This window comes from Marinobacter adhaerens HP15 (assembly GCF_000166295.1).
Lineage (GTDB): Bacteria > Pseudomonadota > Gammaproteobacteria > Pseudomonadales > Oleiphilaceae > Marinobacter > Marinobacter adhaerens.
On sequence record NC_017508.1, the window covers coordinates 1 to 42349 of the forward strand.

49 protein-coding genes and 1 pseudogene are annotated in these 42349 nt (G+C 53.6%); 25 read left to right on the forward strand and 25 right to left on the reverse strand.

Annotated elements, in window-relative coordinates; all coding sequences use genetic code 11:
• Positions 1-231: 231 nt before the first annotated feature.
• Positions 232-615, reverse strand: coding sequence for a transcriptional regulator (locus HP15_RS20635; RefSeq protein WP_041646689.1), 384 nt, complete (start codon positions 613-615; stop codon positions 232-234).
• A 98-nt stretch (positions 616-713) separates the two neighbouring features.
• On the opposite strand from HP15_RS20635, the gene HP15_RS20640 reads away from it, so the two are divergent.
• The 15 genes from HP15_RS20640 to HP15_RS20710 all read left to right on the forward strand — a co-directional run bounded on the left by HP15_RS20640 (position 714) and on the right by HP15_RS20710 (position 12502).
• The gene (locus HP15_RS20640; protein ID WP_041646692.1) at positions 714-1061 is read left to right on the forward strand and encodes a single-stranded DNA-binding protein; all 348 of its coding nucleotides are present in this window, start codon (positions 714-716) and stop codon (positions 1059-1061) included.
• Positions 1062-1109: 48 nt separating this feature from the next.
• Positions 1110-2240: a plasmid replication initiator TrfA gene (trfA, locus tag HP15_RS20645; protein ID WP_014579466.1), complete on the forward strand. Its 1131-nt coding sequence runs from the start codon at positions 1110-1112 to the stop codon at positions 2238-2240.
• A 1732-nt stretch (positions 2241-3972) separates the two neighbouring features.
• A complete protein-coding gene (locus tag HP15_RS20655) occupies positions 3973-4269 on the forward strand; it encodes a hypothetical protein (protein WP_014579468.1) in 297 nt (98 codons plus the stop codon).
• Between the two features lie 121 nt (positions 4270-4390).
• Positions 4391-4825 (forward strand): antirestriction protein, encoded by a 435-nt coding sequence (locus HP15_RS20660; RefSeq protein ID WP_014579469.1) that lies wholly within the window; start codon positions 4391-4393, stop codon positions 4823-4825.
• Positions 4826-4865: 40 nt separating this feature from the next.
• Positions 4866-5933, forward strand: coding sequence for a hypothetical protein (locus HP15_RS20665; RefSeq protein ID WP_014579470.1), 1068 nt, complete (start codon positions 4866-4868; stop codon positions 5931-5933).
• Positions 5926-6180 (forward strand): hypothetical protein, encoded by a 255-nt coding sequence (locus HP15_RS20670; protein ID WP_014579471.1) that lies wholly within the window; start codon positions 5926-5928, stop codon positions 6178-6180. The genes HP15_RS20665 and HP15_RS20670 overlap by 8 nt, the downstream gene beginning before the upstream one ends.
• Before the next feature lie 151 nt (positions 6181-6331).
• Entirely contained in the window at positions 6332-6568 is a 237-nt protein-coding gene (gene kleA, locus HP15_RS20675) for a stable inheritance protein KleA (RefSeq protein ID WP_041646699.1), read from the forward strand.
• 132 nt (positions 6569-6700) lie between these two features.
• Positions 6701-7051 carry a KleE stable inheritance protein gene (gene kleE / locus HP15_RS20680; protein WP_014579473.1) on the forward strand — a complete coding sequence of 117 codons (351 nt, stop codon included), beginning with the start codon at positions 6701-6703 and terminating at the stop codon, positions 7049-7051.
• Between the two features lie 118 nt (positions 7052-7169).
• Entirely contained in the window at positions 7170-7466 is a 297-nt protein-coding gene (locus HP15_RS20685; protein WP_041646701.1) for a transcriptional regulator KorA, read from the forward strand.
• Positions 7466-8224 (forward strand): ParA family protein, encoded by a 759-nt coding sequence (locus HP15_RS20690; protein ID WP_014579475.1) that lies wholly within the window; start codon positions 7466-7468, stop codon positions 8222-8224. The genes HP15_RS20685 and HP15_RS20690 overlap by 1 nt, the downstream gene beginning before the upstream one ends.
• Positions 8221-9246 (forward strand): transcriptional repressor gene korB, encoded by a 1026-nt coding sequence (locus HP15_RS20695; RefSeq protein WP_014579476.1) that lies wholly within the window; start codon positions 8221-8223, stop codon positions 9244-9246. Before HP15_RS20690 ends, HP15_RS20695 begins: the two co-directional genes overlap by 4 nt.
• A gap of 80 nt (positions 9247-9326) precedes the next feature.
• Positions 9327-9470 carry a hypothetical protein gene (locus HP15_RS22430; RefSeq protein ID WP_020933273.1) on the forward strand — a complete coding sequence of 48 codons (144 nt, stop codon included), beginning with the start codon at positions 9327-9329 and terminating at the stop codon, positions 9468-9470.
• Between the two features lie 144 nt (positions 9471-9614).
• Positions 9615-10646 carry a DNA-binding protein gene (locus HP15_RS20700; protein ID WP_014579478.1) on the forward strand — a complete coding sequence of 344 codons (1032 nt, stop codon included), beginning with the start codon at positions 9615-9617 and terminating at the stop codon, positions 10644-10646.
• A gap of 161 nt (positions 10647-10807) precedes the next feature.
• On the forward strand, positions 10808-11152 hold the full coding sequence (kfrB, locus tag HP15_RS20705) for an IncP plasmid survival protein KfrB (RefSeq protein ID WP_020933271.1): 345 nt from the start codon (positions 10808-10810) through the stop codon (positions 11150-11152).
• A 105-nt stretch (positions 11153-11257) separates the two neighbouring features.
• A complete protein-coding gene (locus HP15_RS20710) occupies positions 11258-12502 on the forward strand; it encodes a phosphoribosyltransferase (RefSeq protein WP_223253253.1) in 1245 nt (414 codons plus the stop codon).
• A 50-nt stretch (positions 12503-12552) separates the two neighbouring features.
• Here HP15_RS20710 and HP15_RS20715 read toward each other — a convergent pair whose 3' ends face one another.
• From HP15_RS20715 to HP15_RS20725, 3 genes are read right to left on the reverse strand one after another with little or no spacing between them, the layout of a single operon-like run.
• Positions 12553-12990 (reverse strand): conjugal transfer protein TraM, encoded by a 438-nt coding sequence (locus HP15_RS20715; RefSeq protein ID WP_014579481.1) that lies wholly within the window; start codon positions 12988-12990, stop codon positions 12553-12555.
• Positions 12990-13715 (reverse strand): nucleotide-binding protein, encoded by a 726-nt coding sequence (locus HP15_RS20720; protein ID WP_014579482.1) that lies wholly within the window; start codon positions 13713-13715, stop codon positions 12990-12992. Before HP15_RS20720 ends, HP15_RS20715 begins: the two co-directional genes overlap by 1 nt.
• Positions 13715-14146 (reverse strand): TraK family protein, encoded by a 432-nt coding sequence (locus tag HP15_RS20725; protein WP_014579483.1) that lies wholly within the window; start codon positions 14144-14146, stop codon positions 13715-13717. The genes HP15_RS20720 and HP15_RS20725 overlap by 1 nt, the downstream gene beginning before the upstream one ends.
• Before the next feature lie 348 nt (positions 14147-14494).
• On the opposite strand from HP15_RS20725, the gene traJ reads away from it, so the two are divergent.
• The 8 genes and pseudogenes from traJ to HP15_RS20765 all read left to right on the forward strand — a co-directional run bounded on the left by traJ (position 14495) and on the right by HP15_RS20765 (position 25385).
• Complete coding sequence (gene traJ, locus HP15_RS20730; protein ID WP_014579484.1) at positions 14495-14866, forward strand: conjugal transfer transcriptional regulator TraJ; 372 nt, start codon at positions 14495-14497, stop codon at positions 14864-14866.
• 31 nt (positions 14867-14897) lie between these two features.
• Complete coding sequence (traI, locus tag HP15_RS20735) at positions 14898-17186, forward strand: TraI/MobA(P) family conjugative relaxase (RefSeq protein WP_041646712.1); 2289 nt, start codon at positions 14898-14900, stop codon at positions 17184-17186.
• Complete coding sequence (locus HP15_RS20740; protein WP_014579486.1) at positions 17183-19090, forward strand: type IV secretory system conjugative DNA transfer family protein; 1908 nt, start codon at positions 17183-17185, stop codon at positions 19088-19090. Before traI ends, HP15_RS20740 begins: the two co-directional genes overlap by 4 nt.
• A complete protein-coding gene (gene traF / locus HP15_RS20745; protein ID WP_014579487.1) occupies positions 19087-19623 on the forward strand; it encodes a conjugative transfer signal peptidase TraF in 537 nt (178 codons plus the stop codon). The genes HP15_RS20740 and traF overlap by 4 nt, the downstream gene beginning before the upstream one ends.
• Before the next feature lie 18 nt (positions 19624-19641).
• Positions 19642-21702 carry a DNA topoisomerase III gene (locus HP15_RS20750; protein ID WP_014579488.1) on the forward strand — a complete coding sequence of 687 codons (2061 nt, stop codon included), beginning with the start codon at positions 19642-19644 and terminating at the stop codon, positions 21700-21702.
• A gap of 5 nt (positions 21703-21707) precedes the next feature.
• Positions 21708-21917: pseudogene (locus tag HP15_RS20755) on the forward strand (hypothetical protein); the annotation flags it as partial.
• 36 nt (positions 21918-21953) lie between these two features.
• Complete coding sequence (locus HP15_RS20760; protein WP_014579490.1) at positions 21954-25115, forward strand: zincin-like metallopeptidase domain-containing protein; 3162 nt, start codon at positions 21954-21956, stop codon at positions 25113-25115.
• A gap of 15 nt (positions 25116-25130) precedes the next feature.
• A complete protein-coding gene (locus HP15_RS20765; RefSeq protein WP_014579491.1) occupies positions 25131-25385 on the forward strand; it encodes a hypothetical protein in 255 nt (84 codons plus the stop codon).
• Positions 25386-25591: 206 nt separating this feature from the next.
• On the opposite strand, the gene HP15_RS20770 is transcribed toward HP15_RS20765, so the two are convergent.
• Together HP15_RS20770 and HP15_RS20775 are read right to left on the reverse strand one after the other, a co-directional pair.
• Positions 25592-26440, reverse strand: coding sequence for a 3'-5' exonuclease (locus HP15_RS20770; RefSeq protein WP_220979274.1), 849 nt, complete (start codon positions 26438-26440; stop codon positions 25592-25594).
• Positions 26441-26465: 25 nt separating this feature from the next.
• A complete protein-coding gene (locus tag HP15_RS20775) occupies positions 26466-26819 on the reverse strand; it encodes a hypothetical protein (RefSeq protein WP_014579494.1) in 354 nt (117 codons plus the stop codon).
• 144 nt (positions 26820-26963) lie between these two features.
• Here HP15_RS20775 and HP15_RS22955 point away from each other — a divergent pair, with 144 nt between their 5' ends.
• Together HP15_RS22955 and HP15_RS20785 are read left to right on the forward strand one after the other, a co-directional pair.
• Positions 26964-27095: a hypothetical protein gene (locus HP15_RS22955; RefSeq protein WP_014579495.1), complete on the forward strand. Its 132-nt coding sequence runs from the start codon at positions 26964-26966 to the stop codon at positions 27093-27095.
• 8 nt (positions 27096-27103) lie between these two features.
• Complete coding sequence (locus HP15_RS20785; RefSeq protein WP_049784535.1) at positions 27104-27727, forward strand: recombinase family protein; 624 nt, start codon at positions 27104-27106, stop codon at positions 27725-27727.
• 20 nt (positions 27728-27747) lie between these two features.
• Here HP15_RS20785 and HP15_RS20790 read toward each other — a convergent pair whose 3' ends face one another.
• The 19 genes from HP15_RS20790 to trbB form a co-directional block, all read right to left on the reverse strand.
• The gene (locus tag HP15_RS20790; protein WP_020933256.1) at positions 27748-28053 is read right to left on the reverse strand and encodes a helix-turn-helix domain-containing protein; all 306 of its coding nucleotides are present in this window, start codon (positions 28051-28053) and stop codon (positions 27748-27750) included.
• A gap of 84 nt (positions 28054-28137) precedes the next feature.
• A complete protein-coding gene (locus HP15_RS20795) occupies positions 28138-28644 on the reverse strand; it encodes a hypothetical protein (protein WP_014579498.1) in 507 nt (168 codons plus the stop codon).
• Positions 28645-28648: 4 nt separating this feature from the next.
• Entirely contained in the window at positions 28649-28903 is a 255-nt protein-coding gene (locus tag HP15_RS20800; protein ID WP_020933254.1) for a hypothetical protein, read from the reverse strand.
• Between the two features lie 24 nt (positions 28904-28927).
• The gene (locus tag HP15_RS20805) at positions 28928-29197 is read right to left on the reverse strand and encodes a hypothetical protein (protein ID WP_014579500.1); all 270 of its coding nucleotides are present in this window, start codon (positions 29195-29197) and stop codon (positions 28928-28930) included.
• Between the two features lie 18 nt (positions 29198-29215).
• Entirely contained in the window at positions 29216-29641 is a 426-nt protein-coding gene (locus HP15_RS22065) for an OmpA family protein (protein ID WP_014579501.1), read from the reverse strand.
• Positions 29642-29654: 13 nt separating this feature from the next.
• A complete protein-coding gene (locus HP15_RS20810; RefSeq protein WP_014579502.1) occupies positions 29655-30383 on the reverse strand; it encodes a TraX family protein in 729 nt (242 codons plus the stop codon).
• A complete protein-coding gene (locus tag HP15_RS20815) occupies positions 30380-31015 on the reverse strand; it encodes a lysozyme family protein (protein ID WP_014579503.1) in 636 nt (211 codons plus the stop codon). The genes HP15_RS20810 and HP15_RS20815 overlap by 4 nt, the downstream gene beginning before the upstream one ends.
• 11 nt (positions 31016-31026) lie before the next feature.
• Positions 31027-31509: a hypothetical protein gene (locus HP15_RS20820; RefSeq protein WP_014579504.1), complete on the reverse strand. Its 483-nt coding sequence runs from the start codon at positions 31507-31509 to the stop codon at positions 31027-31029.
• Between the two features lie 19 nt (positions 31510-31528).
• Positions 31529-33385: a P-type conjugative transfer protein TrbL gene (gene trbL, locus HP15_RS20825; RefSeq protein ID WP_014579505.1), complete on the reverse strand. Its 1857-nt coding sequence runs from the start codon at positions 33383-33385 to the stop codon at positions 31529-31531.
• Positions 33386-33396: 11 nt separating this feature from the next.
• Positions 33397-33624: an entry exclusion lipoprotein TrbK gene (gene trbK, locus HP15_RS20830; protein ID WP_014579506.1), complete on the reverse strand. Its 228-nt coding sequence runs from the start codon at positions 33622-33624 to the stop codon at positions 33397-33399.
• 9 nt (positions 33625-33633) lie between these two features.
• The gene (gene trbJ, locus HP15_RS20835; RefSeq protein WP_014579507.1) at positions 33634-34395 is read right to left on the reverse strand and encodes a P-type conjugative transfer protein TrbJ; all 762 of its coding nucleotides are present in this window, start codon (positions 34393-34395) and stop codon (positions 33634-33636) included.
• A gap of 18 nt (positions 34396-34413) precedes the next feature.
• Entirely contained in the window at positions 34414-35841 is a 1428-nt protein-coding gene (locus HP15_RS20840) for a TrbI/VirB10 family protein (protein ID WP_014579508.1), read from the reverse strand.
• A gap of 3 nt (positions 35842-35844) precedes the next feature.
• The gene (locus HP15_RS20845) at positions 35845-36360 is read right to left on the reverse strand and encodes a conjugal transfer protein TrbH (RefSeq protein WP_014579509.1); all 516 of its coding nucleotides are present in this window, start codon (positions 36358-36360) and stop codon (positions 35845-35847) included.
• Between the two features lie 2 nt (positions 36361-36362).
• Positions 36363-37268: a P-type conjugative transfer protein TrbG gene (trbG, locus tag HP15_RS20850; RefSeq protein WP_014579510.1), complete on the reverse strand. Its 906-nt coding sequence runs from the start codon at positions 37266-37268 to the stop codon at positions 36363-36365.
• 17 nt (positions 37269-37285) lie between these two features.
• Positions 37286-38068 (reverse strand): conjugal transfer protein TrbF, encoded by a 783-nt coding sequence (locus HP15_RS20855; RefSeq protein ID WP_014579511.1) that lies wholly within the window; start codon positions 38066-38068, stop codon positions 37286-37288.
• Positions 38068-40605, reverse strand: a complete 2538-nt coding sequence (locus tag HP15_RS20860) for a VirB4 family type IV secretion/conjugal transfer ATPase (RefSeq protein WP_041646736.1) — start codon at positions 40603-40605, stop codon at positions 38068-38070. Before HP15_RS20860 ends, HP15_RS20855 begins: the two co-directional genes overlap by 1 nt.
• Positions 40605-40916 (reverse strand): conjugal transfer protein TrbD, encoded by a 312-nt coding sequence (locus tag HP15_RS20865; protein WP_008929954.1) that lies wholly within the window; start codon positions 40914-40916, stop codon positions 40605-40607. Before HP15_RS20865 ends, HP15_RS20860 begins: the two co-directional genes overlap by 1 nt.
• Before the next feature lie 2 nt (positions 40917-40918).
• Complete coding sequence (trbC, locus tag HP15_RS20870; RefSeq protein ID WP_014579514.1) at positions 40919-41344, reverse strand: conjugal transfer system pilin TrbC; 426 nt, start codon at positions 41342-41344, stop codon at positions 40919-40921.
• 25 nt (positions 41345-41369) lie between these two features.
• On the reverse strand, positions 41370-42329 hold the full coding sequence (gene trbB, locus HP15_RS20875) for a P-type conjugative transfer ATPase TrbB (protein WP_014579515.1): 960 nt from the start codon (positions 42327-42329) through the stop codon (positions 41370-41372).
• Between the last annotated feature and the right edge of the window lie 20 nt (positions 42330-42349).

Consider the following 42349-nt stretch of genomic DNA (forward strand, 5'->3'; position numbering starts at 1 on the left):
GGTTAATCCGTTTCTAGTACATACGATATACCGAAAATTAAGACCGTGCAACATAACGAAGAAAAAAGTTTAGGTAATTTCGTCCTTGAGGCTCACGAGTGAGACACCCGCGAGCCTATATCTTGCCTGTAACGCAACGATCCTTTTCGGTGATTCCGGTGTTGAAAGGCCCGGCAGCCTTTTTAGCCGCTAAAATTTAGCAGCGGCAGGGAGGGATTTATTACAAAAAAGTCAATAGTCCTTTTGTGTGGTGTCCATGTCCCGCAATTTTTTTCTAGTTTCTTCCCCCCACTTCTTTACTTGGAAGGCGCGATGCTCAGGAAGTACAGCACAAACACGTTCATAGCCTGCTGGCAAGCTATTTGGCATTTTCCCGCCCGCTAATGCGTCTAGTGCTGCCCGATCCAAGTCGGTTGACTCCAGGAGAAGAGGGAGCGGCGTTTCAAGGGCTGCCGCTATGGCTTCCATCACTTTCAGTGACGGATTAGCCTTACCCGTTGTTAAATCCGACAAAAACGAAATGGAAACGCCAGAGCGTTCCGCAAGCTCGTTTTTGGTCATGTGCCGCTCGTCTAGGATGCGCAGCACGTTAGTAAAGAAGATGAAATTGTACACCTTGCCTCTCTTGTAGGCTGATTTTAGCCGCTAAAGTTTTTGACTTGGTTTAAAAGTATAGCTATACTCCCCTTGTCATTACGAAAGGAGACTCTACCATGAGCCACAATATGTTTCAGTTTATCGGAAATCTTACCCGTGATACAGAGCTACATAACAGCCAGGGCGGCAGCAGTCGCGCAATTTTTGACATTGCTGTTAACAGCACATGGGGCAAGGGAGCTGACAAGAAAGAGAAGACCGATTTTTTCCGCATCAAGTCTTTTGGTGCGATAGCCGACAATGCAGGCCGCTACCTGGGGAAAGGTTCCAAGGTGTTTGTTCAGGGCCGCATTGAAAACACTCGCTTTGAAAAAGATGGCAAAACCGAGTTTGGCACCGACTTCATTGTAGAAAAGATTGATTACCTAGACACAAAAGCCCCGGAAGGACAACAACAGGGGTAAGGCGGTTGCCCCGGCTTGATGCTGGGGTGTTTCCCAGGAGGGCACTAGATGGCAGATTACTTTAATAAACAAGAATATATCCGAAAGCTGATTGATAGCGGTGTTGAGCCGGACAAAGCGGAAGAAATTGCGTCCAGGACCAACTATTATCGGAACCGATCAGCACAAGCGGAGGTTCGCCCAATAGGCGAGGCTATTACCCTGCCGGGTATTCCTGAACCCGAAGCCCCTGCCCTTTCTGATACGACCAAAGCAAAACAGAACACCACGGAGGCCAGCGACCCGGCCCCGGCTGCCAAGGGGGAAACCATGAGCGACAAGAAGCCAGGGCGAAAAAAAGGCGCGACGGATGCACTGGCCTCGAAGGTTGACGAAGCCCGGCAAGCAGCGTTGCTAAAACACACTAAACAAGAGATCAAAGACGCTCAGTTATCGTTGTTCGATATTGCCCCCTGGGGGGATCACATGCGGGCACTGCCGAACGACTACGCCCGCTCGGCGTTGTTCACTGTCCGTAACAAGCGAGCGCCCCGCCTGGCCCTGCAAAACGAGCCTATCTATAGCATCGGTGACGATGTGAACATTACTTACACAGGCGTAGAGCTACGGGCGGAGGATGACGAGTTGGTATGGCAACAGGTCATGGAGTATTCCAAGCGTTCGCCTATTGGCGACCCTATCAGCTTTACATTCTATGAGCTGTGTAAGGACTTGGGATGGTCAATCAATGGCCGCTATTACAAAAAGGCCGAAGAGTGTTTGTCACGGTTGCAAGCATCGGCCATGCAATTTGAATCCAAACGAGTTGGACGGCTTGAGTCACTGTCACTAATCAGCCGGTTTCGTGTCCTGGATCGAGGCAAGCGCAATTCTCGATGCCAGGTCATGATTGATGAAGAAATGGTTGTGCTGTTCGCTGGTGATTACTATTCCCGCTTTATTTGGGACAAGTACCGTAAGCTGTCCCCCACGGCCCGCCGTATGTTCGATTACTTTGCTTCACACAAGGAGCCGTTCCCGTTGAAACTAGAAACCTTCCGGCTTATGTGCGGCTCAGAATCAACCAGGGCTAAGAAGTGGCGGGAGCAGGTAGGGGCTGCGTGTGACGAGCTGAGAGAAAGCGGCCTTGTTGCCCATGCTTGGGTTGCCGGGGAGCAATTGCACTGCAAGCGAAGCTGATGGCCATCATGGCCACGCATCGAGAACAAAGGGGCTGCGGCCCCTTTTTTGTTGCTTTATGAGGGGCTAAGCCTGTGGGTAGGCTATGGGGATAAATATTGTTGGTTGACATATGAGGGGCGTTAGTTGACATATGAGGGGCCAGCGGACTAGGCGCACTACTGACACTTGAAGGGCCAGCTTGAAAAACACCCCTTCCCTGGCGTCCAAACCTGGCGAAAGCCAGACCTTGGCTAAGAGTTATCCACATTTCATAGGTATAACCCTGTTAGTAACCCCGTTACGCTATTGACACTTGAGGGGCGCACCTATTGACACTTGAGGGGCGGGTTTACTGACACTTGAGGGGCAAAATACTGACACTTGAGGGGCGGGTTTACTGACACTTGAGGGGCGGGGGTGATCCTAAAAAACCAATAAAAACAAAGCGTTATAATCGTTTTTTAGCCCCTCTAACCTTCTTTTAACCCTTTATATACCAATAATATAACCATTTATTTATAACCAATTGGGCGAAAAACACTCATTTGGCGAGAAAAAACCGAAAAGCGAAAACCGGCCCCCGAAGGGGGGAGACCCCCCCTTCTCAATCCCTCCCGGTCGCTGCGCTCCCTCCCATCCCCCCAGGGGCAAGCCCCTCGGCCGCTTCGCGTCCTCACCCCATTGAATCGTGCGTTTACGCTGCGCTATGCCCAAAGGGGCTACCGCCCCTCTGGACTCCCCGATTGTCAAAGACCGTGCCCCCTGGAGCCTCTGAGGCAATCCTAAACTATTGAGCAAGTTGGGAAGTTCGTTTGTTTGTACGCCAAGGAAAGGAGGCGGCCAGATCGGAGCTTGAATCAGCCCCTCAAATGTCAATGAAACCCTTTAAAAATGGGGCTTGTAGGACAATTTGCCCTTGACAAGATAGGGCATTTTGCCCTATTATTATAAACAGAAGGCCGGGCAAGTCGCCAAGGTCAACAACCGGAGAATTTCCGATGACGATTTACACTTACACCCCTGATCTAACACGCCCCCTGTGCCCTACTTGCGGCGCTCCTGTTCCCCAAGATACCGACACCCCAGAAACACCGTGGCAAGGCACCTGCCGTGCCGGTCACACGTTCACATTCCAGCTTGAGAGCGAGGGCGAATGGTTGGAGGACTCCAAGAGCGGACGATTCAGCCGCGTTGCTACCGAGCCAGAAGAGTCAACTTGGATTTGCAACGAATGCGGAGAAGCTGGGGCCGATCCTTACGAGGCCGGTTGTGTCGAATGCGGCGCTGAGCCTGACTTTCATTGACATTTGAGGGGCGGGCGAAAGCCTGCCCTACCAGCCAAGGGGGCATTATGAAACAGAAAACTTTTATGCAAATGTTTCGGGAGTGGGAACGAATGGGCGGGCGAGTTCGGGCCAGTCTGGATCGCCGCTGTGTTGAACGGTTTGGCTACCAAACAGCTCTAGCATTCGACCGTTACGACAGCATCAAGCACGCTATAGCTGGATGCACTATCCATACGCGGATTAACTACAGAGCTGCGGCCACTAAGGCGCTAGGGGAGCAGTGGCGAGGCCGAAGCCTGGAACTAAACCGTATGTGGCGGAACTGGAGCTAAGGGGCGCGTCCCCTTTTTTCGGTCCACCCATCAATTAGGGCAATTTGCCCTTGACAAGATAGGGCATTTTGACCTATTGTTATAAACAGAAGGCCGGGTAAGTCGCCCAGGTCAATAACCGGAGAATTTCCGATGAACGTATCAGTTAAAGAATTTCGCAACTCAGTTGATCACCTGTACCGCATGGCAAACGTGGATTATCACGCCTGCGTTGGTGCCCAGGAGCTTCGCTATTGGGTTGAGCGTGTCGAGCGCGTTATTGGGCTTGTCGAAGCCCTGGAGTGCAAACGGGCGAAGCCTGCCGACCGAGAAGAGCACGGGAAGAGCTTGGAAGCGGCTCACAAACGCCTAGAGCAAGCCGCGAAACGGATTCAGGAGCTGGAGCAGCCCGAACCGAAGAAGCCGACACTAACCCTTTGTGTTCACTAAAAAAAAGCCCGGTTTAACCGGGTTTTTTTATGCTTGCCTATTGACTAATTAGGGCAAAATGCCCTATTATACATATCGAAGGCCGGGCACACCGCCCAGGTCAATAACCGGAGAATTTCCGATGACTGATACAACCGATTACACCCCTGTTACTGCTTCCCTGGTCGCAGAAGATAACCGCATGGGGTTTTACCCTGCTGCATTTGGTGAAGCTCGCATGATGCGCGGCGAAGCCCTGGTGCTGGGTTACATGGGTAATCTTTCCCAGGACTACAAAGGCGCGTTCTGGCACTTCTATACCCTATCGAACGGCGGCTATTACATGGCTCCTGCGATTGATACCGAAATGCACCTGGAGGTTTCAGGTAACTGGTTTTCTGGCTCTATGTCGGCTGACGCGGCGGGGATCGTAGCCACGTTGTTCGCATTTGGACACCTTGCAGCCGAAGCCCAGGGCACCGCCGAGGGTGACGCCCTGATTGACCGCTATCACTTCCTGAGAGAGTACGCCCTTGATCACGCGGAAGCCGCTGCGATCCTTGGCGCTATCGACTGATAGGAGAGGCCCCGGCGCAAGCTGGGGCCATTGTGTGGCGATGATGAATAAGAGAGACGAGCAAGCGGCGAAGCTGGCCGCCTCGATGCCCGACGAACAAACCGCGTTGCTGGACTTGGCTGCCGGGGCCGTGAATGACCTGCACGCTGCTGTACTGGTCGATGATGCAGAAAGGGTTGCCGGGGCAATGGCCCGGTATGAGGCGGTTATCTGGAAAATGAACGGCGGCACCTTCTTTGGATGCAACGCGGATTCCGATTCACCTGGTAACGTGGTTGAAAGACATTGCCAGGCTGATACCGGGGCGGTTCCTAAATGGGGTCAGAAAGGGGCGTTTGTTTCTGTTGTCGATGGTATGCGTGTCTTGGTCGAGTTTGGCAGCCTTGGCAGCCAGGGAACCGCTCATTTTTCTTTTCATGCGGTAGACCTGGACGCCTGGTTTATATCAGAGACAGGGTATCGGTCCCACTTCGACGGCCTGCGGTTTGGCTCGACAGTGGAAGAGGCTGCAAAAGCCATACTGGTTGATTACCTCAAGGACAAACGGCCAGAGATTGGAACGGAAGATAGGGACCGGCTTTCTCGATCCCCCCTCCCCGCCGTTCTGGCTTCCCTGGAGCCGCCTGCGCGACGTTCTCCAGCAACCCTTGACGTACCCCCTGGTTACGCTCTTGTGGACGTTGTGCTGCCTCCACAGAAGGCATTTATTGCGCGGAAGTGGGCCAAGGAAGCACAAGCAAAGATCGAAGCGGACAAGCCGACAAAGGAGCTGCCGGAAATAGAGCCGGAGGCCGCAAAACCAAGAGCGGCTAAAGCCGCGAAAATGAACGCCAGGGAAGAAACTAGACGATTTAAACCTGGGCAGCGATGCCAGATTGTTAGCGTCCATCATCCTGTATTTGAAAAGGATATAGGCAAGTTCGTTATTATCACGAAATTGTCCCCTCACACCTCCCAGGTATGGGCGCACGACGACGAGCCGACAAAGTACCGAATCAATCGGAACGGGCGGCGCGTTGTTCAGTTCAACCCTAAATCGGTGCATACGATCTACAGCTTTGATCAATTGCGCCCCGTAATAGACACAGGAGAAACAAACAATGAGTGACCCGAATATTAGACTTGAATGCCTGCGTCCTGCTGAAAAGTGGGAGCGCCCGACAGGCGAGGAAATCCGCGAAGTGTTGCGGTTGGCTGAATTGACAGGCGGCGGAGCGGCCAGAAAAGTCGGGCTTGGGCAGAAGGGAGACAGAACGGTGCGCCGCTGGATTGGCGAGGAAACGCACATTCCTTATGCCGCGTGGGCATTGCTTTGTGACATGGCCGGGCTGGGCAAAATTTGGGAAGAGAGTTGAACGCCAGGAAGGAAAGGCTTGGAATTGTGATTTTAGCCGCTAAAATGTTTCGATAAATCGGAATTTTCCGCTTGACAAGATAGGGCAATTTGCCCTAATATATTAAGTGAAGGCCGGGCATACTGCCCAGGTCAATAACCGAGGAATACCGATGACTACTAGCAAAATCATGTCTTGGGTCGATGCGCTGCCGAACGTAGCCGCGACTGACTTCACCGCTCGCCGTGACTCCATTGCGGACAAGATGGCAGAAGCTCAGGAGCTGGAACAGCGGGCGTCAAAACTGCGTGAAGAGGCTTATTTTGCCAGTCTTAAACTGGAAGGTGACGCCAAAGGGAAATGGTCGATTGAGACCGTAGAACAGGCAAAACACCGGGCTGATTTTTAGAAAGGATACGCCCCGGTTAGACCGGGGCGCTTGGCCCGGCGCTGTCACACCGAAACCAATGCTCTCTAGGGTGTGGCCCTATTTGCAGAGCAATAGATAATTGGAGCACGGAAGGCGTGGAGGGTCAAGAATATGTCAAAGTCAAATATTATCAAGTTTCCGAAAGCTGGCCCTACTGATTCAGGGCCGCCGGACCCGCAACCAAAAGCACAGGCCAAGCAACAGCCGAGCAAGCCGCAGAGCAACCCGAAGAAAGGCGGGGGATTTCTGGCGGCTATTCTGCGTTGGGTATGGATAGGCGTTGTCCTGGTGTGGCCGTTGCTTAAATGGGTTATCTCTATCGACGTTTTCTTTCAGGGTGTCCGCGCCGTGTACTACTGGGATGATCCAACGGTACATGCAGGGTGGACGTTCCTGGCTCATTTTGCCGTGCTGACTGTCCTCACTTATTTTGTGTCGGTATTCAAACCCAAAGGCGTTTAATTTTAGCCGCTAAAGTGTTGACCTGATCCTAAAGTATAGCTATACTTTTTATGTATTCGGCGGCTGTCACCGTCATTCAGTCAATAACTAGGGTGTGGAGTTGGTATGGGTGCAATCCATGAAGAAACAACTAACGGAGTCCCAATTTCAAGCTGCAATCAAGGGCTTGGGAGTAGGACAGCAAACGCTCGAAATAGCGCATGGCGTCTTGGTGGAGGGGAAAACTCAAGCCGAGTTCGTAGCGTTATTGGGAGTGACAAAAGGAGCGGTCAATCAGGCCGTCAAGAGAATTTGGGACGCTCACAAGGCGCTGACGCCGGAGGGGTACGAGCGAGTCACGGCAATACTGCCGGAACATCAAGCGTTCATCGTCAAGAAGTGGGCGGAGGACGCCAAGAAGAAAAGGGACACGTAATGAAAACACTGGTCACGGCAAACCAAAAAGGCGGCGTCGGCAAAACATCAACCTTGGTGCATCTGGCGTTTGATTTCTATGAACGCGGCAAAAAGGTGGCCGTGATCGACCTGGATACCCAGGGTAATGCCTCTTACACGCTCCAGGAGTTCCGCACGGGCGTTGTAGCAAGCAACTTTTTCAATGGCGGCCCGTTCGACGTTGTGAATGGAGGGGACGCGCCTGGCATGGCTCTTATTGAGTCTGACGCCGCCTTGGCAAACATGGAAACCATGTCCCTTGGTCGCGCTGGTGAACATTTCAGAGCAGGTATTGCGAGCCTTGCAGAACAAGGCTTTGACGTGTGCTTGATCGACACGGCCCCTTCCCTTGGTGTGAGTATGGCCGCCGCGCTGATTGCTGCGGATTATGTCCTGTCCCCTGTTGAGCTGGAAGCCTATTCAATTCAAGGCATCAAGAAAATGAATGCGGCCATTGCGAACGTGCGCAAGGCTAACCCTAAGCTGCAATTTTTGGGCATGGTGCCGAGCAAGGTGGACGGACGAAACCCCCGCCACGGTCGCCACCTGGAACAGCTCCAGCAGGCATTTCCGCAACTTATGCTTCCTACCACAATCGGCCTGCGTAGCAGCATAGCGGACGCACTCGCTTCCGGGGTGCCGGTCTGGAAAATCAAAAAAACGGCTGCCAGAAAAGCCGCGAAAGAAGTTCGCGCCCTGGCTGACCTTGTGTTTACAAAAATGGAGATCACCGCATGAGCGCGCAAAAAGAACAGAAAATGGAGGGGCTGGGTCTGGAGGGTATTGGCGACCTGTCCGGGCTTCTGAACGACCCCGAAAACACCAACGGCGGCGGCGCTGGCCCCTTGGAACTGGCCTTGGACCTGATAGATGAAGATCCAAACCAGCCACGTACCGAGGACAACCCTGGCTTTTCAAAATCGAGCCTGGAAGAGCTGGCCGCTACCATTCGCCATCGAGGCGTTAAAACGCCTATTTCAGTGCGCGAGAACCAGGACGAACCGGGCCGCTTCATCATCAACCACGGCGCTCGCCGCTTCCGTGGTAGCCGTATCGCTGAGAAGGAAACTATCCCGGCGTTTATCGACAACGATTACAACGAAGCGGACCAGGTGATTGAAAACCTGCAACGCAACGAGCTGACGGCCCGCGAGATTGCCGACTACATTGGCCGCGAACTGGCTAAGGACGTTAAGAAGGGGGATATTGCGGCAGCTATCGGCAAATCCGCTGCATTCGTGAGCCAGCACGTTACCTTGCTCGACCTGCCGGAACCGATTGCTGAGGCATTCAACACTGGCCGCGTTAATGACGTGACCGTGATTAACGAGCTGGTTAAGGCTTACAAGAAGAACCCGGACGAGGTTGTTGCCTGGCTGGCCGACGACGAGCAGGAGATAACACGCGGATCGGTGAAGCTGCTGCGTGAGTACCTGGACGACAAGCGCAAGCATGAGGACGAGGAACGCGACCCGAACACCGTGGATGCTTTCACCGGCCAGACTGATGCCGAAGGCGACGACGACCAGGAAGAGGAAGAGGGCGAAACCCCGCCGAAGAAGGAGCCGAAGGAGCAAGACCCGGACAAGCTGAAAAAAGCGATTATCATGGTCAAGCATGACGAGCGCATGGGCCGACTGATGCTTAATCGTCGTCCTACTGCTGAGGGCTGGGCCTGGATCAAATACGAGGACGACGGCCACGAGTTTGAAGCGGACCTTGGAACGGTTGAGCTGATGGCCTTGATGGACGGAGCTTAACCCCAAAAAGAAAGCCCTGGGCACGGCGGCAACCGTATCCAGGGCCATAACCCACGCTAACCAGTTGAGAGGTACTAGCGATGAGTAGCAACGATTGTATCATGATTGCAGGCCGGATTCGCGCCGCCCTGGAGCAAAAGAAATCATTTACCCTTCCCTTGATGACAATGGCCGACCTGGCGCACGTCCTCGATCACTTGCAGAGGGCCGAAGCTGCCGCGTGACAGCGTGACACGGCCATGAACCACACCCACCCTGCCCCGCTTTTGCGGGGCTTTTTTTTTACCTGCACGAAATGTATCCTTGCTTGGTTTTGTAGTATGTTGTAGTATAATACACAATACAACATACTACAGAGGGCGAACATTATGGCAATCAGCAAAGAGCAGATTTTCCAGGTGGCCGACGAGCTGGACGCAGCCGGTCAAAACCCTACCCTTGCAGCGGTACGCAAGGCCCTAGACGGCGGCAGTTACACCACGATCAGTGAAGCAATGAAGGAATGGCGAGCGGCCAAGGCTGCCGACGCTACGCCGATTCAAGAGCCGCCCCCGCCTGGTGTTATGGATAAGCTGTCGGAGGTTGGGGCCGAGATTTGGGGCGTGGCCCTGGAGCTGGCGAACGGTCGCCTTGCTAGTGAGCGCGAAGGCTTGGAAGCGGCCCGGTTGGAAATGGAGGCTTCCAGACTTGAGGCTGTCGAACTGGCAGATCAGCTATCGGCAGACCTGGACGACTCGCGCAATCAGGTTGCGAGCCTGGAGGGCGTGGCCCAGGAGTTGCGGGCAGAAGTGGACGACTTGAAAGGCAAGCTGACCACGGCCACCGAGCGAGCCACTACCGCCGAGGCCCGTAGTGGTGAAATGGAGCGGCGAGCCAATGACTTGCGTTCCGAACTGGATCGGGCGCACCAGGAGGCAGACAAAAACCGTCAGGCGCTGGAACGTGTCCAGGAGGCCGCAGCGAAAGCAGCCGACACCCATAAAGCCGAGCTGGCACAAGCCCAGGCTGATGCAAAGCAGGCGGCCAAGGATCACAAGACAGAGTTGGCACAATCTCAAGCCGATGCGAAGCAAGCGGCTAAAGAGTACCAGGAGCAAGTCGAGGCGCTGCGAGCGCAGCACAGTCAGGCGCTGGAGAGTGCCCAGGAGGCCAAAGCAGCCGCACAGGCCGAGGCTGAGCGACTGGCTGCCGTCAACTCTTCCCTGGAGTCCAAACAGGCGCAAGCCGAGGAAAAACTTGCTGTATTGACAGGTGAAGTCGAGAAAGCAGGTGCGGAGCGCGATTCTGCCCTGGCGGCGGTGGCGACGGCCAGAGAGGAAGCGGCGGCACTGCGCGGACGTGTTGAAGGGCTAGAAATTGCGCTTTCACGCGGGGAGAAGGGCGACGGTTCGCAGAAATAACCTGATAAATCGGGTTTTTTACCGTACTATTAAAGGCATCCTTGACAGATTTTCCCGGCCAGAATGCAAGCCGGCCTCGTTTGGTTGCCGAGGTCGGCTTTTTTGTGGGCGGGGACTTTGCAACCAGTAGCAGTAGAAGAAAACACAAAGGAGCGCCGCAAATGAAGCAACGCCTTTTGGTTATGAACGGCCAGCGGATCGTTCAGACCGACCAGGGTGGCGCATGGGCTAATCAAAAGGTTGATAAGGCCGGAGCGTTGAAGCCCGGCATATACAACCTTTACATGGCTAAGGAAGCCGATAAGTCACAGCGCCATGATGGCGTGATTGTTCATGCCGATAACAACAAAATATACCAGCAGATAGGCAAAAACTTTGTCATGCACTCTAAGTCAGATTTCGATATAGTACCTGATATTGGGAGTGCAAAAAGCATTAGCTACGACGCCCAGGGCAAGGCATTAGTCGCCCAGGCTGTCAAACTCAGCAGAGGACGCTCCCGATAGTTTTAGCGGCTAAAACGGGAGGTGCCTTTGAGTAAGCTAGGAATCGGGGAGCGTGCCCCTTGGGACGATTTTCCTCAAGTGATAAGGAATGGAGACTTGGGAGCGTTGAAAAACGAACCCGAGTACCAGGCAGCCAAGTCTGGCGACATGCCTGCTGCTATCGAGCTAGTAGATAGGCTTCTCACCGATGAAACGGTGGAGAAGATCAGGGAGCAAATGGGGGACAGCAAGCCCCTGGTGTTGCCAGTTTTGGCCGTTGAGGCGGCTGGTAACAACAAAATACCGTTGGCAATGGCCGAGGCGCTTGCGGATCGGTTGGGCCTTGATGTTGAGCTGGGGATAATCCAGAGCGACAAGGTAGGTCGAACTGATACCGGCGCAGACCATCGCCTGGCGTTCAATCCTACATTCGAGGGTGACGTTAAACAGGGGCAAAAGTACCTGGTTGTTGACGACACTTTGACAATGGGGGGAACGGTCGCCTCTTTGCGGGGCTATGTGGAGAATCGAGGCGGCAAAGTTGTCGCTGCTTCGGTGATGACTGCGCATGAAGGGGCGCTTAACCTGCCGGTTAAGCCTTCCATGTTGGCAGCCATTGAAAATAAGCACGGCCCGAGTATGAATCAATTTTGGCAGGAGACGTTTGGTTATGGAACCGACAAACTCACACAAGGTGAAGCTGGACACCTCAAATCAGCCAAGACCGTTGACGCAATCAGAGAAAGAATCACTGCGGCAAGACATGAAGGCATCGAGCGATTGGGCGCGAACCGAGTTGAAGCGCCGCCGCGCTCAAAAAGCGCGGGGCGTTCGGGTCTAACCGGAGAAAGTCTAGTTTCGTCTGCTGAGGGGTTGGAAGTCGAACAGCAGGCCATGATTGAAGGGGCGTCCGTTGAGCAGGGCTATCAAGAAACCCTTGCCATGTATGTCCAGGCCAAACATGACCAGGTTGAAAGCATTGAGGATCGGCTAGAAAACTTGATCAACCGGCAGCAAGCTCGATTGCAACAAACGCAATCAAACCGCCCCGGTTTTCTGTCTATGCCTGGAACCCGGAAAGCCTGGCAGGCTTCCCAGGCGCAACAGCAAGGCAGGCTCCAGACGCTTCATGCTCGCCTGGAGACAGTCCGGGAAATTAAGGAAGGTATGGGGTTGCATTCGCCGCGTGTTGAAGAGCTGGCGACCAGGAAGATGCGGGCAGAGAACCCCGAGCTGGCTGCGGATTGGGATTCAATGAAGCAGGCCGAGCGGCAGCACCAGGCGTTAATGAAAAAACAGGAGCAGGAGAAGAAGCAAACCCAAGAGAAAAGCAGGGGCTTATCCCTTGGGTTGAATCGACCGCCTCAATAGACAACAAAGCCCGGCATGACCGGGCTTTTCTTTGTATTGCTGCAACACCTTTACCATGACGCCCATAACGCAAGGCCCGCCGCGAAAACGGCCATTCCTGCCGCAATCAAGTTCATGTAAGACACCCTGCGGGCTTCCCGGATCGAGGGCTTGAGTTCCTGGGCTATCGCCTCTTCTACTTGCTGCCTGGCTGCCGCTGCCGTCGCCTTGGCGTTTTCTTTGATGGTTGCGGCCATTGCCTCTTTGCTGGCCGCCAGAGCGGCGTTCAGCGTCCTTTCAGCTTTGTTTTTTGCATCATCCCCCCACCGATGCGCAATTTCTTCCAGTTCGCTTTTAAAGGCGTCCAGGTTGGCTTGCTGGGCGGCAGTGCTTTCCTGCATTAGTCGGTCATTGATGGTTTGCAGGATCAATATAGGGTCATCGCGGCCCACGGCTATGCCGTGCTTGGCTGCGATTTCCTTAATGGTTTCCTCGATCTTATCGGACATTACAGCACCGCCGCGTTATCCAGCAGGCCGAACACTTGGCCGCGAACGATTTTAAGGCGCTGCCGGGTCATGATTGAAAGCGAACTATCTTCCAGGGCCTCGGCAAAAGTTTTGCGATTTTCAAGCATTTCTGCAAAGTCTCGGCCATAGGTTTCATCTTTCAGTTTTGGCATATCAATGATGGCCGTCACGCGAGCCTTGTTGTTTGTGTAGGCTTTCATTTGCTCGAACGTCTTGCCCTGGTGTTCGATTGGCCCCCAATAGGGGTTGAGCCACACAACAAAAAGTGACTCGGCGGGAAACTGGCTTACAAGCTGTGAAAAGCCGTTGATAGTATCAAGGAGTGATTGGCTACCAGCGATAACGGTGTGAACAACCATTTCGTGCCCCATGTCTTGGAGCAGGGCAGGAACCTCGTTTGAGATTAGGTAGTGAGACAGCGGGACGAAAGAGCTGGCCCCGTTGTCGATAATCACATCATCTTCACTGGTTGCGATCAGCTCAACCAGGGCATCAAAGTTTCGCGTGTTGATTTCGTCCTCTTCAAGAATGTTAAGGCGTTTCACGTTCAGTGACTGATAGCCTTCAAACGTAGCGTTAACCGGGTCGGTATCCACGCAAACCGGCGTTTGCCCCTTGTTTGCTTTGTATTGAGCAATAAGGGCAGCGATCACGGATTTACCAACGCCGCCCTTTCCTTGTAGAACTAGATGTACTTTTGCCATTAGATTAAATCCTCTTTGTTGGGTTTAGCATCAAACTTAAAGCCGCCAGTGCCTGGCAATTGCGGCTTTTCCTTTTCTTCGGGTTCGCTCTTGTCCGCCTTTGGTGTCGCATCCCGTTTGCCGTCGGGCTGCTTGTTGGTCGCGGGGCTGGCGGCGGCCTCGTTTTTAGCGGCTAAAGTTGGTTGGTCCTTCGGCGCGGCCTTGATGAAGCGTTTAACGTGGCGGCGGAATGTCTCATAAGTAGACCGTATTTTTTTGCCTTCTTTCAGGTATTCCCAAATCGTTTTGAGCGAATACCCTGCCTCTATCGCCTCGGCCACATCCTTTTTTACGGCCAAAAACTCGACGGCAGATGCGTCCTGCCGTCTCTTTTTTTGCCGCTTATCGCGCTCCTGGACCCACTTTTCTAGCCCGTCAGTGAATTTTCCCATTTATCAACCTGTGAAAGTAAACCTGTGTATTCCTGTGCATGTTATCGCGTAAAGCGTCGTTTTAGTGCAAGGAAACATGCGGGTTTCTTCTGTTATGCCTTTACTTTAGCGCATTTTACGATATATCCGCAATTTTTCAACGAAAAACATGGTAAAACACAATGGCTGGTGTACACTTTCCTTGGTGTAAACAACGCCGTAAGGCGGGCAGGATAGGTGAAGTTAGCTAATCGGCGGAGCCGATTAACTATCTTCACTTTCCCTTATTCGCGCCGGGGGCGCTCAACGGGGAATCCTGCTCTGCGAGGCTACCGGCTGCCGCCGGTTGATAGAGAGGTGCATATATATATGAGTGAGGAAAAGAAGCCTGGCAAAAAGCGATCACATCATTTGCGGGTGCCAGTCTTTGACGACGAAAAAGAAGCTATCGAGGCGCAAGCTGCCCGGGCGGGCATGAGTGTTGCCCGTTATCTGCGTGAAGTCGGGCAGGGCTATCAAATAAAAGGGGTGGTCGATTATGAGCAGGTCCGAGAGTTGGCCCGAATAAATGGCGACCTTGGCCGCTTAGGTGGACTGTTAAAGCTTTGGTTAACGGATGACGTGCGAACGGCTCAGTTCGGCCAATCAACAATCCTTGCTGTGCTCAGCAAGATTGAAGCGACGCAGGAGGAAATGGGCAAGGTCATGACCAAGGTTGTAATGCCGAGGTCCGAGCCATGATTTTAGCGGCTAAAACTCCAGGGGGTGGCCTTTGATAGCAAAGCACGTCCCTATGCGCTCGCTGAAAAAATCCGACTTTGCGGGATTAGTGAAGTACATCACTGACGAGCAAAGCAAAACCGAGCGTCTTGGTCTGGTGAATGCGACCAATTGCGAGGCTGACACCATGCAGGCCGTAATTGGTGAGGTGCTTGCCACGCAGCAGGGCAACACACGCGCTAAGGGCGATAAAACATACCATCTAATAGTCAGCTTCCCGGCTGGAGAAAAGCCCGAGGATGACGTTCTGAAAGCGGTAGAAGAGCGGATTTGTGCAGGGCTTGGTTATGCGGACCATCAACGGGTCAGTGCTGTACACCACGACACTGATAACGTCCATATTCATATCGCAATCAACAAGATTCATCCAACCAGAAACACGATGCACGAGCCTTATCAGGATTATCGAACCTTGGGCGGATTGTGTGACGCGCTCGAAGATGAATATGGATTGCAGAAGGACAATCACCAGGGCCGCAAAAGTGTCTCTCAGGGTCGGGCGTCTGACATGGAGCGGCACGCTGGCATTGAAAGTTTGGTGAGCTGGATTAAGCGGGAATGCCTGGAAGAAATAAAGACAGCTAAGACCTGGGAAGAGCTGCACCAGGTTATGAGCGATAACGGGCTGGAGATTCGCCAGCGAGCCAATGGCTTTGTTATTGAGTCTGAGGACGGAACCCAAGTTAAGGCCAGTACCGTCGCCCGTGACTTATCCAAGCCAAAGCTGGAAGCGCGACTTGGGGCTTTTGAAGAAACAGCCGCGCAAGCCGAGCGAAAAGCAAAACGCCGATACGACAAGCGCCCTACTCACTTCAAGGTTAATACAACCGAGTTGTACGCCAGGTATCAGGAAGAACAAAAGAACCTGACCGCTGCGCGTAAGGTTGAATGGAATAACGCCAGGGGTAGAAAGGATCGCCGGATAGAAGCCGCGAAACGGTCAAACCGTCTGCGCCGTTCGGCCATCAAGCTCATGGGTGGCAGTCGTATTTCTAAGAAACTGCTTTACGCGCAAGCCCATAAAGCCCTGAAAGATGAAATCCAGTCGATTAACAAGGACTACAAGCGCGAGAAGCAGGAGCTATACGACCAGTACAAGCGTCGAGCTTGGGCGGATTGGCTGAAACAGCAGGCGCTTAATGGTGACAAGAAGGCTCTGGAGGCTCTACGAGCGCGGGAGCAATCAAAGGGACTACAGGGCGACACTATCAAAGGGGAAGGTGGTTCAAAGCCTGGTCACGCCCCTGTTACGGACAATATCACCAAGAAAGGAACCATCATTTTCCGCACCGGCAAAAGTGCCGTTCGGGATGATGGCGACAAATTACAGGTTTCCAAGGCAGCTAACGGCGACACCGTGACCGAAGCCTTGCGCGTGGCAATGGAACGATATGGCAGCCGGATCACAGTTACTGGTTCACCTCAATTTAAAGCCCAGGTGATCGTTGCCGCCGCCACTTCAAACTTACCAATCACTTTTGCTGATGCGGGCCTAGAGCGCCGCAGGCAGCAGCTATTGCAACAGGAGAACAGTAATGACCGACGAAACGAGCAAGCCAGAAGAGGAAATGAGCGAGGACGAGCTGATAGACGCAGCAATGGCCGCGCTGAGCGGGGACCTGCCGACGACAACGGAAGAGGAAGAGGAACCGCCGACAGTCGAGCAACAACAGCAGGCAGAGCCGGAGACGGCCAGCGAGGACGCGGACAGTCAGCCAGCACCGGCAGCACCACAGCAGGCGGTCGAAATGACGCCGGAAATGGAAGCCGCCCTATCCTCAACAAGCCCCACGTTGGGCGCATTGGAGGAGAACCGCCGTCCTTCGCAAAAAACCGTCTGCGAACGCTGTCCTCACTCGGTGTGGTTCGCTTCGCCCGAGGAGGTGAAGTGCTTTTGCCGGGTAATGCACCTAGTGAGCTGGAGCACCAAGGAGCCAAACCAGATAACCAACTGCGATGGGGAGTTTCTGGGTCAGGAGGAATAACGCCAGATCAGACCAGCGCAGCAGATAAATACATTGCCGAGCGGGAGGCAAAACGCCTAAAAGGTTTCGATATACCGAATCATTCACGATATACTAACCAGGATGGTGCGGTTACTTATGGCGGCACTCGGAATGTTCAGGGGCAGTCATTGGCCCTATTAAATCGCGGGGATGAAGTCTTAGTGCTGCCAATCGACAAGGCCACGGCGCAACGAATGAAGCGTGTTCGCATCGGGGAAGCCGTGACCGTCACTCCGCAAGGTTCGCTCAAGAGATCAAAAGGAAGGAGCAGATGAAGCCAAAAATAAACAACGCAGTCGGCCCGCAAGTGCGCGACAGAAAACCGAAGAAGCAACGCCTATTGCCTGCCTTGGGTGCGGTATCCGTACTTGGTGGCTTGCAAGCAGCAACGCAGTTTTTCGCTTACACATTTAATTACCAGGACAACCTTGGCGGCCATATCAACCACGTATATGCGCCCTGGTCAATTCTGAGCTGGGCTAGTGACTGGTACAGCATCTATCCCGACGAGTTCATGCGATCCGGTAGCATCGGAATGGTTGTCACGACCGTTGGCTTGCTGGGTGTAGCCATTGCCAAGGTAGTCACGTCGAACAGCTCTAAAGCCAGTGAATACCTGCATGGTTCGGCCCGTTGGGCTGAAAAAAAGGATATTCAGGCAGCGGGTTTATTGCCGCGTGAGCGCACGGCCCTGGAAGTGGTAACAGGTAAAGACGCCCCTACCTCAACCGGCGTTTATGTTGGTGGCTGGGAAGATAAAGACGGCAACTTTTTCTATCTTCGACACAACGGGCCTGAACACGTATTGACGTATGCCCCAACCCGTTCGGGTAAAGGTGTCGGCCTGGTTGTTCCTACCTTGCTTTCATGGCCTCAGAGTAGCGTTATTACCGATCTTAAAGGTGAGCTATGGGCTTTGACTGCCGGATGGCGTCAAAAGCACGCCAAGAACAAGGTGCTTCGCTTTGAACCCGCATCGAGTAACGGCGGTGTGTGCTGGAACCCCTTGGATGAAATCAGGATTGGCACGGAATACGAAGTTGGCGACGTGCAGAACCTCGCAACGCTTATCGTGGACCCTGATGGCAAGGGCATGGATTCGCACTGGCAGAAAACATCCTATGCCTTGTTAGTTGGCGTCATTCTGCACGCGCTCTACAAGTCAAAGAACGAAGGCACCCCGGCAACCTTGCCGGTTGTTGATGCCATGCTGGCCGATCCTGAGCGAGACACTGGCGAACTTTGGATGGAAATGGCGACTTACGGCCATGTTGACGGCCAAAACCATCCAGCGGTCGGCTCTGCTGCCCGTGACATGATGGACCGCCCCGAAGAGGAAGGCGGTTCCGTTCTTTCAACAGCCAAGTCATACCTAGCTTTGTACCGTGACCCGGTAGTTGCTCGCAACGTAAGCAAGTCTGAGTTCCGTATCAAAGACCTGATGAATCACGATGACCCGGTGAGTCTGTATATCGTGACTCAACCGAACGACAAGGCCCGTTTGCGCCCCTTGGTTCGCGTTCTCACCAATATGATTATCCGCCTGCTGGCAGATGAAATGTCGTTTGAGAAAGGGCGTCCAGTTGCGCACTACAAGCACCGCTTGTTGGCGATGCTGGACGAGTTCCCAAGCCTGGGTAAGTTGGAAATCCTGCAAGAGTCGCTGGCATTCGTCGCCGGTTATGGCATCAAGTGTTACCTGATATGCCAAGATTTGAACCAGCTCAAAAGCCGTGAAACTGGCTATGGTCCAGACGAAACCATAACGTCTAACTGCCACGTTCAAAATGCTTACCCACCGAACCGTATTGAAACAGCGGAACACCTGTCACGCCTGACCGGGCAAACCACCGTTGTTAAAGAGCAAATCACTACCAGTGGCCGCCGCACATCGGCCATGCTCGGGCAGGTTTCTCGCACCATTCAAGAAGTACAGCGCCCATTGCTCACCCCTGATGAATGTTTGCGTATGCCGGGGCCTACCAAGAATGCAGCCGGTGACATTGAAAAAGCCGGTGACATGGTGATTTACGTTGCCGGGTATCCCGCCGTTTATGGCAAGCAGCCGCTCTACTTCAAAGACCCTGTTTTTCAGGCCCGTGCAAGCGTGGATGCCCCGAAAATCAGCGACAAGCTGCGCATAGTTGCGGAGCCGGAAGGGGAGGGCGTGACAATATGAAAATCAGCCTGAAAAAAATCTATGCAGGGATAGCCATTGCCGGTGTTGCGGCAATGTCGCTTGCTGCCATTAGCTACGCAGCCGGGGCGCGTATCAATACAACTAAGAGCATCCCGGTAGGACTTTACTGGACAACGGACGCCCCTATTGAAAAAGGGGCTTATGTCCTGTTTTGCCCCCCGGACGTTGGCGTTTTTGCCACAGCTAAAGAGCGCGACTATATCGCTGGAGGTTTCTGCCCTGGTGATTACGGCTACATGATGAAGCGAATTTTAGCCGCTAAAGGCGACACGGTAACGGTAACGGATAACGGCGTTGCCGTTGATGGTGAGCTGTTACCGCATAGCAAACCCATTAAGGCCGACCTCGATGGCCGCGAGTTACCGCGCTACCAATCCAATCAATACACACTCGGCAGCTCTGAGCTGCTGCTTATGTCTGATGTAAGCGATACCTCTTTTGATGGTCGCTACTTCGGGCCAGTCAGTCGCTCGCAAGTTAAGAGCGTCATTCGTCCAGTTATTACCTGGTAGGGAAGGGGGGGAACCACCATGAAACTATTTATTGCAGAAAAACCCTCGGTAGCAAAAGCCATTGCCGCCGAGCTAGGCGTTACCGGAAAGGGTGACGGTTACATTGAATGCGGCGGTGACAAAGTTACCTGGTGTTTCGGCCACATGCTGGAGCAAGCCGGGCCTGATGAATACACCCCTGATGATGTGCCAACAAATGACAAGGGGCGCAAAATTTGGCGCGTTGATGAACTGCCAATTATCCCGGATGAATGGATTTTAAGGCCCAAGGATGACGCCAAGAAACAGGTTCGAGTTATCGGAGGTCTGCTTAAATCCGCATCGCAAATCGTGAACGCTGGCGACCCCGACCGTGAGGGCCAGTTACTGGTTGATGAACTGCTGGAGCACTTCAATAACAAAAAGCCGGTGATCCGCTATTGGTCGAACGCCATTGACTCGGTATCCGTTAAGCGAGCACTGGCGAACATGAAAGACAACCAGGAATACCACGGCTTTGCAGACGCTGCCGAAGGGCGCGGCAAGGCTGACTGGCTTATTGGTATGAACCTGTCCCGTGCTTATACCCTGAGAGCGCAGCGGGGCGGCTCCAGGGCGTTGTTGACCGTTGGACGAGTGCAAACCCCTACACTTGCCCTGGTTGTTACCAGGGACCGCGAAATTGAGTCATTCAAGGCGGTGCCCTTCCACACTATTCGTGCCGAAATTCAGCACCCGAACGGCGCTTTTTGGGCGAGCTGGAAGGCAAAAGAAGATCAAGCGGGCCTCGATGCGGAAGGCAGGCTTGTAGACACTGCCGTTGCGAATGCCTTGGTTGAATCGCTCACTGGTAAGCCTGGCTCTATCAGCGAATACAAGCAGGAAGCCAAAAAGCAAAATCACCCGCTGACATTCAGCCTGTCCGACATGACCGCCCTGGCGTCAAAACGCTTCGGTTATAGCGCCGAGGACGTGCTTAAAACCTGTCAGTCATTGTACGAGACACACAAGCTGACCACATACCCACGAACCGATTGTGCTTACTTGCCGGAATCTCAATTTGCAGACGCCCCGGACGTGCTGGCATCGGTAAAAGCTGTGAACCCTAGCCTGGCGTCCATTGTTGATGGAGCGGATACCAGTATCCGGTCCCGTACCTGGAACGATAAAAAGGTGTCGGCGCACCACGGGATTATCCCGACGATGCACAAAGGCGATCTAAACAAGCTCAATGACAAAGAGCGCAATATCTATGACCTGGTTGTGCGGGCATACCTGGCACAGTTTTACCCGGTTCATGAGTTTATGAGCACGACCGTTACCGTCGATGTTGAAGGCGAGACGTTTAGCGCAAAAGGCAAAGTAGTCACTAAAAGCGGCTGGCATGACGTGTACCTGGACAATTCAGACGAGGACGACAGCGATCAGGACGACGAAAGCCAGTCACTCCCCAAGATGGGCCAAGGTGACGCGATTACTTGCGGCCAAGCCGCAAGAAGGGACGCCAAGACGAAGCCACCGGCTCGATTCACCGAAGGTACGTTGATCACTGCAATGGTGAATATTCACCGCTTTGTTACTGACCCACAGCACAAGAAGATGCTGCGCGAAGGTGACGGGATCGGCACCGAGGCAACGCGGGCATCCATCATTTCCGAATTAAAGCGCCGCAATTATCTGGAGACTAAGGGCAAGCAAATTATTAGCACTACCTTGGGCCGAAGCATGATCGACGCCCTGCCGGAAGTAGTGAAAAGCCCGGTGCTTACTGCCCTTTATGAACGAATGCTGCAAAGCGTTGAATCGGGCAAAGCTGACTTGGCTGCGTTTATCACCAAACAAGAGGCGTTTATTAGGGAGCAGGTTGCCAAAGCCAATGACGGCGCGGTTGCTATTGCAGGCGGCAAAGAGGCGGCCCCGGTTTCCGATGTATTCAAGTGCATGTCGTGCGGGGCTGGCTTGTCCCGCCGACCACTACCGAAGAAGAAAGGTCACTTTTGGTGGGGGTGCTCCAATTACCCGACCTGCAAGCAGACCTATCCCGATGTTAAAGGCCGTCCCAACTACAGCAAGGGACGCAACAATACCGACAAGGAGTAATACCCATGACTACACAAACCAATGACAACCTGGAACAGAGCACTTTTGACGACCAGGCGAATGCAGCCGAAGCCTTGCGCGAAAAGCTGGATGACGCAATGACCCCTGGCTATCAAACCGAGTTTGACCCGGAAGAGGCCGAAACCGTAGGGGCGTTTGTTGAGGATGCACTGTCAGAAGAGGACGCCGCCGAAAGTGACGCGGACCTGGTAGACGCGACAGTACCAGAGGATGACAAGGAGGGCTAACCGATGGCTGCCGAGAAAAAACCATTTCACGAAACAGTAGCGGAAAACCTGATTGAACAACTCAAAGCAGGCACCGCACCTTGGCAAAAACCTTGGGAACCTGGTTCCCAAGGCTTCATGCCGATGAACCCAACGACCGGCAAGCGTTATAAAGGCGTTAACGCCATTCACCTCATGGCCCAGGGGCGCGGTGATAATCGTTGGCTGACTTACAAGCAAGCGAAGGCTGCCGGTGCTCAGGTACGCAAAGGCGAGAAAGGGACGCCGGTTCAGTATTGGAAGTTTTCCGAGGAACAAAACAAGCTCGATGACAACGGCAAGCCTGTCCTAGATGGACAAGGCAAGCCGGTGAAAGAAACCGTCATGTTAGAGCGCCCCCGCGTGTTCTTTGCCACCGTTTTCAACGGCGAGCAAATAGACGGTATGCCCCCACTGGAGCAGAAAGAGAAAACGCAGACCTGGGACGCAGTAGAGAGAGCCGAACATATATTGAAGGCGTCAGGCGCTGATATTCGTCACGGCGAGCATGACCGGGCTTTCTATCGTCCTGCGACCGATAGCATACACCTGCCAGATAAAGAGCAGTTCCCGACCGCAGATAACTACTATGCAACCGCGTTGCATGAGCTGGGACACTGGACCGGCCACAGCTCACGGCTTGACCGAGATATGGCCCATCCTTTCGGATCGGAAGGGTACGCCAAGGAAGAGCTAAAGGCTGAGTGTTTTAGCCTGATCATGGGGGACGAGCTGGGAATTGGTCACGATCCAGAACAGCACGCCGCTTATGTAGGTTCCTGGATTAAGGCGCTCCAGGATGACCCGCTGGAGATTTTCCGCGCAACGTCTGATGCAGAGAAAATGTCGAACTACGTTTTGGCATTTGAACAAAAGCTAGTCCAGGAGCAAGACCAGGCCCAAACGCAGAAGCTGGAGGCCGCCCCGGAACAAACACAGGAGGCCGGGATGCAATTACCCACCAACAACCAACAGATGCGCGATCAGTTGCTTTCCGCGCTATCACAAGAAGATTCTCAGGCAATCAACCAGGTTGCTAACGAACGTCGCCGCCTAGCTGCCGGAGAAACGGACGCCCAGGCATTTGAAGAAACAGCCCGGCAGGTACTCGGCTTTGACTTACCGGCAGACTGGAACGGAGCTGTTCAAGTTCAAGGTAACGTGGTCATCGAGGATGGCGGGGAACAGTTCGTAGAACCCGCGCACGCGGTTGGCCGTGAACCCGAGTTTTGGGGCGTTTATGCCCAGCATGAAAACGGGATGCACCAATGGGTTGCGGATCTCAACAGCCAGAACCAAGCCGACGAGCTGGCGAACCTGCTAGGGCTGGTTGATGCACTGTCCGAAACCAACGAGCACGAACAGGCGGCCAAGCTGTCCAGGGTGAATGAAATTCGCGTGCGCCTGGACCCGAACAGCACGGACGACGACATTTCAGCGGCTAAAGAAGCTCGCAAGACCGCAGAAGCAACGGCCACGCTCAATGACAGCGATATGCAGCGCCGTATTGCCGAACACGAACGGCAGCAGGCCCAGCAGGTGAAGGACAGCCAGCAGGCTCAGGCAGAGCCAGAGAAGCAGGAGCGAACCTATATTAATGTCCCATACCGCGAGAAGGACGAAGCAAAGGGCCTCGGAGCACGCTGGGACCGTCAACAACAGTCCTGGTTTGTTCCGCCTGGCGTAGACACTGCCCCCTTTGCCAAATGGTCCCAGGGGGCCGCTCAGGAAGCCACGGCGCAACAACGCCCGCAGCAGGAACAAGGCCAGACTCAAACCGCAGGACAGCAAAAGCAATACCTGGCTGTGCCGTATGGTGAGCGCGGCGCGGCGAAGGCAGCCGGGGCACAGTGGGATAAAGCGGCCAAGTCTTGGTATGTCGGCCCTAAAGGCGATATGGAACGCCTAAGCCGCTGGATGCCTGATAACGTCAAGAGCCAACAAGGCCCGGCCATGTCACCCCGTGAAGAGTTTGCGGAAGCCATGAAGTCATTGGGCTGTGTTGTCAGTGGTGATCATCCAATCATGGACGGTAAAAAACACCGGGTATCTGTAGAAGGAGACAAGAAAGGCGAGCGAGCTGGTTTCTATGTCGGCCATCTTGACGGCCACCCTGCCGGTTACATTTCCAACAACCGTACAGGCGTTGATATGAAATGGAAGTCTAAGGGGTATTCGCTCGATCCAGCAGAGAAAGCCAAGCTCCAGGCCGAAGCAGCCGAGAAGCTGGCAGCCAGAGCGGCAGAGCTGGAGCAGGCCCAGGAAGCGACAGCGGAGCGCGTCAGCAAGCAGACGGCCAACTTGATGCCAGCCACCGAACAGACGCCGTACATGCAAAATAAGGGCATCCAGCCCCATCCTGGCGTTCTAACCGATGCCGAAGGCAAAAAGACCTACATTCCGGCGCACGACGAGAACGGCAAACAGTGGACCATGCAATATATCCAGGAGGACGGCACCAAGCGTTTCGCCAAGGATTCACGCAAGGAAGGTTGTTTTCATATCGTCGGCGGCGATATGAAGTCCTTGGAAGCTGCTCCGGCCCTGGTCCTTCAGGAAGGCTATGCGACCGCCGCGACCAATGCCGAGGCATTGGGGTTTGCTACCGTGGCCGCGTTCGATTCCGGCAACCTTCCCAATGTAGCGAAGGCCCTGCATGACAAGTTCCCTGACAAGCCTGTTGTGGTCCTTGGTGACGATGATCGACACCAGGAGCTGACCCAAGGAACGAACCCAGGCAAGACGAAAGCACAGGAAGCGGCCAAAGTGGTCGGCGGTAAGGCAGCCTTCCCGGTTTTTGCTCCAGGAGAGGCAGAGTATCCGGCTGGCGTTGCCCCGATCACTCCCCAAAGCTACCGGGAACACTTGCGAGCATCTAAGGCCCTGGAGACGGCCCCGGAAGAGCGCAAGGCAGACCTACAGAAAGCCTTGCTCAGCAAGGAACAGTTGGCAGCCTTGGATCACATGAAGAAGCACACCGACTTCAACGACCTGGCTACCAAGAGCAGCCTTGGCCGTGAAGGAGTTGAACGCCAGGTAAGGGCTACCGTTGGCAAAGCTGTCCAAGAAGCGGAACGAAAGCGTGAGCAGAAACAGGCAGAGCAACAAGTTCATAAACAAAAGCGGTCGGCCCGTATTGGTTATTAAGAGAGGTAGTGACATATGAGCGATTGGGATTATTTACATGACATGAGGGCGGAAGGGTATGGCGAGGAAGCAATATCAGAGGCAGCAGCGACTGGGGTGGCCCCGTGGCATTACTCGCATATAAATGAAAACGAGCTGCGACAGGATATTGATTTGCTAAAAATGTCTCTAAAAAATCGAGACATTACGCGCAAAGAGTTTGCCGCACAGATGAAGGAATGTAGAAAACGCAAAAAAGAGCTTAAAACTTATATTAATGGAGGGGTATAGATGCGATACGAAATACGATCATCGAGAGCGGCCAAGCCAATCGACTCAGCAGTTAAAAAGGATGGGGAGTGGATAGGCTTATTTTCGGGGCAGTCCCTGAAAGAGATTCAGAAGGATTACCCGGATGCCAAAGTTGTCGATACCGTGCAGAACAGGACGAAGAGCCGGAGCCGGTAACAAAAAGCCCCGCCTAGTGCGGGGCTTTTTCATTCTTCCAGGGCGGCCAGCTCGGTTTCCAGGTCACGCCTGATACTTCCGATCGCTTGCACCAGGTCAACCGTAGCTAAAGTGTCTGCAACAGCCCCATGAGCTGCCCCCCGCCAAGTTACCCCGGCAAAATCTACCGCATCAGCCAAAGAGATTGAACCATGCCGGTTAGTCGGTCCAAACGCATCGGCAGCCAGATACATCGCACAATGCGTTTTTAGTTCGCTAACCCATTCGACCGGCTCACCATAAGCAGCAGCCGTTTGCCGGAACATGCGCGTATCAAAATCAGCATTGAAGATAACCAGAGCGCGACCACAGAGGATTTTTCGCACCTGGTCCGATACTTCCGGCCAGGTTGGTGCGTTCGCTAGAAATTCAATTGTTAGGCCGTGTACGTCCTCGGCTTCCGGGTCTATCGACACAGATGGCCGCAATTTCGTTTCAAGCAAAATGGTTCCCTGGGCGTCGCTGATAGCCAGCTCAATGATTTGCGCCTGGTCATCGAGGCCGGTTGTCTCGGTGTCCAGGAAAAGCGGGTTTTCATCAAGCCACCGTACCGCCTTGCTGGAGGTTTTTGCTTCCTTGCTGTTCAGCTTCGCTTTGACGGCCAGAATCGCCCTAGCACGCTTTTGCTTTTCGCTCGGCGGCTTGGTGCTACGTGCCTTCATGGGAACGCAATCGGATATTTTATAAACCCCAAACTTGCCGCCGTAACCGTTCTTATAGAACGTGACAGGCTCGGCGTCGGGCTTGGGTTTCATTCTAAATTCGTCTCGAAGGCGGCCTTTTGAAAAGCATTGATCTTTTTCGAGGGCTTCGGCCCTGGCCGCTTCCAGCTCTTCCATGCTTTTGTCCATAGACTTAACTCATTTACTCACAACGACCGGCAGCTTTCAGGAGCGCATTACACTCGCCCTGGCTTTCTTCCGTTGTTGGTTTAGGAGTAGTTTGCGGCCCCATTTTTTTACAAATAGCGTCCGATTTCACAGCAATTACCGTTGTGTAGTAACAGCTATATTGCGAGCCGTTTGCATCGGCATCGAACGTGATTTTCTCAAGGCCAGACTGTACGTTGCTGATTGAAATGTTGCTTGGTTGAGTACCGATAGCAAACGCTGCTTTTTCTTGCAGGCTTTCATCACTGGCAACCTGTTTTTCAATTATCCCACAGCCAGACAATACGGTTAGAGCAACAGAGCAAGCGGCGACAAATTTCAATTTCATAAAATGGCTTCCTTTCTTTTGGTTAATTTGGGTTGGCTAAAAAATACTAGCCAAATAGAGTTGCTGATTGTCTATATTGGCCCATCGGTCTATAATAGTCAAATAGAGTATACCCAAATTGACCATATCGGGAGCACAAGAAAAATGGAACGCACAGAACTGGAAGCAATGGCAAAAGAAGCGTGCCCGGCCAGCCTTTGGTATGAGCTAATGGATTGCCTGGACGAAACACCAGACCAGGACTTGATTAACTTGATTGCAGAGAACCAGGAGTGAAAAAGAGCGTGACACAGAATGCCCGAATTTACTTGCGAGTCAGTAGCGACTCGCAAGACCTGGAACGCCAGGAAGGGGTTATTCAGGCCGCTAAGGCTGCCGGTTACTACGTGGCCGGTGTGTATCGAGAGAGAGCGTCAGGGGCGCGAGCAGATCGCCCCGAACTGCTGCGCATGATCGAGGACTTGCAACCTGGGGACGTGGTGATTGCGGAAAAGATTGACCGAATCAGCCGCCTACCACTGCCAGAAGCTGAACGCCTGATTGCTACGATAAAAGGTAAAGGGGCCATGCTGGCCGTTCCTGGTATTGTCGATCTATCCGACCTTGTAGCCGGTGCAGAAGGTGTTTCCAAGGTCGTCCTGGAGGCCGTTCAGGAATTGCTTTTAAAACTATCCTTGCAGATGGCCCGCGATGATTATGAGGACCGCAGGGAACGCCAGAAGCAGGGTATTAGCCAGGCTAAAAAAAGAGGTAAATACAAGGGCCGGAAACCTGATGAAAAAAGGAATGAGCTTATTGTTAAGCTACGGCCAAATCATACAATTGCGGAAACTGCACGGCTGGCCGGTTGCAGTGAAAGCCAGGTTAAACTTGTTTGGGCAAAACACCAGAAGGAAAAGGACCAATAAAAAAGCCCCGCGAAGGGGCTTTATTCAAACGTGCCATCGGAATTAAAGGTGACGCGGTAACGCTTAAATAATTCCATTACTTTGTCCATGTTTCCTTTGCGCAAGGTTGAATTTCCTAGTTCAAACTCACGGATAGCCGTTTTACTTACGTTAGATTGAGCGCAGAACACATCCCGCGTTAACCCAAGGTATTCCCGAGCATGGCGGCACTGCAAACCAGTTATTTCCAATGCAGGCTTGTTGTACCCTTGGTTTTTCAGGGTTAAGCCTAGTTCGTGTGCCCACGTCGCAGCCGTGGGGTATGTGATATTGAGGCGTTCAGCCATGCCGGAAAGGCTCCCGGCTTCCTCATAAGCATTTTTAATCTCGTTATCGGTGAACTGGCATCGCTTTGTTATCGGCATCCTGGACTAATTGGCCTTGTTGTCGATTTTAGTGGCACCTTCGGCAAGTCTTGCCGTACCAAGTACCCGAACGTCTGCGATACGAAGCGGGCGCGAGAAGAAGAAAGAAAACACAACGCCAAACACCACCGCTACCAGGTAGCAGGTTAGCATTACTTTGACTAACTGACCGGCAAGCAGATCGACCGGCACCGCCTCTGTTACTACATTAGTGCAAGTGGTCGGCGCAGGCATGGTGTCAGTTGATGCAGTGGGCTTGTCATCGGCGCAGGATTCCAGGTTGATATAACCCTGCTGGGCAGGGCCAAGATCAACCAGGCTTACTACCGTTTCAATAACCGATTTACTTGATTGATGAAAGCCGCCATTTATGGCAATGGACGCCAGGGCAAAAATAAATAAAACCGCTGCCGGGCGAACAATGGCAAATTTCATAAATAGTGCAACCAGGTCATAAATACGGCCATTGATTGCAGCGCCGATTTGTATTGCCTGGTTTAATTTGTCATTCATGGTGTTATCTCCAGTCGATTCCTTTCTTTAAATCATTTAGCAAGCGGATATAAGAAGGGTCCAACAATTCCATAATAAAAGACTCACTCCAGCCAATTCGCTCAGCCTCGGCCATGTTTTTCCAGAGCCATCCAGTCAAGTGAAACCCTGGCGGGGTTTCACCGTGTGACTGCTGGAGTTGCTGACCTATTTTTTCATAGAGCGCAATTTGTTCTGGTGCGAGAGCGTTCCTTGTCTCTTCTGGCGTGGGTATTCTCATATCAGCCCCCTATTCCCTGGTGTATTACATTCGCATACCGCGCTTTTGCGGTTTGTCCTGGTTCAGCTTCTTATGCTGTGAAATCTCTTTTTCAGCCTCCCGAACTTTAGCCGCTAAAGCTGGGTGGTTTTCGCTTTCGTTCAGCTTCTTAATAACGGCCTCGGCCCGCTCAGTGTTGGGTTGGTCGCCATCGAGCTTTTTAGAGGCATCCTTTGCCATCCATCCGGGAATAACCCCGCCCTTTTGGTTGCTGACGATAGAAAGCAATTCTTTGGTCTGATTAAGTGCAGCCATGATGTTCAATCCTTATTTTCAGTACATTGGAACGTAGATCATTTGAATGTCTACGCGCTGGTTTAAATACCGCCCCTCTGGCGTCCCGTTGTCGGCTATAAAGTCAGCCGCAGACACGTAGTTGATCATTATCTTGAGCGGTGAAACGCCATGAGCAACTAAGTAATCACGGGCTGATACGGCGCGAGCCAAAGCCAGCCTTTCATCCCTTTTACTTGGGCGGAGCGTGCTGGTTCGGCCATTGATAGTGACCAGGGATGCGTCCCTAGCCGCTTCCAGAAGAACGGCATTTGTTGGGCCTGGTTGAAAAGTGGTGCTGCTATTAGCAAAAGAAACAGAAACAGAGCTTGATACTGGTTCGCGGTAGTCGTTCGAGGCGGCTAGTGCCGATCCAGTGAAGGCTAAGCAGCCAATAGTTAGAAGTGTGCAAAATGACTTACGCATGACTTACTCCAAATCAAAAAAACAGGTATCCGGCATGGCTCATTGGAATGCGAATGAGCCACAGAGCGCCGAGGTGTAACGGATAATAGGCGTAGAACACCCAGCGAAGCCGGGGCATTCTCAAATCAAAAAAGGTTGCAACGAACAGTAAGGGGAGCACAGCCAGTGCCCACATATTGCCGTTAACAAATCCCAGGGCGGCACAGGCGATAACTGCAACGCCAGCCGCTGATAAGGTCGGCTTTCTGGCGTATGACCATACAGCCAAGCCGAACAGGAGCGCAGGCCACCAATACTCGACCATTGCCCCGGCGTTCATAAACACCAGGGCGGCCCATGCTGTGTGACCGCGTTCGATCAGGTACGCCGTGGCCGTCAAAGCCAGAAGCGTAAAAAGGATATTAAGCGGCCACCATCCAGCGTATAAGCCGCCCAGGGCAATGAAAGGGACCGAAGCCAAGGCACCGAAAACCGCGAGCCGCTTCATTGTTCGTTGATACACTCCCTTTTCAAGTTGGCCCGGGCGGGCCAGGTTGAACGCCAGGACAAAGACGAAGATCGGCATTGCCAGACGGCCAGCCTCAAATAGAAAAGGCAGCGTGCCATTGAAAAGATACTTGTTTACGTGGTCCCCGGTCATAAGCAGCAACCCCAGCCACTTCAAGCCTTCCACAGTGCCATCGGCAACGAACAGGCGAGGCAAGGACCAAGAGGATTTTAAAGAGGCGGTGCTATCGGTCATTGCCCTGCCCCCGTGCTTTGAAACGTGATTGTGCGCGGCACATAGCCGGTCTGCTGGCTCGGGCTGTAACTCCCCTGCCCTTGGCGTTCAGACTGTCTATTATTGCTTTCAGTCTCGATTCTGGCCGCTTCCTGGATGACTTGCTGCATAGCAGTCCCATTGCCAGGAGTGGCACCACCTTGGGCGGTCACGTTCACAGTCGAAAAGTGTTCATCAAGCCAGTCGGCCCACTTGACCGCCTTTTGCATCAAGTCGGCGCGATAAATCGCGTTGTATTTCGGTGTGCGGGAATGGTAATTGGCCGCCCTGGTCCAAATATCCCCGGAGTCGTGCAGGATATGGCCGCGCAGTCTCCAGGCAGCCAGGTCGAACGAGTAGCAGCCAGAGGCTGCCACATCGTCCGCAGTGATCCCGTATTTCTCCAGGTCGCCCAGGTAAGCAGTATTGAACTGCATAGGCCCAACGTCATGCGTACCGTTCGAGTTACGCACCCGCTGGCCCGGCCTGCCCCCTTCTTTCTCGGCCACGGCCAGCACGATATTGGCGGGCACTTCATATTTCGCGGCAGCCGAGATTGAGCACACAACGCGCTCTTGTTCCAGAGGTGGCATATCAGCAATGAACGGCAGCATGACGACCCCCCTTAGTTCCAGTAGTAAGTTGGGCCTGCAAGCTGCCCTTCAACGAACACTTCCGCCCAACGGTACGTGCGAGTGCAGTAGCGCGGGTGACGGTCGCCGTCACGGTCAACGCGGCAACGGGTGTTTCTCACGTACTGTTCCGGCAACGTTTCGTAGGCAACGCATCTTTCGTTATCGCGGCCATAGCGGCGATACTCAGTACAAACCCTACGGGGCGGAATGTAGGCAGCCCAGCCAAAATCAGAGGTCATGTGGCTACCACTTCCAGACGGCGGGTTAACCGCACAGGACGAGAAGCTAGGCAACGGTGATTTCAGGTCTTTGATGCGGTCACGCATCGCTGACTTGGCCGCACCGCAGCCAGAGGGGAATCCTCCCGGCAGGCAGATCCAAATTGCACATTCATCTTGAGAAGCCGCTTGAGCCGGTGCAGTGAACGCAAATGCGGCTGCAAACAGGCTAAGGGCAACGAAAAATTGTTTCATTTCAATTACTCCTATCTAGTTAGGCCGAACGGCCTTTGTTGACAAAGCTGGCAACCTCTTCGTTGCGCTCCTGCTGGCGTTCCTGGGCATACGAAACGTAATCCCCAACGTCGAAGGTGTGCTTTTCCGGGTCGCGTGCTTGCCACTCAGCGTGTGATTGACGGGCTTTGTCCTGGTCCTCGCTGGACAGGGCATCAAAGCCGCCTGATTGGTTTACCCAGCCGCCGCCGTTACCACCGCTCAAGCTATCGCTATCGAACGACGGTGAGCTGTCAGAGGCTCCAGAATCTGACGAGCCGCTATCACCTGCATTTCCTGTTTCACCACCTCCTTGCCCTGGGGCTTCCCCTTGGCCTTTGATTGCAGCGGCGATCTTGCCGCCTGTTGTGTCACCGATGCGCTGCATGGCCTTAGCCTTCATTTGTCCGGCCTTAGCTTTAGCTACTGCACCAGTTCCTTTTGCCAGGTTCGCGCCGGTATCCGCTGCGACTCGGCCAGCCTTTGCAGCTCCAGCCATAAAGCCGCCAGTGGCCGCCGCTGTTGCTGCTTGAGCGCCGGACGAGCTACCGCCCTGCCCTTCGCTTGAACCTTGGTCGTCTGATGTTCCAGCGTCTGCGCTGGCTGTTTCGGTGCTTCCCTGGTCACTACTGCCGGAAGATTCACCGCCACCGGATGACTCGCCCCCGCTGGCTTGAGCGCCGCCAGAAGATTCACCGCCACCAAAACCCGCCGCTTGAGCGAATGGGGTATCACCTGTGCTTTCTTCGGATGGCATTTCACCGCCGCCACCGCCACCGCCACCACCGTCACCGCCGCCGCCAGAGAATGCGGACATAATGTCGCTACCGTTTGCCACGTTTTCGTTAGCTTTATTGAATGCGGCCATGAGAGCTTGCGCCCCGCCTGCCATGTTTGACGCCCCTGCTGCCATAGCAGCGCCGCCAGTGGCCGCCGCCGCTGCTGCCATGCCAGCCGCCCCAAGCGCAGCGCCTGCGCCGAATGAGCCAATGCCTGCACCGCCAACACTTGCGCCGGTAATCACGCCCGCGAGCATTTGAGGAACTTTGGTCACTAGAACGAGAAGGATCACCGCGACAATGAGCATGACGCCCATTTCTTTCAGGCTGATTCCCTCGCTCATGGAGTTGTAATAGTCATCCAGGAAGGTTTTGCCGATGCCAATTAACAGCACCATTGCCATAAGCTGGGCGGCAACACCGAGCACGGTTTTGTAGTAGTTAATCGCCATGTCTGAGGTCCAACGCGAGCCACCAAAGCCCAGGAAGAACACCCCGCCGTAAGCAAGTACCCAACCAGCGGCGAGCAACAACAGCATGTTGATACCGATTAACGCCAGGATGACGAGAATAATCAGAGCCATGAGAATGCCGGCGAATGAATCAACTGGCGACCAGACCGAGGATTGATCCAGTACGCGGTCGAAGATTTCAAAACCCACGTCAACCACGCCAGACGGAGATAGGCCGGAACCTAGCCCCGTAGCGTTACCGGCAATCTGGCGCAATGAGTCGTAAATAGACGATGCGAAGTTGGGGCCGTTGATCAGTAGCCACCAAAAGAACCCGGTAAAAATAGTGAAACGGACGAACTCGGCAAAGAACTCGCCAATGTCTGCCTTGCGCAGTGCCATCATGCCGAACGTCCAAACCATCGAGATAACAACGAGGGTCCAAAACAACCAGGTTGCGGCATCGGTAATTACACCGGCCCAAGAGGCCGCTGCTGCCGAATAGCGGGCCAGGACGTTATCCAGGACGCCGGAGTTGTCGATTGCGGCATGAGCCGGAGCCGCAACAAAAAACGCCAGCCAGACGATTAACGGCATGGCGGATTTAAGGTTGGCTGGCAGTTTCATAATTCAGTACCTCACCAATCTTTCTCAGGGCTGGCTTTAAACTCGCCAGACCGAGGGTTGCCACGACGAAGGCACTTGGAAGCAAAATCTTGCTGCATGGCCTTGTCCTCGATTTTTAAAATGTTTTCGTGCTGACAATTGATGTCGTTTACTTCCGGCATCTTTTCTTCAAAACAGCCGGTTAGAAGGACCGCAACAGAAGCGGCCCCGAGTAATTGAATAGCGTTAATTGATTTCATTGGTCCCCCTTACCAAGAGCGGTCTGGACTGGCGACAAAGCTACCTGCTCGGACTTGCTCTGACGCGGCTTGCTGCTGAGCTTCTTTGTCAGCTTCTGCCTGCATTCGGGTAGCTACGGCGTTTTGCTGAGCAATCAGCAAACTACGAATTTGCAGGAGCTGGTTGGCCTGGTTGCTGGCGAGCTGATTGGCATAACCAATCGCGGCCAGTTGGCCGTCTGCGCTTTGAGCGCCGGATTGCAGGCGGTTAAGTTGTCGGGCATCGGCTTCCAGGTTGTCTTGTTGCTGATCTAAACCCTTAAAAACCGCGTCATTGGCTTTCTTCTGCGATTCGGACGCCAGGCGGCGGTTTTCATCCATTGCCGCCCATTCAGCATCGCTACACCCTGTAGAAGAGAAGCAAGGCGAGCTGCGGTAATAGGCTACGTCCTGGAACTTGCCCAGGTAAGCATCGAGGCTACCAAGTTGGTTTTGGTAATAGGCGATAGTATTGGTCGCCTGGTTCAAATCATTGATGGTTTGCTGCGCCTGGTCCCAAATGTAGGAAGCCGGGGCCATCGTGTTTTGCAGCATGTTTTCATATTGCTGCAACTGAGTTTGGTATTGCTGGATTTGCTTGGCCGTCTGTGCGACCGCTTCCAAAGCGGTCATAATGCTTTGGGTCAGGTTTGCCCCGTCAATTACAGGAATACCAGCTTGAACGGGCTGCAAAGTGCTGGCCGTCATGGCGACGACCAGAGCAACTTTAGCGGCTAAAAATCTTTTCTTCATGATGTTTACTCCTTGGCGTTAATAGTCAAATGAGCTGTAAGGTTTCGAGAACGTCATGTCTTTGGTGACAATCACGTTGAAACGATAACCAGGGCGAATTTCCAGCGTTGGGGCAATGTTCATGTTCTTGCGGATCATCTCGACCATGACTTGACCAAGTTGCTGACCAAGCGCCTCGCTAAGCGCGTCGCTTGCACGTTGGTTATTGCTGTCGCTGTTGTTGTCGTTGTCTTGGCTAAGCGTTACGCCTGCCGTGACACCAGACATAAGGAATGCAGAACCGAAGATGCGCAGGTAATGGTTGTTAACCTGGTCATGGAAACCGGAGTAACCGGCTGCGTCCGCGCCTGGCATTGAACCAATATCCAAAGCCTTACCGTCAGGGAAAATAATGCGCTGCCATGCAATCAAAACTCGTTCTTGGCCGTAGGCCACATCGTTCGAGTAAGAGCCGACAAGACGCGAACCCTGCGGAATCAACAAGTGACTTCCTGTTGCTGTGTCTGATACGTCCTGTGATACCTGGGCAACGATTTGGCCGGGTAAGTCGGAGTTGATACCGGAAATCAGTGTGGCCGGGATAACAAAGCCAGCACGTAGCTCGTAAGGGCTGCGCGGAGCCTGTACTTGCTCCCCAAGCTGCCAGCGATCACCGCCGTTGCTGTCAAATTGCGAATAACCGTTGCCGCTGCCGTTCGCTGAGGTCTGCATTAACATCGGTGCGCTAGTGCTGCCACCATTGCCACCAAAGCCGCCACCGTTGCGCATTCCTTCAATTTGAGCCATACGCTGCTGATAAGCGGCAGTTGGATCGTCGGAACGGTTGGACGCAATCTGCTGACGGACACGCGCAATTTCGTTAATCATGTCTTGGCGTGATTGCGGACGGTTGTTAACCGGCTGTGATGAACCGCCGTCGCTGCTGCTGCGCGGGGCTACCGCTTGCACGCCGGTTTTTGCTCTAACAGCTTGTTCCAGCATTTGCAGCTTCGCCATGCGAATGCGCTCGGCTTCATCGTCGCGTTGTGCTTGTGAACCCGTGTTTTGAGGCGGGGCCGGTGGTAAGTCAGGATTTACCGGGCGAGCCACTGTTACAGGCGCTGCGTCCTGGTTATCTTCCTGCGGCGCCTCGTCATTTGGTGCAACAGGTTCGTCCAGCGAAGGAACAGCCGGAGGCTCGGCAGCCGGGATAAAACCGTCTGTCTGAGTGCCTGCGATTTCATTGGCAAACATCGAGGTATTGCCTGCTCTTTCCTTCGGCCCTTCGCTTGGTGCGTTCTGCTGGGCTGCACGGTCGGCAGCAACCATCATCATGACCAGGAGGAACAGGCCAAGGACACCAAACAAAATGTACATCGGGCGATTATTGACTCGACGCACCCCGGATTTTTTGGACACCTCACCTGGTGAGGCGTCCGGGGACATTTGATCGTTGTTTTCGCTCATGTCTTACTCCTTGCGAACCCAATAGCCCGCTGGAACGATTCCGCCGTTTTCTTGCGAATATGGGCGGGTCAAGGACTCATTGCCGACCATGATGGTCACGCGGTACATATTGGTGCCTGTGAATTGGTCGAATACGTAACGAAGCGGCAAACCTGATCCTGTCGGAGCTGGGTTAGCCGGTGCCGGTGTAGCTTCCGCGCTTGGGGCTGTTCTGGTCGAACGTGTAGCCTGCTGACGTTGCTGCGCTTTGGCCGCTTCCGGGTCGAACTCCAGGAGGGCATAACCGCGATCACGCAGGCCGCGAACCAATGCCGTACCAAAAGCGTCAGGTGTAGGCTGTTTCAGCTCGAAGCGAGTTTTTGCAGGCGGGTACAGCTCGGTGATTTTCTCGACCGTATCGCTGGCGATTTCTTGCTGATTTAGTCCTGCCGGATTCTCGACAAAGTTGCCGTATGGGGCGTGCGTGGCACACCCAGCCAAACCCAACGAAAACAGAACTGCGACGATAAGTTTACGCATGATTAATCGTCCCCTTTTGTGATGGTGATTTTGTCCTGGCTGCTACCAACGCCAGAGATAAGGATTGCTTTGTTAAACACTGTATCGACGATGTAGCGATCCCCTTGGACGCGGTAATTGACCATGACGGTTTCAGGGTCAGAGAACAGGCCGCCGTCCTTACGGACAACCAGGAGCGTCGGCGCTTCTGTTTGCTGCATGGCTCGCGGCATCTGAATGATGGTCTTGTGGCCGTCATTGAAAACACGAACAGGCTTCCAGGAGGCCGAGCCGGATACGTCGTAATCAAATGACAAGTCGCCCAGGTACTCACGGGTTCGAGGAATAGTGTTGTCCTCGCGGTGCTGGCGTTCGCGGCTGCGGACCATATCCCACTTGGCAAGGGCATCTTCCGGGTAGGTGAATGCAACTTGCGGCATGTATTCGGTGCGGTGAGAACGCAAACGAATGTGATAAACGCGGCGGTCAGTCGTTACGACCAAGCTGGTTTCCAGGCCCACGTCCATCGGTTTGATAAGCAGGTGTTGGGTTTCCCCTGCCCCGGTGCCGGAAATGGCCGGTTCGACGTTCCAGCGGGCGGTATCCCCCAACTGAATAGAGTTAACGTATTCGCCAGGTTGCAGCGCAACGTCACAAACCTGGAGAACAGCACAAACAACGCTTGGAGACTGCGCACCAAATACAAACTGGATGGCTCCATTGCGGCCAGTAAAGGGACGGATGCCACCGTTACTGCCTCCGGCCTGCCAGCGCTGTGCAATCGCCAGCGCCTGGCGTTCTTGCTGAGTCAGTGTTGGGTTGTCATTGGTAAAATATTTGTCCTCAAGCCCGTTCGCGTGCGCGACCGTTGCCAGAGAGGGCACCAACATCGCAGCACCCAGGATCACAGCGGAAAATTGTTTCTTCATGGTTAATAGCCTCGTAATCATTGCAGCCGTGACCAGGAATAATCACGCACGTAAATACCCAGCGGGTTGTTACGCATTTGCTCTTCCGTGGTCTGCGTTGAAGTGTCTGCGGTGTACACAGTAATAAGGGCGCGGTATTGGGCTGGTTGGCCCTGCAATACCCCTTGCCGGTCCCGCTTGGTTTCTGTCCAGTCCACTTGCCACGTAGTCGGCGTTTGCGGCAGAACAGATGTAATGTCGATGCTCACCATTTCTTTGGTGGCACGTTTGAACGGGCTGGCATCGGCATTACCGTTAAGCCATTCATTCATTTTCGTGGTTGCGGGATCGTTCGGGGCCAAGTGTGCGTAAACGCTAAATACCGCTTTGCGTTGCAGAGCTACGTCAGGCGATACCATGCGGGCGTTTTCGATGAACTCGGACACCGTGGCACCCAAAACACGCGGGTCGGCAGAATCAGAACCAGTAACCGGCCCCGCCGCTTGAGCTGCGCCCAGCTTGTCCACTTCCACCACGTAAGGGATGAACTTGGATTGGCTGCCGATATGGATAACGCCGCCGACACCGGCCAGGGCAATCATTAGCGATAGAATGCCCACGACCTGCCAGGTTTGGCGTGATGAAACCACAGAACCAACATGCTCATTCCAAGTGCGGCGAGCGGTCAGATATGGGTTTTCATCATCCCCTTGGCGTTTAGATTTTTTATCCTGTGCCTCTATCTCGGCAGTTTCTTCCTGGTCATAACCAGGGGCGGGCTTTTTGAAAATCAGCCCTTTAAGTTTCTCGGAAAAGCTCATTAGGCTGCCTCCAGGTAGTTATCAAGTTTCAGGCCACGACCTGCGAGCCATTCATGCACCCACTGTTCGCCATATTTGGCTTCCAGTTGCTTGATAGCTGCCACGGATTCCTTGTCGGAAGCACCGACAAACGAGAGAGCCAAAGGCCCAAGGGCGAGGTCATAGAGGCGGCGACCGTTTTCAGAGACGTAGTAGTACTGACGTTTGGGAACAGCCGTTGCCAGGATGTCAATTTGACGAGCATTAAGGCCCATTCTGCGGTATAGGGCTGATGTGTCCTCGTCGCGGGCGTAGACGTTCGGCAAGAAAATCTTGGTTGCAGTGGACTCCACAATAACGTCCAGGATGCCGGAGTTGGCAGCGTCGGACAGGCTTTGTGTTGCCATAAGAACCAGACAGTTAGCTTTACGCAGTACCTTGAGCCATTCGCGGATTTTTTCGCGGAATGCAGGATGCCCAAGCATCAACCAGGCTTCATCCAGAATGATGACCGCAGGCTGTCCTTTAAGGCTTCGCTCGATTCTACGGAATAGGTACAGCAAGACCGGCAGGGCAAATTTTTCGCCCAGGTTCATCAGCTCTTCGATTTCAAACGTGGTGAAGTCGGTTAGTGATAAACCATCCTCGTCGGCGTCCAGAAGGTGCCCCATAGAGCCATCAACCGTGTATTGGCGGATAGCTTCACGGATGCTTTCATCCTGGATGGTCAGCGAGAACTCAGACAGAGTACGCGCCCCGCTTTCGTGCATACTGACAATCGCATGGGCAATTTCATTTCGTTGTGCAGGCGTACTTTGAACCCCGTTTAACGCCAGGATGGTGTCTATCCATTCCATTGCCCAAGCGCGATCACTCTTGGTTTCCAGATACTGCAATGGACAGAAGGACAGGTGATCATCGTCCGCACCGACAGAAAAATGCAGGCCACCAACCGCTTTAGTCAGCGGATACATGGACATGCCTTTATCAAATGCGAAGATCGACATGCCTGCGTAACGGCGAAGCTGAGCAGCAATCAAGGCCAAGTGTGTCGATTTACCTGCACCCGTTGGGCCGAACATAAAGGTATGACCCAAATCACGAACGTGAAGGTTCAAACGGAACGGCGTTGACCCACTGGTAACACAGTGCATTAGAGCCGGTGACAGAGGCGGATACATTGGGCAAGGAGCGTCGGCGTTTCCTGTCCAAATGGTGCTTGTAGGCAGCAGGTCGGCCAGGTTCATCGTATTAATGAGCGGGCGACGCACATTTTCAACACCGTGGCCCGGCAGGCTGCCCAGGTAAGCGTCCAGGGTATTAATGGTTTCAGTTCGTGCAGCAAAGCCCAGGCGGTTGATTGATTTCTCTACCTGGCGTGCAGACTGTTCCAGACGGTCCCGGCTTTCATCCATTAGGACGACAACGCTAGTGTAATACCCAACAGCAACCAAGCCGCTGTTCACTTCTGCAATTGCAGATTCTGCGTCCTGGACCATTGTTAGAGCGTCTTGGTCCACATTACCGCTATTTGTGTTAAATACCTGGTCAAAGAAACCGCGCACTTTTTGTTTCCACTTCTTGCGGAACTTGTCCAGGTGCTTAATGGACTCGTGTTGATCCATGAAAATGAAACGTGACGACCAACGATATTCAACCGGGAGTTCGGCCAGGGCGCTCAAGATTCCAGGGTGAGACTCCAAGGGGAAACCCTCGATAGAAACGACCTGAATAAATTTGCGGCCAACTTTCGGTACTACCCCGCCCCACATTTCCTGACCGCCAATATAGGCGTCCATATACATAGGGTTATTAGGCAGTTGAACAGGGTGGCTTACACCAGTAACGCAGAATTGTAGCCAGCTAAGAAAATCGTCATGCGTGACTTTGCTGCCGTCCTCATTCACGATTTTTTGACCGCGAAGGCGAGTCAACTTAACCGCAGTTGTCAGACGGTTTTCAATGCCGCTAATTTCGCGCTTGAATTGGTTAATCAAGCCTTTGGTGCGGGCTTTTTTGCCAACCACCTCGGCGTCATCGTCAAACATGAGTTCAACGAATTTGCGCTGAGCCAGTAAAGGCGGGAACCATGTTAGGGTTAGAACAAAGTAACCCTCATACATCGCACCCAGGCCCTCGAAGAGCTGACGGCGTTCCTCGTCAATCGCGGCAGAAACCGGATCAGGGAAAGCTGAGGTATTGCGTTCTGAATAATTGGGAGCTGGACGGCGCACGGCATCAACGTGAACCATCCAACCATTACCAAGGCCCGCCAGAGCCTGGTTAATACGAAAAGACACCATTTCCCGCTGTTCGTCGGTGCTGCTGGCGTTGTCATCCCCTTTGTACAGCCAAGACGCCATGAAAGCGCCGTTCTTGCAGACAATTACACCGTCATCAACAACAGCGGCATAATTGAGCAAGTCAGCCAGCCCCGCATCCTTGGAACGATGCTTTTTCAACTTCAATTCAGCATCGACCGCACGGATACGGGCAAAAAGGATAAGTAACAGCGCCGCACCGCAGACAGCAATGGCAAATGAAATAGCTTGAATCATCATTTGTATTGCTTCCCTTGGCTTGTCGTGTTTTCACGGTAGGGCGTGCTGCGAGCTGGATAATATGCCTTGTAGCGGCGGTGCCGCAGATAGACATGGCGCAGCTTAGGGTCTGACTTAGCCATGAGTCGGCACACAAAAAGTGCGCCGAACCACAGGCCAATACCAAAGACCGTTGCCCTGACTTCCTGAGCACTAAAAATAAGTGCCCCTGCCAGCAGTCCCGAGAACATCACAAGCTCACGATCCCCGCCCATGAACAAGTTTTCTCGGTTGCCAGCTCTACGAATGGGGATCGTGCGCAGAGCCATAGTTACACCGCCTGAATACCGTTAACGAGACGCATGGCCGCGCCGCTAACCTGGTTAACTGCACCGTCAGTCAGTGCCGCGATTTCTGCACCACGACCGAAGAAGGTGGACATCATGTTTTGCGCACCGACCAGCAGAGCCATTACCAACACGATAAAAATCAGCGTGCGGAAAAAGCCGTTGAGTTCACCACCGAAGATCAGAATGCCGCCTGCGACGACAATACCGATGATGGACAGGGCGAACGCCACAGGGCCGGTTACAGAGTTGCGAAGGTTGGTCAGCCAACTTTCATAAGGGAGTGAGCCGCCCGTTCCTTCCGAAGCCATAGCCGGTTGAACAGCCATAACCAGGAACAAAGCCGCGAACAGGCCAAAGTAGAGCATGGCCGAACGGTTAAGGCGGATTGATGGGAGAGTGAGTTGCATTGGTATTACTCCTAGTTTCCTACGTTTAAAGGGATTTAGTGATGTATTGACCATCGCAATAACCGGAAACCTCTAGGATTTCCTGGATGCGGCGGCCTTCCGGGGTTCTGGCGATATGAACAACGATGTGAACCACCTCGCCAATTAGCGGTTCAATCTCGGCTGGAGCCGCTGGATTACGTGTAATCAGCGACCGCAAGCGAGCTAGGCCAGCGTTAGCATTGTTAGCGTGCAGTGTTGCAGCTCCGCCCTCATGCCCGGTATTCCAAGCATCGAGAAGGTCCAAGGCTTCCGCTCCGCGCACCTCACCGACCAGGATACGGTCGGGCCTCATGCGCAAAGTTGTTTTCAGCAATGCCGTCATGGATACGTCAAGGCTGGTGTGATACTGAACGTGGTTTTCTGCGGCACATTGGATTTCGCCGGTATCCTCAATGATGAAAACCCGTTCTGTAGGATCGGTAATCACCATTTCGTTGATGATGGCGTTAACCAGGGTGGTTTTGCCTGAGCCAGTGCCGCCGATGACAAGAATGTTTCGGTGTGCTGCCACAGCTTCAACCAGGACGTGTTTTTGGGCGGCGGTCATAATGCCGTTTTCCACGTACTGGTCCAGGGTGAAGATCGCAACGGCTTTCTTACGAATGGCGAAGGTAGGGGCCGGAACTACTGGAGGTAGCTGGCCTGCGAAGCGGGAGCCATCAAGGGGAAACTCCCCTTCTAGGATAGGCTTGCTTCGGGTGACTTCTTTGCCGTGATACCCGGCAATAGTCTCGATAATAGCTTGAGCCTGGGCAGGTCTAAGCGTTCCGATGCACTGCATCCCCTCACCTAGACGTTCAACCCAAACTTTCCCGTCTGCGTTGAGCATAAGCTCGACTGTCTTAGAGTGATTTAGAGCCTGGAGAAGCTCCGGCCCAATATCCCGCTCTAGTTTTCTTTTTGCCCGGTCCTTAATGGAGCCAGTCATGTCGTTTTGTTGCATTCAATTGCCCCGGTATTTTC

What these genes read in the sequence shown, in the direction of transcription:
- HP15_RS20640 (WP_041646692.1), top strand. Translation starts at nt 714, where the DNA reads ATGAGCCACAATATGTTTCAGTTTATCGGAAATCTTACCCGTGATACA.
- trfA (WP_014579466.1), top strand. Translation starts at nt 1,110, where the DNA reads ATGGCAGATTACTTTAATAAACAAGAATATATCCGAAAGCTGATTGAT.
- HP15_RS20655 (WP_014579468.1), top strand. Translation starts at nt 3,973, where the DNA reads ATGAACGTATCAGTTAAAGAATTTCGCAACTCAGTTGATCACCTGTAC.
- HP15_RS20660 (WP_014579469.1), top strand. Translation starts at nt 4,391, where the DNA reads ATGACTGATACAACCGATTACACCCCTGTTACTGCTTCCCTGGTCGCA.
- HP15_RS20665 (WP_014579470.1), top strand. Translation starts at nt 4,866, where the DNA reads ATGATGAATAAGAGAGACGAGCAAGCGGCGAAGCTGGCCGCCTCGATG.
- HP15_RS20670 (WP_014579471.1), top strand. Translation starts at nt 5,926, where the DNA reads ATGAGTGACCCGAATATTAGACTTGAATGCCTGCGTCCTGCTGAAAAG.
- kleA (WP_041646699.1), top strand. Translation starts at nt 6,332, where the DNA reads ATGACTACTAGCAAAATCATGTCTTGGGTCGATGCGCTGCCGAACGTA.
- kleE (WP_014579473.1), top strand. Translation starts at nt 6,701, where the DNA reads ATGTCAAAGTCAAATATTATCAAGTTTCCGAAAGCTGGCCCTACTGAT.
- HP15_RS20685 (WP_041646701.1), top strand. Translation starts at nt 7,170, where the DNA reads ATGAAGAAACAACTAACGGAGTCCCAATTTCAAGCTGCAATCAAGGGC.
- HP15_RS20690 (WP_014579475.1), top strand. Translation starts at nt 7,466, where the DNA reads ATGAAAACACTGGTCACGGCAAACCAAAAAGGCGGCGTCGGCAAAACA.
- HP15_RS20695 (WP_014579476.1), top strand. Translation starts at nt 8,221, where the DNA reads ATGAGCGCGCAAAAAGAACAGAAAATGGAGGGGCTGGGTCTGGAGGGT.
- HP15_RS22430 (WP_020933273.1), top strand. Translation starts at nt 9,327, where the DNA reads ATGAGTAGCAACGATTGTATCATGATTGCAGGCCGGATTCGCGCCGCC.
- HP15_RS20700 (WP_014579478.1), top strand. Translation starts at nt 9,615, where the DNA reads ATGGCAATCAGCAAAGAGCAGATTTTCCAGGTGGCCGACGAGCTGGAC.
- kfrB (WP_020933271.1), top strand. Translation starts at nt 10,808, where the DNA reads ATGAAGCAACGCCTTTTGGTTATGAACGGCCAGCGGATCGTTCAGACC.
- HP15_RS20715 (WP_014579481.1), bottom strand. Translation starts at nt 12,990, where the DNA reads ATGTCCGATAAGATCGAGGAAACCATTAAGGAAATCGCAGCCAAGCAC.
- HP15_RS20720 (WP_014579482.1), bottom strand. Translation starts at nt 13,715, where the DNA reads ATGGCAAAAGTACATCTAGTTCTACAAGGAAAGGGCGGCGTTGGTAAA.
- HP15_RS20725 (WP_014579483.1), bottom strand. Translation starts at nt 14,146, where the DNA reads ATGGGAAAATTCACTGACGGGCTAGAAAAGTGGGTCCAGGAGCGCGAT.
- traJ (WP_014579484.1), top strand. Translation starts at nt 14,495, where the DNA reads ATGAGTGAGGAAAAGAAGCCTGGCAAAAAGCGATCACATCATTTGCGG.
- HP15_RS20740 (WP_014579486.1), top strand. Translation starts at nt 17,183, where the DNA reads ATGAAGCCAAAAATAAACAACGCAGTCGGCCCGCAAGTGCGCGACAGA.
- traF (WP_014579487.1), top strand. Translation starts at nt 19,087, where the DNA reads ATGAAAATCAGCCTGAAAAAAATCTATGCAGGGATAGCCATTGCCGGT.
- HP15_RS20750 (WP_014579488.1), top strand. Translation starts at nt 19,642, where the DNA reads ATGAAACTATTTATTGCAGAAAAACCCTCGGTAGCAAAAGCCATTGCC.
- HP15_RS20760 (WP_014579490.1), top strand. Translation starts at nt 21,954, where the DNA reads ATGGCTGCCGAGAAAAAACCATTTCACGAAACAGTAGCGGAAAACCTG.
- HP15_RS20765 (WP_014579491.1), top strand. Translation starts at nt 25,131, where the DNA reads ATGAGCGATTGGGATTATTTACATGACATGAGGGCGGAAGGGTATGGC.
- HP15_RS20770 (WP_220979274.1), bottom strand. Translation starts at nt 26,440, where the DNA reads ATGGAAGAGCTGGAAGCGGCCAGGGCCGAAGCCCTCGAAAAAGATCAA.
- HP15_RS20775 (WP_014579494.1), bottom strand. Translation starts at nt 26,819, where the DNA reads ATGAAATTGAAATTTGTCGCCGCTTGCTCTGTTGCTCTAACCGTATTG.
- HP15_RS22955 (WP_014579495.1), top strand. Translation starts at nt 26,964, where the DNA reads ATGGAACGCACAGAACTGGAAGCAATGGCAAAAGAAGCGTGCCCGGCC.
- HP15_RS20790 (WP_020933256.1), bottom strand. Translation starts at nt 28,053, where the DNA reads ATGGCTGAACGCCTCAATATCACATACCCCACGGCTGCGACGTGGGCA.
- HP15_RS20795 (WP_014579498.1), bottom strand. Translation starts at nt 28,644, where the DNA reads ATGAATGACAAATTAAACCAGGCAATACAAATCGGCGCTGCAATCAAT.
- HP15_RS20800 (WP_020933254.1), bottom strand. Translation starts at nt 28,903, where the DNA reads ATGAGAATACCCACGCCAGAAGAGACAAGGAACGCTCTCGCACCAGAA.
- HP15_RS20805 (WP_014579500.1), bottom strand. Translation starts at nt 29,197, where the DNA reads ATGGCTGCACTTAATCAGACCAAAGAATTGCTTTCTATCGTCAGCAAC.
- HP15_RS22065 (WP_014579501.1), bottom strand. Translation starts at nt 29,641, where the DNA reads ATGCGTAAGTCATTTTGCACACTTCTAACTATTGGCTGCTTAGCCTTC.
- HP15_RS20810 (WP_014579502.1), bottom strand. Translation starts at nt 30,383, where the DNA reads ATGACCGATAGCACCGCCTCTTTAAAATCCTCTTGGTCCTTGCCTCGC.
- HP15_RS20815 (WP_014579503.1), bottom strand. Translation starts at nt 31,015, where the DNA reads ATGCTGCCGTTCATTGCTGATATGCCACCTCTGGAACAAGAGCGCGTT.
- HP15_RS20820 (WP_014579504.1), bottom strand. Translation starts at nt 31,509, where the DNA reads ATGAAACAATTTTTCGTTGCCCTTAGCCTGTTTGCAGCCGCATTTGCG.
- trbL (WP_014579505.1), bottom strand. Translation starts at nt 33,385, where the DNA reads ATGAAACTGCCAGCCAACCTTAAATCCGCCATGCCGTTAATCGTCTGG.
- trbK (WP_014579506.1), bottom strand. Translation starts at nt 33,624, where the DNA reads ATGAAATCAATTAACGCTATTCAATTACTCGGGGCCGCTTCTGTTGCG.
- trbJ (WP_014579507.1), bottom strand. Translation starts at nt 34,395, where the DNA reads ATGAAGAAAAGATTTTTAGCCGCTAAAGTTGCTCTGGTCGTCGCCATG.
- HP15_RS20840 (WP_014579508.1), bottom strand. Translation starts at nt 35,841, where the DNA reads ATGAGCGAAAACAACGATCAAATGTCCCCGGACGCCTCACCAGGTGAG.
- HP15_RS20845 (WP_014579509.1), bottom strand. Translation starts at nt 36,360, where the DNA reads ATGCGTAAACTTATCGTCGCAGTTCTGTTTTCGTTGGGTTTGGCTGGG.
- trbG (WP_014579510.1), bottom strand. Translation starts at nt 37,268, where the DNA reads ATGAAGAAACAATTTTCCGCTGTGATCCTGGGTGCTGCGATGTTGGTG.
- HP15_RS20855 (WP_014579511.1), bottom strand. Translation starts at nt 38,068, where the DNA reads ATGAGCTTTTCCGAGAAACTTAAAGGGCTGATTTTCAAAAAGCCCGCC.
- HP15_RS20860 (WP_041646736.1), bottom strand. Translation starts at nt 40,605, where the DNA reads ATGATTCAAGCTATTTCATTTGCCATTGCTGTCTGCGGTGCGGCGCTG.
- HP15_RS20865 (WP_008929954.1), bottom strand. Translation starts at nt 40,916, where the DNA reads ATGGCTCTGCGCACGATCCCCATTCGTAGAGCTGGCAACCGAGAAAAC.
- trbC (WP_014579514.1), bottom strand. Translation starts at nt 41,344, where the DNA reads ATGCAACTCACTCTCCCATCAATCCGCCTTAACCGTTCGGCCATGCTC.
- trbB (WP_014579515.1), bottom strand. Translation starts at nt 42,329, where the DNA reads ATGCAACAAAACGACATGACTGGCTCCATTAAGGACCGGGCAAAAAGA.